The following is a 57671-nucleotide window of genomic DNA, read 5'->3' as shown; positions in this document are numbered from 1 at the left end:
GCCGGCTCATGCCGCCGGCGGTGTGGTGCTCGGTCAGCCGCGCCGCGGTGAACACGAACGGGAACACTTCGCCGTGCGCCTCCGGAGGTGCCGGGTTCGACGGATTGTCTTCGCGGCCGTACACGATCCGGGTCGGGTTGCCCTGCTGGGCGTAAAGCGCGTTGCGCGTGGGTGATTCGTGCGGCTCGTAGTGGGTGGGCAGGGGACCATCGGCCAGGCCGTTGGGCGCGAACAGCCACGCCTTGCCGTCGGCTTGCATGATGAACGGGTCGTCTCCGTGCAGCGCCGCGACGCCCACCGCGCCGTCAGGCGGGCGATAGTCCGGCGGCTTGTTCTTCTCGAAGTCGGGGATGTCGTAACCGGTCCACTCGCCCTGGTCGGGGTCCCACCAGATCAGCTTCTTGCGCTCGCTCCACGGCCGGCCTTGCGGGTCGGCCGAGGCGCGGTTGTAGAGCACGCGCCGGTTCATCGGCCACGTCCAGCCCCACTCGTTGTCATACGGGCCTTGCTGGTCGTGTGGTTTGCGGCGGGCGGCCTGGTTGACCTCGTCGGCGTACACACCGCTGTAGATCCAGCAGCCGCATGCGGTGCTGCCGTCGGCCTTCAGGTCGGTGTAGCCGTCTACCGCGCGTCCGGTCGTCAGGTCGATGCCGCTGATGCGCCGCAGCACGTCTTCGCCGGAGGGTTCGTCACCGTCGGTCTCGTAGTCCCAGAACAGCTCGAGCAGCGGCCGGTCACGCTCGTCGGTGGAGCCGGCCAGCTTCTCTCGCAGGATCCGGCCCAGGTGGTAGAAGAACCACAGCTCCGAACGGGCGTCGCCGGGCGGTTCGACCGCCTTCTCCCGCCACTGCAGCATCCGCTGCGTCTGGGTGAACGTGCCGGCCTTCTCCACGTGCGAGGCGGCGGGGAAGAAGAACACCTCGGTGCGGCAGGACTCCGGGGCGATCTCCCCGGTCTCGATCTCGGGCGCCTCTTTCCAGAACGTGGCGCTTTCGATCATCACCAGGTCGCGCACCACCAGCCAGTCCAGGTTGGCCATGCCCAACCGTTGCAGCCGCCCGTGCGCCGAGCCGACCGCCGGGTTCTGGCCCAGCAGGAAGTAGCCGAACACCTTGCCGTCGACCATGTCCATGACCGTGCGGTAGGTGCCGTGGTCTCCGCTGATGCGCGGCAGATAGTCGAAGCAGTAGTCGTTCTCGGCGGTGGCGTACTCGCCCCAGTACTCCTTGAGCAGGGAGATCAGGTAAGCGTCGGCGTTGTGCCAGAAGCCTTTCTGGCTGCCGCTGACGACGGCGTCGAGGTAGTCCGACATGGTGGCCTGGCCGGCGTGCGGCATGGGCAGGTAGCCGGGCAGCAGGTTGAACAGCGTGGGTATGTCCGTGGAGCCCTGAATGCTGGCATGCCCGCGCAACGCGAACACGCCGCCGCCGGGCCGCCCGATATTGCCCAGCAGCAGCTGAATGATCGAGCCCGCGCGGATGTATTGGGCGCCCATCGAATGCTGGGTCCAACCCACGCTGTACACCAGCGCGGCGGTGCGTTCCCGGCCGGAGTTCTGCGCCCAGGCCCGGGCCACCTGCAGGAAGGATTCCGCCGGCACCCCGCACACCCGCTCGACCATCTCCGGGGTGTAGCGGGCGTAGTGCCGCTTGAGGATCTGGTAGACGCAGCGCGGATGCTGCAGCGTGGGGTCCGACGGGATGTCACCGGCGCCGCCTTCCACCGCCGCGCCGCCGGAGCCCAGCTGATTGGGGGCGCCGCGTTCTTTGGCGCCCGACCCGCCGCGTCCGCCAGCCCCGGTGGACTCATAGTGCCAGCTGGCCGGGTCGTAGGACGCGGTCTCGTGGTCGTAACCGCTGAATAGCCCGTCGAGGTCCTCGGTGTCCTGGAAGGCCTCGTCGACCAGGAAGGAGGCGTTGGTGTACGCGGTGACGTACTCACGGAAGTCCAGCTCATTGGACAGGATGTAGTTGATCACCCCGCCCAGGAAGGCGATGTCGCTGCCGGCGCGCAGCGGCACGTGCCGGTCGGCGACGGCGCTGGTGCGGGTGAAGCGGGGATCGATGTGGACCACTTCGACGCCGCGCGCCTTCGCCTCCATGACCCATTGGAAGCCGACGGGATGGGCCTCGGCCATGTTCGAGCCCATGATGACGATGAAGTCGGTGTTGACCAGGTCTTGCTGATAGTCCGTCGCGCCGCCGCGACCGAAGGAGGCTCCCAGACCGGGAACCGTGGCGCTGTGTCAAATACGGGCTTGGTTTTCGATCTGCAGGGCGCCGAGCGCGGTGAACAGCTTCTTGATCAGGTAGTTCTCTTCGTTGTCCAGCGTTGCGCCGCCGAGGCTGGCCACGCCCATGGTGCGGCGCAGCGTGTTGCGGTCTTTGTCGAAGTCCTGCCAGCTTCTGCGCCGCGCGTCGATCACGCGGTCGGCCACCATGTCCATGGCGGTGTCCAGGTCGAGGTCCTGCCATTCGGTGGCATAGGGCGGCCGGTAGCGCACCTTGGTTTCCCGCTGCGGTCCGGTGACGAGTTGCTTGCTGGCCGACCCCTTGGGGCACAGCCGGCCGCGCGAGATGGGGCTGTCCGGGTTGCCCTCGATCTGCACGACCTTGTCGTCTTTGACGTACACCTTCTGCGCGCACCCGACCGCGCAGAACGGGCACACCGAGTGCGCGACGCTGTCCGCGGTGGCGGTGCGTGGTTCCAGCGCAGCCGAGTGGGCGGATTGGGCGGCTTGGCCGCGGCCCAGCGCGTCGCCACCGGTCAACTGCCGGTAGACCGGCCATGACCGGAGCAGCTTGGTGAAGTCCATTCTTGGAATCAAACCATCCGTGCGGCGTTGTCGCAGCGCCTCAGCTGTTGCGTCCGCTGAGCGCGTCGCGGAGCCGGTCGACCAGTCCGGCGCCCGGTCCCAGGATCCGGTTTGCCGGCGGGTGATCGGGCGCCAACGGGTGCGGGCGGGTGGGGGCAATCTTCTTGGCGCGGTGGAACTGCTCACTGAGCTCGCGCAACTGCTCGGGTCGGCAAGCGTCGCGGAGGTTGGGAAGCAGGTCGCTTTCCTCTTCCTCGATGTGGTGGCGGATGTCGCCGATGAGCTGGCGAACCAACTCGTCGTAGCGCGGGTCATCGGCGCCGGCCTGCTCGATGGCCTTCATCACTTCTTCGGCCTTGGAGTGCTCCTTGAGCTCGTGACCGACGATCTCGTCGCCGTCGGGCAATAGTTCGCGGGCGGCCGGATAGACGTATTGCTCTTCGGCGACCGCATGCCGCACGATCCCGGCGATGACGTGCTCGACCAGTTCCGGTTGGGTGCGGGGGTCTCCACCGGACTCGAGCTCGGTGAAGACGCTCTCGAATTCTCGGTGGTCGGCGACGATGTCGTCGACGATGTTGCCGGTTTGAATGTCAGCCATATCCACTCCTCGGACCGCCTCGGACGGGGCGTACCCGCTTGCCCGAGGGACAAACGAAGCCGTCGTCAGACCACCGTTCGGCTGCTGTCGCTTGCTCGGCGAGTGATGCGTCGCGCGTCCAGCTGCTCGAGCAACGGAACCGCCACCCGGCGGGTGGTGCGCAACGCGCGGCGGGCGTCGCTGACGGTGAAGGGTTGGGGCAGCGCCGCCAGGATCTGGCGGGCGCGCTCGAACGCGTCGGGGCCCAACACGATGCCGTCGGCGATCCGTTGCAGCCGGCCGGCGCGCACTGCCGCTGCCAGCTCCCGCGGACCCAGCCTCAATTCAGCTAGCTCGGCGGCCTCGGGGGCTCGGAACGGGTCCTCGGCCAGCCACTCTTCGACCGTGCGCACCGCCTTATCGACCCGCGCCGGCAGACCGGCTCCCGGTGGCCGCACCACGCCGTCGCTCACCTCCAGGCCGGTGCCGTCAACCAGGACCGCCACCAGTTCGGCGGCCGGCAGCCCCAGCTGCTGGCGCAGGGTCTCCAACGGCATCCCCGCCGCGACGTCGTGGTCGGCGGCCCAGCGCTGCACGGCCGCAACGGCCAGCTCGCGCCGGCGCGCCCACCACTGCGGGTCCACCACCCAGTCACCCACCCGCTGACCGGCCGGCGCCACGCCCATGGCCCGTAACTGGGCGGCTCGTGCGTACGCCGGTGGCCGGACGCTGCCGCTGGCCAGTTCTTCGGCCCGGGCTCGTGCCGCGCCGCGGCGCCGCAGCGCCGGTGGCCGCACGTCGAGCACCTCGATGCCGGCGGCGATGCGGTGCTCGCCGGGGTCGCGCAGCAATCCGGCATCACCCACCCGCAGCGGCAGCGGCCGGGCCAGCCGCAGCCGCGCCCCGGTGGTCCCCAGTGGACGCACGTGTACCGGCACCGCCGCCGACCCGACGTGCAGCACCAGCTCGCGGTGCAGGTTGTCCGGCTTGCGCAACGCGACGTCGATCTCGGCGCTGTCCAGCCACGCACCCGGCGTGCGCACGGCGTCACCACGGCGAATGTCGTGGCGGTCGACGCCGCGCAGGTTGATCGCGACGCGCGCCACCGCCCCCACCTCGGTAACCTCGCGGCCCAACGTTTGCAGGCCCCGGACGGTGACCCGGCGTCCGGCGTGGTCGAGCTCGTCACCCACTCGGACGGTGCCCGCGGTGAGGGTCCCGGTGACCACGGTCCCGGCGCCGCGCACGGTGAAGGAGCGGTCCACCCACAACCGGACGTCGGCGGCCCGGTCGGGCGGCGGCAACCGGTCGAGCAAGCTGCCCAGCTCGGCGCGCACCTGGTCCAGTTCGGTGCCCAGCGCGACGGGCGGGTCGGCCAGCGACGTGGCCGCGAACTGGTGCCGCGCCTGCTCGATGGCCACCGCCGGGTCAGCGAGGTCGGCCTTGCTGATCACCAGCAGCGCGTGGCTGACGCCCAGGGCATTCAGGGCGGCGAGGTGCTCGGTCGACTGCGGCATCCAGCCTTCGGTGGCCGCCACGACGAACAGCACCGGGCTGGCCGCGGGCACCGCACCCACTCCGGCGAGCATGTTGGCCACGAAGCGTTCGTGGCCGGGTACGTCGACGAACGCCACCTGCCGCCCGTCCAGGTCGGTCCACGCGAAGCCCAGGTCGATGGTCAGGCCGCGGCGCTGCTCTTCGGCCAGCCGGTCCGGCCACATGCCGGTAAGCCGGTGCACCAGGGTCGATTTGCCGTGGTCGACGTGCCCGGCGGTGGCTATGACGAACATGCGCGTACCGCGGCCACTAGCAACTCGTCCTCGTCGGGGGCGACCGTGCGCAGGTCCAGCAGGCAGCGCCCGGCCTCGATGCGGCCCACCACCGGTGGGTCGCCGGTGCGCAGCCGCGCGGCGTACGACTCGGGCAGGCTGACCGCGGCGCTGGGGAGCCGCACCTGCGGCGCGCCGCCGCCGCCGACCGCCGCGACGGAGTCGACCGCGGTCGCGTCGGCGAGCTGGGCGGCCACGTGTTCGGCGCGGGCCCGCAGCGCGGTGACGTCGGCGCCCAGCGCCTGGGTCACCGGCGGCGGCGGCCCGGTCAAGGTGGCTTCCAGCGCCGCCAGGGTGAGCTTGTCCACACGCAGCGCGCGCGCCGCGGGATGGCGGCGTAGCCGCTCGACCAGCTCGGCATCGCCGAGCAGCAGACCGGCCTGCGGCCCGCCGAGCAGTTTGTCCCCGCTGGCGGTGACCAGGTCGGCGCCGGCGCGCAACACCGAAGTGGCATCCGGCTCGTCGGGTAGCAGCGGGTGCGGGGCCAGCAGCCCGGAGCCGATGTCGACCACCAGCGGAACCCCCAGGCCCGCCAGCTCGGCGACGTCGACCGCTGAGGTGAACCCGGTGACGTGGAAGTTCGACGGATGCACCTTGAGCACGAAACCGGTGTCCGGTCCGATGGCGTCGGTGTAGTCGCGCAGGTTGGTGCGGTTGGTGGTGCCGACCTCGCGTAGCCGCGCGCCGGTGGACGCCAACAGCTCGGGGATGCGGAACCCGTCGCCGATCTCCACCAGTTCGCCGCGGCTGAGCACGATCTCTTTGCCCGGCGCCAGGGTCAGGGCGGTCAGCAGCAACGCGGCGGCGTTGTTGTTCACCATGTGGACGCCGCCCGCCGCGGGCACCGCCCGGGCCAGCGCCGCCAAGGTGCCGCGCCCGCGGCGGGCGCGCTGCCCGGTGACCAGGTCGAACTCGACATCGGTCGCCCGGCCCGCGGTGACCACGGCGGCCAGTGCCGCCGCAGACAGCGGCGCGCGGCCCAGGTTGGTGTGCACGATTACGCCGGTCGCGTTGATCACCGGCCGCAGGCTGGACGCGGTGGCCGGCATGGCAGCCACCGCGTGGTCGGCCACCTGCTCGGGTTCGATTTCACCGGCGCGGGCCCGCTGCTGGGCGGTCGCGATCACCGACTTGACCAGTGCCCGGCCCAGCACCCGCTGGGCCTCGGCGAGGCGCGGATCGGCCAGCAGCGCGTCGGTGCCGGGCACGCGTCGGCGCGGATCGGTCATCTCAGGTACCAGGGTGGCGGAGGCGGACGGGAATCGAACCCGCCAACGGCAGCGTCTGCCGCTCGACGGTTTTGAAGACCGCGCCGGTCACCAGACCGGACACGCCTCCCTGGACCATGGCGACAATTATGGACGCCGTGACCTACCGACTGACGCAGTACGCCCACGGCGGTGGGTGCGCCTGCAAGATCCCGCCCGGCGAACTCGAAGACGTGGTCCGCGGGCTGACCGGCGCCATACCGCAGAATCCGGCCGGTGAACTCCTGGTCGGCCTGGAAACCGGCGACGACGCGGCCGTCGTGCGCATCGAGGGCGGCATCGCGCTGATCGCGACGACGGATTTCTTCACCCCCGTCGTGGACGACCCCTACGACTGGGGCCGCATTGCGGCCGCCAACGCGCTGTCCGACGTGTACGCGATGGGCGGGCGCCCGGTGGTGGCGGTCAACGTGCTGGGCTGGCCGCGCGATGTGCTGCCTTTCGAGTTGGCCGCCGAGACGTTGCGCGGCGGGGCGCAGGTGTGCGCCGCGGCGGGGTGCTTTCTGGCCGGCGGCCACAGCGTCGATGACCCAGAGCCCAAGTACGGGCTGGCGGTGACCGGAATAGCCGACCCGGACCGGTTGCTGCGCAACGACGCCGGCAAGCCCGGCACTCCGTTGTCGTTGACCAAGCCGCTGGGAATCGGCGTGCTCAACACCCGTCACAAGGCCACCGGCGAACGCTTCGACGAGGCCATCGCCGTCATGACCACCCTCAACGCCGAGGCCGCCCGCGCGGCGCTGGCGGCGGGCGCCGAGTGCGCGACCGACGTCACCGGCTTCGGCCTGCTGGGACACCTGCACAAGTTGGCCCGCGCCAGCGGTGTCACGGCGGTGATCGACGCGACCGCCGTGCCGTTCGTGGCCGGCGCGCGGGAGGCTGTGGCGGCGGGTTACGTCAGCGGCGGCACGCGGCGCAACCTGGAGTGGGTCGCCGCGCACGTGGACCTCTCGGGCGTGGACGAGGAGACCTCGCTGCTGTTGGCCGACGCGCAGACCTCCGGCGGGCTGCTGATCGCGGGTGAGATTCCCGGTGCGCCTGTTATCGGGGAACTTGTGGCGCGCCAGGAGCATTCGATTGTGGTGCGGTCTGGGTGAACCACAGCAGGTAGCCCAGCGGCGGCACCACGATCACTGCGGCGAGTCCGACGACCACCAACAGGGCGGCCAGCGTGGCGCCCGCGCCGGCGGCCTCGGCGATGCGCATCTGGTCGACCAACAGCCACGGGTACTGGCCCACCCCCCAACCGGCGACCACGGCGGTCACCGCCAGCGCCGCGGCAACCCGCGCGATCGGCACCGAGCGGCCGAACAGTGTGACGGAGAACCGGCGTCGCCACAGCAGCACCAGGGTCGCCGCGCCGGCCAGCGCCGCCACCACCAGTAGCGGGAGGGCTCGCCCCCGCAGGCCGGCGCTGAGGGTGGGCGCGTCGTGGTCCACCGGATACAGCCCGGCGAACACGATCAACCCGGCGACCGCACCGACCACCAGTGTCCGCACCCGCAGCCGCCGGGCCAGCTCGGTGTTGTCGGTGCGCACGGCGTCGGCGGTGAGAAACACCCCGGCCAGGAAAATGCACGTCGTCACCGCCAGGCCGCCCCCGACCAATGATGTCGGGTTGACCCAGGAACCCACCGGATCGCCGTAGCCCCCGGCCGGTACCCGGCCCGACGCGATGGCCCCGGCGACCGTGCCGAGGAAAAACGGCGTGATCAACGACGACCCGGCGAAGACCGCGCCGTACAGCCGAGCCTGGGAGAACGTCGCGGCGTACTTGCGGAACGCAAAGCTGGATCCGCGCAACACAATTCCGGCCAGCGCCAGCATCAACGGGGTGAACAGCGTCGTGGTGGCCGCCGCGAACGAACGCGGAAAACCCGTCCACCACATCACCAGCACGTAGATCAGCCACACGTGGTTGGCTTCCCACACCGGACCGATGCTGTGGTCGATCAGCGTGCGCACTTCCGCGCCGCGGCGGCCGCCACCGGCGGTCAGATCGTAGAAACCGGACCCGAAGTCGGCCCCGCCCAACAGTGCGTACGCGATCACCCCGACGAACATCGCGGCGGCCACCGCCGCGGCCAAGCTCATCGGTCCGCCTGGGTCTCGGCCAGCACTGCCGGCCCGTAGGGGCTGGGCAGCTCCTCCTCGCCGGCGCGCCAGCGCCGGGCCATGGAGCGCAACACCACGAACGCCGCCACCGACATCGTCAGGTAGATGACCAGCACGCCGATATAGCTCCACCACACTTCGGTGTTGGTGGTCGCCGCGTCGGTGGTGCGCAGTACCTGCCACACCGTCCACGGCTGGCGACCGACTTCGGTTGCCACCCAGCCCATTTCCAGGGCGAAGATGGCCAGCGGCCCGGCGATCACGCAGAATCGCAGGAACCAGCGGTTGTTCAGCAGGTCGCGTCCGCGCCGGCGCGCCAGCCAGAACACCACGGCCGCCAACGCCAGCAGCAGGCCGATACCGACCATCACCTGAAACGACCAGTGGGTGATGTTGACCGGCGGCCAGTCCGAACGCGGGACGCTGTCCAGGCCCGGAACGGTTCCGTTGAAGGTGCCGCGGGCGATCACCGAGCCGACGCGGGGGACGGGCACCGACCACCGCACGTCGTCGCCGACCAGGAACCCGCCAAGGCGCAGGGGAGCCGGGCCGGGTTCGTCGTGCAGCGCGAGTTCGAACGCCGCCAGTTTGGACGTCTGCTTGTTGCCCACCTGCAAGCCGAGCACGTGACCGACGAAGGGCTGGATGAGTGCCGCGACGGACGCGAACGCGAACGGGACCAGGAACCCGAGGCGGTGGTGGGCGTCGGTGCGTCCGCGTAGCAGGCCCGCGGCGTAGACGCCGGAAACGACCAGTCCGACGAGCAAGAACGCGCCCAGCCACATGTGCAGGAACTGCAACCAGGCCAACGGGTTGAACATGGCGGCCCACGGGCGCACGTCGGTGACGGTGCCGTCGCGCACGGTGAAGCCGGTCGGGTAGTTCATCCAGGAGTTGACCGCGACCACACAGAAGGATCCGACGATCCCCGACATGGCCATCGGGATCAGCATTTTCAGGTGCCATCGCGGTTGCATGCGGCCCCAGCCGTACAGGTAGAGCCCCAGGAAGATGGCCTCGGTGAAGAACGACAGACCTTCCAGCGCGAACGGCAGGCCCAGCACGTCGCCGAAGCGGCCCATCAACCCCGGCCACAGCAGGCCCATCTCGAAGCTCAACACGGTGCCGGAGACCGCGCCGATGGCGAACACCACCGCGGAGACCTTCGACCAGCGCTTGGCCAGCCGCAGCGCGGTCGGGTCGTCGCGGACGACACCGCGCCGATGCATCACATAGATCATCGTCGGGAAGGCGACACCGAAGCAGGCCAGGATGATGTGGAAGCCGAGGGACACCGCCATCTGCTGGCGCGCCGGAAACAGCGCCGGCGACTCGCCCGCCAGGGTTATGACCGTTGAGCCGAACACGTCAGGGTCCTTCGAGCTGGTCCATGCGCAGCCCCAGGGCGCGCGAGGTGCTTGCCAGGTGGGTGCGCACCGCGGTGAGCGAACGTTCCAGATCGGCGTCGCGCAGTGCCTCGGCGATATCGCGGTGCTCGTCCATGATCGTGGCCATCCGGTCCGGATCGCTGGCCGCTGATTCGCCGACCATCCGCATCTGGCGATCGCGCAACGAGGAGTAGAAGTCGCACAGGATGGCGTTACCCGCCTCTTCCAGGGTGACACCGTGGAACGCCCGATCGGCGTCGAGGAACTCGTGCCAGTCCGCCCCGGCGGCGGCGGTGCGCTGACGTTCCAACGCATCCGACAGGCGCGCGAACGCCGCCGCGCCGGCGCCGGGGCCGCGGCGCGCGATCTGGAAGACCGCGAACTGTTCCAGCACCAGCCGGGCCTCGATCACCGCGCGGACTTCGTCGGGGGAGACGGGCACCACCAGAGCACCGCGTTGCGGGTACAGACGCAACAATCCTTCGGCCTCCAGCCGTAGGAACGCCTCGCGGACCGGGGTGCGCGACATGCCGAGCGTGGTCGCGACGTCGCCCTCGCTGATCAGCTCCCCGCCAGGGAACGCCCCGGTGAGCACCTGGGTTTTGACGTAGTGCAGCGCCCGGTCTTTGGCCGTGCCCCGCTCCCGCGTCGTTTGTGCGGCCACGGCAGCCTCGCCTTCGTGCAGCTCAGTTGTATCTCAACGGTGTCTATGACGGTACAACGCCGCACCCTCTTTTGGCGCCGCCCACGCCGCGTTGACAACTGAGATACAAGATAGATACTATTTAGATATAAGAAAGCGTTTGTGCTGATAGGAGACACCATGGCTACCGCGACGCACGTTGACCTGGACCCGACCATCCCCGCGCCGATGACCAATGTCGCCGAGTTCGGTTTCGAAGGCCGGTTCGAGGATTGGGCCGACGACGCGCGGCTGTTCGAGTACTCCAAGGCCGCCAACCCCATCGGTTCGGGGCACACGCCGGCGGTGCCGATCGTCCAGTTCGGCCCCGACGTCTACGCCGACCAGCCGACCGGCGTCGTCCCCTTGGACCTGTCCGACAGGCTCGGCGTCACCGGCGGCGAGGCGACCAGCCCCGGCCTGCTGGCCAACTTCGTCCGGATCCGCGCCGGCGAGCAGATCGACACCGCGGTCAACGCCACCTCGCAGCTGTACTACGTGCTGTACGGGCACGGCGTGGCCACCGTCAACGGCCGACGGGTCAGGTGGGAGAAGGGCGACTTCTTGACCCTGCCCGCGGGTTCCCCCGCCGTCTTCGCGGCGGCCGCCGAGACCGCCATGTACTGGGTGCACGACGAGCCGCTGCTGCGCTACCTCGGTGTCGACGCGACCCGGCCCCGGTTCCGGCCCACCAAGTTCCGCCGCGCCGACGCGGTGGCCAAGCTGCAGGAAATCGCCGAGCGGCCCGGCGCCAACGACAAGAGCCGGGTTAGCGTGCTGCTGGCCAACGCCGAGCAGGAGCAGACGCTCACGATCACCCACGTGCTCTGGGCGATGTTCGGGGTGTTGCCCGCCAACCAGGTGCAGCGCGCGCACCGGCACCAGTCGGTGGCCCTCGACCTCATCCTGGACGCGCCACCGTCAGGCTGTTACACCCTGCTGGGCACCCGCCTCGATGAGCGGGGCAACATCGTGGACCCGATTCGGGTGGACTGGCAGGCCGGCGGCGCCTTCATCACTCCACCGGGCATGTGGCACGCCCACTACAACGAGACCGACACGCCCGCCCACCTGATCCCTGTCCAGGACGCCGGCCTGCAGACCTACTTGCGCAGTCTGGACATCAAGTTCACCGCGCGCCGCGACTAGCGGAGCGCCGCGGAGCCCACGGCATCAGCCAGCGAGGCGAACCCGCCGGCGCGCAGCCGGCGGGCGATGCCGTCGTGGATCTCTTTGGCCCACCGGCCCCCGCCGTAGATGAAGCCGGTATAGCCCTGCAACAGCGACGCGCCGGCGGTGATCCGCTCCCACGCGTCGTCGGCGGTCCCGATGCCACCGACGCTGATCAGCACCAGCCGATCGCCCACCCGGTCGTAGAGCCGGCGCAACACTTCCAGCGCGCGGGGTGCCACCGGCGGGCCGGAGACGCCACCGGCGCCCAGCTCTTCGGCACCCGGGGTGCGCAACCCCTGGCGTGACACCGTGGTGTTGGTGGCGACGATGCCTGCCAGGCCCAGTTCCACGGCCAGGTCCGCGATGTCGTCGATGTCGGAGTTGGACAGATCCGGTGCGATCTTCACCAGTACCGGCGTCGACGTTCGCGCGGCTTCGGTCAGCACCGCCGCCAGGATGGGGCGCAGCGCTGCCACGGCCTGCAGATCCCGCAGTCCAGGTGTGTTCGGCGAGCTGACATTGACCACCACATAGGCGGCCAACGGGCTGAGCAGCCGGGCGCTGTAGCGGTAGTCCGCCACCGCCTCGGTGGCCGAGGTGGCCTTGGACTTGCCGATGTTCACCCCGATCGGCACTTCGGGAGTGTGCTGGGCCAAGCGGATCGCCAGCGCGCCGGCGCCGTCGTTGTTGAATCCCATCCGGTTGAGCAGCGCCCGGTCGTCGGCCAGCCGGAACAGGCGCGGCGACGGATTGCCCGGCTGGGCGTGCGCGGTGACGGTGCCGATCTCGGCGTAGCCGAAACCCAGCGCCGCCCAGGTGTGCAAGCCCATGCCGTCCTTGTCGAAGCCGGCGGCCAGCCCGAGCGGCGCGGGGAACCGCACGCCGAACACCGTGCTGGCCAGCGCCGGGTCGGTCGGGCTGAGCCGGCGGTGCAGCAAACGACGCGCCGGCGCCGCGGCGGTCACCGCCCGCAGCAGGCCGAAGACCAGGGTGTGCACCCGCTCGGCGGGCAGCATGAACAGCAGGCGGCGCAGCAGGCCGTACATCGGATGACTCACTCGACGTTACAGTTCCGGCTGGTCCGGTCGGCGGTTGTCGAGCCGAGACTTCTTGCGGCGCAGCAGAACTCGCCTACTTCCGTCGGTGTACAGGCGCACCCTGGTCAGTTCCCAGCCGCGGTACTCCGCTTCGATGGAAAGCCGAATCGACGCGCTGAGCCGAGTCACTTCCGGCGGCAACCGCAACGGCACCCACTCGTATTCGTCGGACATATCGGTGTCCCACCCCGCCGGCAGCTGGCTCCTCGAACTCCTGCGCGGCGCGGTCAACGGTTACCCGCCGCGTGCTCGATGACCTGCACCCCGGCACCGGACCCCGACACGACGTACAACGTGTCCGATGCGTCGTCATAAGCCAGCGAGTTGGGTTGCTGCACGGTGGGGTAATGCACCTTTTCCACAGGTATTCCGGTCGTCAGATCGTAACCAATGACGATGTTAGACGCGGTCTGAGACACCCAGACCAACGTGCGCGACCCCGCAAGGCCGTACGGGGCCTGCCGCACCGGGTAGGCCTGACGCAGCAGCAACGGGTCCACTCCGTACACCAGCAGGTTGCCGCCGCGCGTGTCGGCGACCAGCACGCGGCCCAGCGGATCGGCGGCCAGGGTGGTGGCGCCTTCCCCGGCCCGCAGCGCCTGGCCGGCGTGGCCGTCGGCGCCGATTGTGGTCACCGATGTTTGGCCGCCATCCAGCGCGACCGCGGTATTGCCCTGTGTCACAAGGGCGTCGACGCGGGCCAACAACTCGTCGCGATGAGCGATGGAGCGTGCGTCCCCACCCAGCAGGTAGACGGCGCCGTCGGCGCTGCCCAGCACCAGCTTGCCGTCGGCGCGCCGGGCGATCGCGGTGAACTCGGCGTGTTCGGCGCCGGCCACCGTCACCTGTTCGACCCGGCCGGTGGGCAGCTCCACCCGGAAGTACGCCCCGCGCCCGGCCACGTAGGCGGTGCCGCGGCCGTCGCAGGTCAGCGCGCTGGCGGGCCCGGGCAGGGGTGTCACCCGCGGGGCGGCCGGCGCTTTGGCCAGGACGGTGATGGCCGCCGGCGCAGCCGGGTCCGGCCCGGGCGTCAACACCACCAACGCCGCGGTGCCGGCGTCGAACTGCGCCTGCTCGGGATGGCCGTCGAGCGGTTGTACCGAGCCGGCCGGCCTCTGGGTCACCGGCGGAGATACGGCGGCGTGCGCGGGTTCGATCGTGGGCGGGGCGGTTGCCAGCGGACTGGATGAACAACCCGAAACCAGGGTCAGCAAAAGAATGGCGCCGGTAAACTGCGCATGAACAGGACGTTTATGCCATTTCAGCAACCGTCGAACTCCGAATCATCGAGTTAATGATCTGATTCTAAGGAACGTTGGCGCGCCCAATTTGGCATGTTGGGCTCGTCGAGCGGTTTCCAACAGGTATCGTCGTGACTATGACCGTCATCGTTGACCGGCATATTGCAAACCACGAGTTTGCTCTCGAAGACATGTCGACGGGAATTCATGCCAGCGGTTACGGGCAGGTGGGGGACGGGCGCAGCTTTTCCTTCCATATCGAGCACCGCTCATTGGTCGTCGAAATCTACCGACCGCGACTGGCCGGCCCTGTCCCGCAGGCCGAAGACGTGGTCGCGAGGTCCGTGCGCAGCCTGGTCTACCTCGATGTGACCGACGAGCGCAGCCTGACCGCCGCCGTGCGCGACTCGGTCGCCCACGCCGTCGCCACCCTCTGACTACTCCGCTACTAGACACCGACACCAGGTACGGTCGTCGTCGTGTCTGCGGTCTCGGCGATGTCTTGGTGGCAAGTCATCGTGTTGGCCGTGGTGCAAGGCCTGACCGAGTTTCTCCCGGTATCCTCCTCGGGACACCTGGCCATCGTGTCGCGGGTCTTTTTCAGCGCCGACGCCGGCGCGTCGTTCACCGCGGTCACCCAGCTGGGCACCGAAGCCGCGGTGCTGATCTACTTCGCGCGCGACATCGTGCGCATCCTGCGGGCTTGGTTCAACGGCCTGGTGGTCACCTCCCATCGCAACTCCGACTACCGGCTGGGCTGGTACGTCATCATCGGGACCATCCCGATCTGCGTCCTGGGGCTGCTGTTCAAAAACGAAATCCGCTCCGGCGTGCGCAATCTGTGGGTGGTGGCGACAGCGCTGGTCGTGTTCTCGGCGGTGATCGCCCTGGCCGAGTACCTCGGCCGGCAGACCCGCGACATCGAGCACCTCAACTGGCGTGATGCGCTGACGGTCGGCGTCGCGCAGTGCCTGGCGCTGGTTCCCGGGGTCTCCCGATCCGGCTCGACGATCAGCGCCGGGCTGTTCCTCGGGCTGGAGCGAGAACTGGCCGCCCGCTTCGGTTTCCTGCTGGCCATACCGGCCGTTTTCGCCTCCGGCCTGTTCTCGTTGCCCGACGCGTTTCACCCGGTCACCGAGGGCATGAGCGCGACCGGTCCGCAACTGCTGGTGGCGACGTTGATCGCGTTCGTCATCGGGCTGGCCGCGGTGGCCTGGTTCCTGCGATTCCTGGTGCGGCACAACATGTATTGGTTCGTCGGCTACCGGGTGCTGGCCGGCGCGGCGGTGCTGATCTTGCTGGCGACCGGGACGGTCGCGGCGACATGACCGTCATCCTGTTGCGCCACGGCCGGTCCACCTCGAACACCGCCGGTGTGCTGGCCGGCCGTTCGGAGGGAGTCGACCTCGACGACCGGGGCCGCGAGCAGGCCGCCGGGCTGGTCGATCGGATCGGGGATCTGCCCATCAGGGCGTTGGTGAGCTCGCCGCTGCTGCGCTGTCGGCGCACGCTGGAACCACTGGCCACCGCGTTGTGCCTGGAGCCGTTGATCGACGAACGCCTCGCCGAGGTCGACTACGGGGAGTGGACCGGCCGCAAGATCAGCGAGCTGGCCAACGAGCCGTTGTGGCGGGTGGTGCAAGCCCATCCCAGCGCCGCGGTGTTTCCGGGCGGCGAGGGCCTGGCGCAGGTGCAGGCCCGGGCGGTGTCCGCCGTGCGCGAACATGACCGCAGGCTGGCCGAGCAGCACGGCGGCGACGCGCTGTGGGTGGCTTGCACTCACGGTGACGTGATCAAGGCTCTGATCGCCGACGCCTACGGTATCCACCTGGACGGCTTTCAGCGGGTCACGGCCGATCCCAGCTCGGTGAGCGTGATTCGGTACACGCCGCTGCGGCCGTTCGTATTGCACGTCAACCACACCGGCCCCCGGCTGGCGGCCGCACTGCGCGCCGCGCCGCCGCCGCGAGAGCAGCCGTCCAGCGATGCGGTGGTCGGGGGTTCCGCCGACTGAGTCACGCAACGGTGCCAACTGCACGGTATTTTGGGAAGTGCCATGGCCCGCGCAATCCACGTCTTCCGCACACCCGACCGCTTTGTGGCCGGGACCGTTGGGCAGCCCGGCAATAGAACGTTCTACATCCAGGCGGTGCACGACTCCCGGGTGGTGTCCGTGGTCCTGGAGAAGCAGCAGGTCGCGGTGCTTGCCGAGCGGATCGGAGCGCTGCTGCTAGAGGTCAATCGCAGGTTCGGCACCCCGGTTCCGCCGGAGCCTGCCGAGGTGGAAGACCTCAACCCGCTGATCATGCCCGTCGACGCCGAATTCCGGGTCGGCACGATGGGCTTGGGCTGGGATTCCGAGGCGCAGACCGTGGTGGTCGAACTGCTGGCGGTCACCGACGCGGAATTCGACGCCTCAGTCGTGCTCGACGACACCGAAGAAGGCCCCGACGCCGTGCGGGTGTTCCTGACTCCCGAGTCGGCACGACAGTTCGCCACCCGATCCAACCGCGTCATCTCGGCCGGACGTCCGCCGTGCCCGCTGTGTGAGGAGCCGCTGGATCCGGAGGGGCACATCTGCGCTCGCACCAACGGTTATCGGCGCGAGGCGCTGCTCGGGTCCAACGATGAACCCGAGGAGTGACGAACGGCAGGTATTGCGCGACGGAGAGTTGACGGTCCTGGGACGGATCCGCTCCGCGAGCAATGCCACGTTCTTGTGTGAGGCGACGGTCGGCGCCGACAGCGTGCACTGCGTGTACAAGCCGGTCGCCGGCGAGCAGCCACTGTGGGACTTCCCCGACGGGACGCTGGCCGGCCGCGAGCGCGGCGCGTACCTGGTGTCGGCGTCTCTGGGCTGGGACATCGTGCCCTACACCATCATTCGGGACGGGCCGGCCGGTCCGGGCATGGTGCAGCTGTGGGTGGAGCAGCCGGGCGACCAGGACGATTCCGGCTCGCCGCGAGGACCCGACCTGGTCGACCTGTTTCCCGCGCGCAAGCCGCGGCGCGGCTATCTGCCGGTGTTGCAGGCCTACGACTATGCCGGCGACGAAGTCGTCTTGATGCATGCCGACGACAGCCGGCTGCGGCGCATGGCGGTGTTCGACGTGCTGGTCAACAACGCCGACCGCAAGGGCGGGCACATCCTGTGCGGACTGGACGGCAAGGTCTACGGCGTCGACCACGGCGTGAGCCTGCACGTCCAGGACAAGCTGCGCACGGTGTTGTGGGGCTGGGCGGGCAAGCCCGTCGACGACGACACGTTGGCAGCGGTGGCCCGACTGGCCGACGCGGTCGGTGGACCGCTCGGCGAGGAGCTGGCGGGTCACATCACCAGTGCCGAAATCGCGGCCCTGCGGCTGCGGGCGTACGCGTTGTTGGACAATCCGGTAATGCCCACTCCCAACCGGCACCGGCCCATTCCGTGGCCGGCGTTCTAGCCGTGGGGGACCAGACCGACGCGGAGCTCGCTGCCGATCTCGCTGCCGATGCCGGGGAGTTGCTGCTGCGCGTGCGCGACGAGATGGGCTTCGGCCACCCGTGGGCGCTCGGGGACGCCGGTGACACCCTGGCGAATGCGCTGCTGCTGCGCCGGCTGCGCGAGGAGCGGCCCGGCGACGCCGTGCTCAGCGAGGAAGCCCACGACGACTTGGTGCGCCTGCAGTGCGACCGGGTATGGATCATCGATCCGCTGGATGGCACCCGCGAATTCTCCACCCGCGGGCGCGACGACTGGGCCGTGCACGTCGCGCTGTGGCAACGGCCCACCAACGGGGAACGGCAGATCACCGACGCCGCGGTCTCGCTGCCCGCGCGCGGCAACGTCGTGTACCGCAGCGACACGGTGAACGACAGCGCCGCGCCGATCGGCGTTCCCGACACGCTGCGGGTCACCGTCAGCGCCACCCGCCCGCCGCCCGTGCTGCACCGGATGCGCCAGCTGCTCGACATCGAGACCGTGCCGATCGGATCGGCGGGAGCCAAGGCGATGGCCGTGGTCGACGGCTATGTGGACGCCTACCTGCATGCCGGCGGGCAGTGGGAATGGGATTCGGCGGCGCCGGCCGGGGTGGTGATGGCCGCCGGCATGCACGCGTCCCGGCTCGACGGCTCGCCGCTGGAGTACAACCAGGCCGATCCCTACCTTCCCGACTTGCTGATGTGCCGCGCGGATGTGGCACCGGTGCTGCTGGACGCGATCTGGCGGGCGTGGCGGTAAGCCTCTGTGACGAGCCGGCGGTGCGAAGCCGGCTGCGGCCCGCATCGTCACCACGCCTAAAGTCGACGGCATGGATTCGTGGCCGTCCGCACCTCTTCCGGCGCTGCCCGGACGCGGCCCCGAGCTACGGCTCTACGACACCGCCGACCGCCAGGTTCGCCCGGTAACACCCGGCGCCAAGGCCAGCATGTACGTGTGCGGCATCACGCCTTATGACGCGACCCACCTGGGCCACGCCGCCACCTACCTTGCTTTCGATCTCATCCACCGCCTCTGGCTGGACCTCGGACACGACGTCCACTACGTGCAGAACGTCACCGACGTCGACGATCCGCTGTTCGAGCGCGCCAACCGCGACGGGGTGGACTGGCGCGAGCTCGCCGACAAAGAGGTGGCGCTCTACCGCCAGGACATGACGGCGCTGCGGGTGCTGCCGCCGCAGGAGTATGTCGCGGCCACCGAGGCGATCGCCGAGATGGTCGAACTCACCGAAAAAATGCTGGCCTCCGGCGCCGCCTACGTCGTCGACCCGGACGTCGGGGAGTATCCGGACATCTATTACCGGGCTGACGCCACACTGCAATTCGGCTACGAGTCGGGCTATGACCGAGCCACCATGCTGGACCTGTTCGAACAACGCGGCGGCGATCCCCGCCGGCCGGGCAAAACCGACGAACTCGACGCCCTGCTCTGGCGGGCCGCGCGGCCCGGGGAACCCAGCTGGCCCTCCCCGTTCGGCCCCGGCCGACCCGGCTGGCACGTCGAATGCGCGGCCATCGCGCTCAGCCGGATCGGCAGCGGCCTGGACATCCAGGGCGGCGGCAGCGACCTCATCTTCCCGCACCACGAGTTCACCGCCGCACACGCCGAATGTGTCAGCGGCGAAAGGCGATTCGCGCGCCACTACGTCCATGCCGGGATGATCGGCTGGGACGGGCACAAGATGTCCAAGAGCCGCGGCAACCTGGTGCTGGTGTCGGCGCTGCGCGCGCAGGGCATCGACCCGGCGGTGGTGCGACTCGGTCTGCTGGCCGGGCACTACCGCGCAGACCGCTATTGGAGCCAGGGCGTGCTCGACGAAGCGACGGCCCGGCTGCAGCGCTGGCGTGCCGCCACCGCGCTGCCGGCCGGACCGGACGCCGCCGACGTCATCGCCCGCCTGCGCCGGTATCTGGCCGACGACCTGGACACCCCGAAAGCCATTGCCGCACTTGACGGTTGGAGCACTGACGCGCTCGAATACGGCGGCCACGACGCGCAGGCCCCGCGATCGGTGGCGAACGCGGTCGATGCGTTACTCGGCGTCAACCTGTAGTACGTTTTCGGCCATGACATCGATGCAGGGCAAAGTCGTGTTCATCACCGGTGGTGGCCGCGGCATCGGGGCTGAAGTCGCCCGTCGGCTGCACGACAAGGGCGCCAAACTCGTGCTGACCGATGTCAGCAAAGCCGAGTTGACCAACATCGCCGACGAACTCGGAGACGACGACAGTGTGCTGACCGCGGTCGCCGACGTGCGCGATCTGTCGGCCATGCAGGCCGTCGCCGAGCAGGCCGTCGAGAAGTTCGGCGGCATCGACGTAGTCGTCGCCAATGCCGGCATCGCCAGCTACGGCTCCGTGCTCACCGTCGATCCCGTCGCCTTCAAACGGGTGCTGGACGTCAACCTGCTCGGCGTCTTCCACACCGTGCGCGCGGCCTTGCCGGCACTGATCGACCGCCGCGGGTACGTGCTGATCGTCTCCTCGCTGGCCGCGTTCGCGGCGGCTCCGGGGATGGCGGCATACGACACCACCAAGGCGGGTAACGAGCATCTTGCCCACGCGTTGCGGCTGGAGGTCGCTCACCTGGGCGTCAGTGTCGGCTCGGCGCACATGTCCTGGATCGACACCGCCCTGGTTCGCGACACGAAGGGCGACTTGCCTGCCTTCGGCGAACTCCTGGCGAAGCTGCCCTGGCCGTTGAACAAAACCACCTCGGTCGACAAATGTGCGGCCGCCTTCGTCAAGGGCATCGAGGGCCGCAAGGACCGCGTGTACTGCCCGGGGTGGGTGGGCCTGTTTCGTTGGCTCAAGCCGGTGTTGTCCACTCGCGTCGGTGAGCTGCCCGTCCTGAGGACCGCTGCCGACGTCATGCCGAAGTTGGACGCCCAAGTCGCCGCGCTGGGGCGGTACACCAGCTCCTATAACCACGGTCTGGAGAATTCCTAGCCCGTGAAGGTGGCCATCTGCGGTGCCGGGATCGCCGGGCTCACCCTGGCTGAGCGGCTGTCGCGGCTGGGCGCCGACGTCGTCGTGCTGGAGCGCGCACCGGGTCCCCGCGAGCAGGGCTACCTGATCGACTTCTTCGGCGCCGGCTACGACGCCGCCGAAGTCATCGGTGTCCTGCCCGCCATCCAGGACGCCGCCTACCGGATCGACGAGGCCAGCCTGATCGACGGGAACGGCCGCCGCCGCGCCGCCCTGCCGTACCGGCATATCACGGCGGCGCTGGACGGACGGCTGTGCAGCATCATGCGGCCCGACCTGGAAAAGGCGTTGCGCGACAACCTGCCCGACGACGTCGACCTGCGCTTCGGGGCCGCGGTGTCGGCGGTGTCCAACCGGGACGACGGCGTGACGGTGACGCTGCACGACGGCGAGGAGATCCACGCCGATCTGCTGGTCGGCGCGGACGGTATCCATTCGACCGTGCGCGCCCTGGTCTTCGGTGCGGAGTCCCAGTACCTGCGCTACCTCGGATTCCACACCGCCGCCTTCGTCTTCGACGCTCCTGACGTGCAGCAAGCGGCCGGCGACCGGGTCGTGCTGACCGACACCATCGACCGCCAACTGGGCTGCTACGGGCTGCGCGATGGCCGCGTCGCCGCATTCGCGCTGCACCGCACCCCCGACCTCGAACTGCCCGCCGACACCCGGGCGGCTCTCCGCGACAGTTACGCCGACCTGGGCTGGCTGGTGCCACAGGTACTGCAACACAGCCCACCGTCGGAGGAGATCTACTACGACCAGGTGGCGCAGATCGAGATGCCGGCCTGGCGCAAGGACCGGGTGGTGCTGATCGGCGACGCCTGCTCGGCGGTGTCGGTGCTGGCCGGTCAAGGCGCATCGCTGGCCGTCGCCGCCGCCTACGTCCTGGCCGAGCAGCTGCGCCTGACGTCCTCGCTGGACCGCGCGCTGGACTTCTACGAGCGGCTGTGGCGTCCGGTGATCGAAGAAAAGCAGGAAGCGGGTCGCGACGCCGCCAACAGATTCCTGCCGACATCGTCGTCGCAGCGGCGCATGCGCCGCGCCGCGCTGCGGATGAGCTGGCTTCCGATGGTCAACCGGCGCATCGTCGCGGCGTTGGTCGGGGAACCCACCGCGGTGGTCGCGATGCTGCGCCGCGGCACCGAGGAGGAGACCTAGCGGCTCAGAAGCCCGGTCGGCGCCGGCGTAAATACCGCTCGAATTCTGCGGCCAGCGCGTCGCCGTCGATCTTGCCCAGCGCGTCGTTGATGTCGACGGCCGCGTCGCCGTGCTGTTCCAGGGACTGCACGTAGGCGGCCAGCTCCTCGTCGTCGGAGGCCATCTCGGTGATCTCCTGCTCCCACGCCTCGGCCTGCACCGGCAGGTCGGCCAGCGGTACCTCGACGTCCAGCACGTCTTCCACGCGTCGCAGCAGCGCGACCGTGGCCTTGGGGTTGGGTGGCTGCGACACGTAGTGCGGCACCGCCGCCCAGAACGTCACCGCCGGGATACCCGCTGCCACGCACGCGTACTGAAACACCCCGGCAATGCCCGTCGGCCCCTCGTAGCGGGTTTCCTCCAGACCGAAGATCCGCGCCGATTCGGAGGAGTACGCCGCCCCCGACACCGGCACCGGCCGGGTGTGCGGGGTGTCGGCCAACAGCGCGCCCAGGATGACCACCGTGTCCACGTTGAGCTTGTCGATCACGGCCAGTAACTCGTCGCAGAAGGTGCGCCAACGCATGTTGGGCTCCACCCCGTTCATCAGCACGACGTCGCGGTCGCTGCCCGGCGGCCGGCAATGCGAGATCCGCATCGCCGGCCATTCCAACTCCCGGGTCACCCCGTCGACTTGGCGGATGACCGGGCGGTTCACCTGATAGTCGTAGTAGGCCTCGTCGTCGATCTCCACGATCGGCGACGCCTGCCAGGTCGCGGCCAAGTGCGAGACAGCATCGGTGGCCGCGTCGCCGGCGTCGTTCCAGCCCTCGAACGCCGCCACGACGACGGTGTTGTGCAGGTTGGGCAGCGTTGTCACGAATTCAGCCTACGGCTTCCGACGCAGCGTTTATGTCGACCAGCACCCCCGCGCTCAGCTGTCAGTGCGCTGTTAACGGCCGAAGCGACTCCATAGCGCGACTATCCTTGCCATGTGACTTCCGCTAACAAGCCCCACTACGACACCGATCTGCTCGACGTTTTGTCGCAGCGAGTAGTGGTGGGCGACGGCGCGATGGGCACCCAGTTGCAGGCCGCGGACCTCACTCTCGATGACTTCCGCGGCCTCGAGGGCTGCAACGAGATCCTCAACGAAACCCGCCCTGACGTGCTGGAAACCATCCACCGCAACTATTTCGAGGCCGGCGCGGACGCCGTCGAGACCAACACGTTCGGCTGCAACCTGTCCAACCTCGGCGACTACGACATCGCCGACCGGATCAGGGACCTCTCCGAGCGCGGCACCGCCATCGCGCGCCGGGTCGCCGACGAGCTGGCCAGCCCCGACCGTAAGCGCTATGTGTTGGGCTCGATGGGTCCGGGCACCAAGCTGCCCACCCTCGGGCACACCGAGTACGCGGTGATCCGCGACGCCTACACCGAGGCCGCCCTCGGCATGCTCGACGGCGGCGCCGACGCCATCCTCGTCGAGACCTGCCAGGACCTGCTACAACTCAAGGCCGCGGTCCTGGGCTCGCGGCGGGCGATGAAGCAGGCCGGCCGCCACATCCCGGTGTTCGCCCACGTCACCGTGGAAACCACCGGCACCATGCTGCTGGGCAGTGAAATCGGTGCGGCGTTGACCGCCGTTGAGCCGCTCGGCGTCGACATGATCGGCCTCAACTGCGCGACCGGCCCCGCCGAGATGAGCGAGCACCTGCGCTACCTGTCTCGGCACGCCCGCATCCCGGTGTCGGTGATGCCCAACGCCGGACTGCCGGTGCTGGGCGCCAAGGGCGCGGAGTATCCGCTGCAGCCCGACGAACTTGCCGAGGCGCTGGCCACCTTCATCTCCGAGTTCGGGCTGTCACTGGTCGGCGGCTGCTGTGGCACCACCCCCGCCCACATCCGCGAGGTCGCCGCCGCCGTCGCCTCCTTCAACGACGGCACCAAACAGCGCGGCGAGCGGCAGGTCAGCTTCGAGCCGTCGGTGTCCTCGCTGTACACCGCCGTTCCGTTCGAGCAGGAATCTTCGGTGCTGGTCATCGGCGAGCGCACGAACGCCAACGGCTCCAAGGGATTCCGTGAGGCGATGATCGCCGAGGACTACCAGAAGTGCCTCGACATCGCCAAGGACCAGACCCGCGACGGCGCCCACATGCTCGACCTGTGCGTCGACTACGTGGGCCGCGACGGCGCCGCCGACATGAAAGCGCTGGCCAGCCGGCTGGCGACGTCGTCGACACTGCCGATCATGCTGGACTCGACCGAAACCCCCGTGCTGCTAGCCGGATTGGAGCACCTGGGTGGCCGCTGCGCGGTCAACTCGGTGAACTACGAGGACGGCGACGGCCCGGAATCGCGGTTCCACAAGACCATGGAACTGGTCGCCGAGCACGGTGCCGCGGTGGTCGCGCTGACCATCGACGAAGAGGGGCAGGCCCGCACCGCCGAGAAGAAGGTGCAGATCGCCGAACGGCTGATCGACGACATCACCGGCAACTGGGGCGTCGACGAATCCTCCATCCTCATCGACACTTTGACGTTCACCATCGCCACCGGCCAGGAAGAGTCACGTCGCGACGGCATCGAAACGATCGAAGCCATCCGGCAACTCAAGCAGCGCCATCCTCAGGTGCAAACCACGCTCGGGTTGTCCAACATCTCGTTCGGCTTGAATCCCGCTGCGCGCCAAGTGCTCAACTCGGTGTTTCTGCACGAATGCCAGGAAGCGGGACTGGACTCCGCGATCGTGCACGCGTCGAAGATCCTGCCGATGAACCGGATTCCCGACGAGCAGCGACAGGTCGCCCTGGATCTGATCTATGACCGCCGCCGCCCCGAGGACGAGTACGACCCGCTGCAGGAGCTCATGCGGCTGTTCGAGGGCGTCTCGGCGGCCTCGTCGAAGGAATCGCGCGCCGCCGAACTGGCCAAACTGCCGCTGTTCGAACGGCTTGCGCAACGCATTGTCGACGGCGAACGCAACGGCCTGGACGCCGACCTCGACGAGGCGATGACACAGAAGCCCCCGCTGGCGATCATCAACGAGAACCTGCTGGCCGGCATGAAAACCGTTGGCGAACTGTTCGGTTCGGGTCAGATGCAGCTGCCCTTCGTGTTGCAGTCCGCCGAGGTGATGAAAGCCGCGGTCGCCTACCTGGAACCGCACATGGAGAAGGCGGAGGACGACGCCGGCAAGGGGCGCATCGTGCTGGCCACCGTCAAGGGCGACGTCCATGACATCGGCAAGAACCTCGTCGACATCATCTTGAGCAACAACGGCTACGAGGTGGTCAACATCGGCATCAAGCAGCCGATCGCCACCATCCTGGAAGTCGCCGAAGACAAAAGCGCCGACGTGGTGGGCATGTCGGGTCTGCTGGTGAAATCCACCGTGGTGATGAAAGAAAACCTCGAGGAGATGAACGCTCGGGGCGTCGCCGAGAAGTTTCCGGTCGTGCTCGGCGGTGCGGCGTTGACCCGCAGCTACGTCGAGAACGACCTGGCCGAGGTCTACGAGGGCGAAGTGCATTATGCGCGCGACGCTTTCGAGGGCTTGAAGCTGATGGACACCATCATGAGCGCCAAGCGCGGTGAGGGTCCGGATCCCGACAGCCCGGAGGCCGTCGCCGCCCGCAAGAAAGAAGCCGAACGCAAGGCGCGCCACGAGCGGTCCAAACGCATTGCTGCCCAACGCAAAGCCGCCGAAGAGCCGGTCCAGGTGCCGGAACGTTCCGACGTCGCCGCCGATATCGAGGTACCGACGCCGCCGTTCTGGGGCTCGCGGATCGTCAAGGGTCTGGCGATGGCCGAATACACCGGCCTGCTCGACGAGCGCGCCTTGTTCCTGGGGCAGTGGGGATTACGCGGGCAGCGTGGCGGAGAGGGGCCGTCGTACGAGGAGCTGGTGGAGACCGAAGGCCGGCCGCGGCTGCGGTACTGGCTGGACCGGTTGTCCACCGACGGCATCCTGGCGCACGCGGCAGTGGTGTACGGCTACTACCCGGCGGTGTCCGAGGGCGACGACGTGGTGGTCCTGGCCAGCCCCGAACCCGACGCGCAGGAGCGCTACCGGTTCACTTTCCCGCGCCAGCAGCGCGGCCGGTTCTTGTGCATCGCCGACTTCATTCGGTCACGCAAGCTGGCGACCGAACGCGGGCAGGTCGACGTGCTGCCCTTCCAGTTGGTGACGATGGGCCGGCCCATCGCCGACTTCGCCAACGAGTTGTTCGCGGCGAACGCATACCGCGATTACCTCGAAGTGCACGGCATCGGCGTGCAGCTGACCGAAGCGCTGGCCGAGTACTGGCACAAACGCATCCGCGAAGAGCTCAAGTTCTCCGGCGATCGGGCGGTGGCCGCCGACGACCCGGAATCCGTCGAAGACTACTTCAAGCTGGAGTACCGCGGTGCCCGCTTCGCCTTCGGTTACGGCGCCTGCCCCAACCTGGAGGACCGGGCGAAGATGATGGAGCTGCTCGACCCCGGCCGCATCGGCGTGACCCTGTCCGAGGAACTGCAGTTGCATCCCGAGCAATCCACCGACGCGTTCGTGCTGCACCACCCCGAGGCCAAGTACTTCAACGTGTAGCCGGAGCCGCTCTCCACCCTTCATCCCGACCGCACCGGTTGACTTGACATCGGTAGAGTCAGGGGTCACTGTTACACGGACTGGTTCAGTGGCCGGAGGAGACGCAGCATGACCCCAGCGGATGCCCACATTCTGGTGACCGGCGCGACCGGACGTCACGGCGCCACCGGCGCCCACGTCGCCCGCCGACTGCTCGAAGAGGGCTGCACGGTAAGGGTTCTGGCGCGAGCCCACAGTGACCGTACCGACGCGCTGGCCATGGCGGGAGCAGAGGTGGTCACCGGCGACCTGCATGATCGGCGCACGCTGCTGCCCGCGCTCGCCGACGTCGGGCTCGCGTACTTCACCTACCCGGTGGCCGCTGGCGTGGTGAGCGCCGCAGCCAACTACAGCGCCGCCGTACGAGAGGCCGGACATAACATTCGGACGGTGGTGATGTCGATGGCGCCGGCGCACCCGTCACACCCCAGTGAGTTGGGCCGCGCGCAGTGGCTGGCTGAAGAAGTAATGAGCTGGGCGGGGCTCGAGACGCTGGTCCTACGTGTTGCAGCCACTTTCCACGAGAACATCCCGGCGCTGCACGGTGACTCGATCCGCAAAACCGGTGTGCTGCGAAACTGTTTCGGAGACAGTCCTGTTGGGTGGATCAGTGGCAGCGATGCGGGAGAACTGGCGGTCGCGGCACTGCTGCACCCCGATCGCTTCGACGGTCCTGTCTGTTACCCCGCGGGATCCGAGGCGTTCAACCACATCGACATCGCCCAGATCCTCACCCAGGAACTCAACAGACCGATCACATACCAGGCCATTTCGCGTGACGACTGGCAGCAAGAGTTGCTCGCTGTGGCGCAGACCGACCCGCACGGCGTGGTCAATTCCGCAATGGCAGCCCACATTTCGAACGTCGGAGAGGCCGTCGCACAGCGCGGCGCCGCGCCGGCCGATCCCATTGCGTTGAGCCGGCTCATCGGCCGAACGCCGATCACCTTGCGGGACTTCGTCCGCCGCAACCGCGCCGCCTTCGAGACGACTGACTATGCCGCAGTAAGGTCAGCCGGTAGCCTGGTGACATGAGTTCAGCCCCTGACGCGATGACGCTGCTGGGTCGTCTCGCCGACGGTGACCGCACCGGCTACCGCGAAGTCTGTCCTATCGAACGTGCCCTGGACACCATCGGAACCCGTTCGGCGCTCATTATCTTGCGCGAAGCGTTCTGGGGAACCAAGCGATTCGAAGACTTCGCGCAGCGCGCCGGTGTCACCGAGCAGATTGCGGCCACCCGGCTCAAACAACTCGTCGACGCCGGCGTCATGGCCAAGCAGCCCTACAAGACACCGGGGCAGCGCACCCGCTATGAATACGTGCTCACCGGACGCGGCCGCCAACTGTTCCCGGTCCTGGTCAGCCTCATCGAATTCGGGTTGCTGCTGCAGGGCGATGCGAAACGGTTGGACCTGATCCACGGCGAGGGCTGCGGCGCATCGGTGGTTGCCCACGTGCAATGTGTGGAAGGCCATACCGTCCCGCTCGCGCAAACTGAGGCGCGCATCCGACCGAGAAGGAAGCGCTGAGCTGAGCTCGTGAAATAATCGCTGGCCGTGAAGACCTTCGAGGATCTGTTCGCCGAACTCGGCGAGCGTGCCCGCACCCGGCCGGCCGGCAGCGCCACGGTGGCTGCCCTGGACGCCGGCGTGCATGCGTTGGGCAAAAAGATTCTGGAGGAAGCCGGTGAGGTGTGGTTGGCCGCCGAGCACGAGCCCAACGAAGCGCTGGCCGAAGAGATCAGCCAGTTGTGGTACTGGACGCAGGTGCTGATGATCGCGCGCGGACTGTCCCTTGAAGACGTCTACCGGAAGTTATGAGCATGCTTCGGGTGGCGGTTCCCAACAAAGGTGCGCTGAGCGAGCCGGCCGCCGAGATCCTGTCCGAGGCGGGGTATCGGCGCCGCACCGATCCCAAGGATTTGACGGTCATCGATCCGGTCAACAACGTCGAGTTCTTCTTTCTGCGACCCAAGGACATCGCTATCTACGTCGGATCCGGAGAGCTTGACTTCGGCATCACCGGACGCGACCTGGCGCTGGACTCCAACGCGCCGGTGCAAGAACGGCTGGCGCTGGGTTTCGGGTCGTCGAGCTTCCGGTACGCCGGCCCGGCCGGACGGGACTGGACGACGGCAGACCTGGCCGGCAAGCGGATCGCCACCGCCTATCCCCACCTCGTCGCGAAAGACTTGGCCGACAAGGGGATTGAGGCGACCGTCATCAGGCTCGACGGGGCGGTGGAGATCTCGGTGCAGCTCGGAGTCGCCGACGCCATCGCCGACGTGGTGGGCTCGGGTCGCACGCTGAGCCTGCACAACCTGGTGGCCTTCGGCGAACCGCTGTGCGATTCCGAAGCGGTGCTCATCGAACGGGCCGAGGTCGACGGCCACGAGGCGAAGGCCGCCCGCGACCAGCTCGTTGCCCGGGTGCAGGGCGTGGTGTTCGGGCAGCAGTACCTGATGCTCGACTACGACTGCCCGCGCTCGGTGCTCGACCAGGCCACCGCCATCACCCCGGGGCTGGAGTCGCCCACCATCGCGCCCTTGGCCGATCCCGACTGGGTCGCCGTCCGGGCGCTGGTCCCACGCCGTGGCGTCAACGGCGTCATGGACCAACTCGCCGCCATCGGCGCCAAAGCCATCCTGGCTTCTGACATCCGGTTCTGCCGTTTCTGATCATGTGTCGGCACCGTCGCTGTGTTAGCGTCCCGCTGAATGCTGTTGGTCTGTCCCAGGAGGGATTGCTGTGACGCATGTTCTCGTACTTCTACTAGCGCTGCTGCTCGGGGTCGTCGCGGGCTTGCGTTCCTTGACGGCTCCTGCGGTGGTCGCCTGGGCCGCGTTTCTGAGCTGGATCAACCTGCACGGCACCTGGGCATCGTGGGTCGGCAACATCGTGACAGTGGTGATCCTGAGCCTGTTGGCGGTCGCCGAACTGGTCAACGACAAACTGCCGAAGACGCCGCCGCGCACCGCGCCGCCGGTGTTCGCGGTCCGGCTCATCCTGGGCGGGTTCGCCGGAGCGGTCATCGGCACCGCGTGGGGCTACAAGTGGGGCGGCCTGGGCGCTGGTGTGGTGGGCGCCGTGCTCGGCACGCTGGGCGGTTTCCAGGCGCGTCGCCGGCTGGTCGCCGCCAACGGTGGGCGTGACCTACCGATCGCGCTGTTGGAGGACTCGGTGGCCGTCCTCGGTGGCTTCGCCATCGTCGCGGCAGCGGCCGCTCTGTGACAGAGCACTACGACGCAATCGTCGTAGGTGCCGGCCAGGCCGGGCCGCCGCTGGCGGGGCGGTTGACCGCGGCCGGTCAGCGGGTCGCGGTCATCGAACGCAAGCATGTCGGCGGCACCTGCGTGAACACCGGCTGCATCCCGACCAAGACGTTGGTGGCCAGCGCGCACGCCGCGCAACTGGCCCGCCGCGGCGCCGAGTACGGCATCGGCACCGGACAGATCAGCGTGGACATGGCGAAAGTCAAGGCCCGCAAAGACGACATCATGCTCACCGACCGCAAAGGTGTCGAGGGCTGGCTGGAGGGCATGGACGGCTGCACCCTGCTGCGCGGCCATGCCCGGTTCGAGGATCCGCACACCCTGCGGGTGGGTGATGAAGTCCTGCACGGCGACCGGATCTTCCTCAACGTCGGCGGCCGCGCTGTCGTGCCAGACATCCCCGGGCTAGAGGATGTCGACTATCTGACCAACGTGTCGATGCTCGAATTGGACACCGTCCCAGAACATCTCGTGATCGTCGGCGGCAGCTACATTGCGCTGGAGTTCGCGCAGATGTATCGGCGGTTCGGGGCCCGGGTCACGGTGGTCGAACGGGGACCGCGACTGGCCGGCCGCGAGGACGAGGACGTGTCGGCGACCATCCGCGACGTCCTGGAAGCCGAAGGAATCGACATCATCGTCGGCGCCGACGACGTGCGAATCAGCAAGCGGGACAACGGCTTCGACTTGACCGCCACCGCCGGCGCCGACGCCGTCACAGGTAGCCACCTACTGCTGGCTGTGGGCCGACGCCCCAACACCGACGACCTGGGCCTGGATGCCGCCGGGGTGCAGACCGATTCACGCGGCTACATCGTGGTCGACGACACGCTCAAGACCAACGTCGACCACATCTGGGCGATGGGCGACTGCAACGGCAAGGGCGCCTTCACCCACACCTCCTACAACGACTTCGAGATCGTCGCGGCCAACCTGCTCGACGACGACCCGCGCCGAGTCAGCGACCGCATCACCACCTATGCGCTGTACATCGACCCGCCGCTCGGGCGCGCCGGCCTCACCGTCGACCAGGTGCGGGCCTCCGGGCGCAAGGCGCTGGTCGGGAAACGGCCGATGACCCGTGTCGGACGCGCCGTGGAAAAGGGTGAGACCCAAGGCTTCATGAAAGTGGTAGTGGACGCCGACACCGAGGAGATCCTGGGCGCCGCCGTGTTCGGTGTGGGCGGCGACGAGGCGATTCACTGCATCCTGGACGTGATGTCGGCCAAGGCGCCCTACACCACGCTGTCGCGCACCATGCACATCCATCCCACGGTCAGCGAACTCATCCCGACCGTGCTGCAGGAGATGACCCCGCTGGACTGACCCGCGTCACAGACGCTGAATCAACAGCGTCTGCGCCGACGTTCCGACAAACCCGGTCGTGTCGAACAACTCGGCCGTGGTCACCCCGGCCCCATCCGGTCCGACGGATGCGCGGGCGCGCAGCGCGAAGTCATTGCCGACGGGCAAGCGATGCAGATGCACCACCGTGTCGGTGTTCATGAAGACGAACTTGTCGAAATCCAGAATCGCCCCGACGCCGTTGGCGCAGTCCACCACCGCAGCGAGGCGCTGCAGCGCCGACGCCGGCTCATCGTCGACAACATGCGCCTGCGGGCGGAACCACCACACCGCGTCGGAATGTCCGTCGGAGTACTGCGGGCGCGAGTCCAGTGCATCGAAATAGCCGTGGGCGTCCGCAAACGCCGCGGGCAGCGGCGCCGCCGGTCCCTCGACAAGCGGCGGGTACCGGTCGGATGCGGCATCGGCGGTGTCCGAGACCGCGACCAGCCAGGCGGTCACCCGCGCCACCGGCCGCTCGGTCACCAGTTCGGCGACCACCATGCTGATGCGTGAGCCCCGACGCTGCACCCACGCCCTGGCCCGCACGGGTGCGACCGGAACCGCGCCGAGCAGATCCAAGCTGAGGCGTGCGATGCGCTTGCCGGACCCGGCCGACAGTTCCTCGATCAGCTTGGTCAGTAACGCCAACGGGGGCGAACCGTGCTGGATCTCGCGGTTCCAGTTGCTGCGGGTGTAGTCGGTGGAGTCAAACGCCTGATACTCACCGCCGGAAGGAAGGCGGCGGTAGAAGCAACCGGTCATGCCACGGGTTCAGGCCAGCCCGGGTACGGCGGCGGCGTGCCACCGAAGGCCGGGCACAAATCCCGGTGGGCGCACCAGTCGCACAACCGCGACGGATTGGGCCGGAAATCGCCTGTCACACCGGCACTTTGAATAGCACGCCACATCGCCATCAGAGTCTTCTCGAAACGGAGCAGCTCGTCGTGGTCGGGGGAGTAGTCGAGCAGCTGTCCGTCGGCGAGGTAGATCAGCCGCAGCCGCGTAGGCAATACGCCGCGGGACCGCAACAGCGCGACCGCGTAGAACTTCATCTGGAACATCGCCTTGAATTCCGCCAGTGCCCGCGCCACCGGCGGCGCCTTGCCGGTTTTGTAGTCGACCACCCGCAATTCACCGGTGGCGGCGACGTCGACCCGGTCGATATACCCGCGCAGCAGCGTTCCGTCGGCCAACTCCACCTCCACGCGCTGCTCGCAGCCCTGCGGATCGAACCGGGTCGGGTCCTCGAGGCGGTAGTAGCCAGACAGCAACGCGCGGGCCTCGTCGAGCAGTTGGGCTCGGCGTTCGGTGTCCAGCTCGCTCGCCAACTCCGGTTCCGCGGCGATCACCTGTTCCCAGGCCGGCTCGACCAGGGACCGGGCCGTGGCGGGGTCACGCGATGGCGCCGGCAGACGGTACAGCTGCTCGAGGCTGGCATGCACCACCGAACCGCGAAGCTGCGCGGCCGACGGCGCCTCCGGCAACCGGTCGATGGCGCGGAACCGATACAGCAGCGGGCACTGCTTGAAATCCGCCGCCCGCGACGGCGACAGCGCCGGGCGGGGCATACGCGTCCCCCGCGGCGGTGCCGTCAGCTGCTCGGTCATAACCGCAGCCTAGGACGGGGCACCGACAACCCCGGGCACAAACTACGGCGCGTCGGCTGGCACGCTGGACGGCGTGTCAGCAACCGGCCCATTCACCGTCGGCGAACGCGTTCAACTCACCGACGCCAAGGGCCGCCACTACACGCTGGTGCTCACCGCCGGTGCCGAGTTCCACACCCATCGCGGCTCGATCGCCCACGACGCGCTGATCGGCCTCGAGCAGGGCAGCGTGGTCAAATCGAGTAACGGAGCGCTGTTTCTGGTCTTGCGGCCGCTGTTGGTCGATTACGTGATGTCGATGCCGCGCGGTCCGCAGGTGATCTACCCCAAGGATGCGGCGCAGATCGTCCACGAGGGCGACATCTTCCCCGGCGCCCGGGTCCTGGAGGCCGGCGCCGGCTCCGGCGCGCTCACGTTGTCGTTGCTGCGGGCGGTCGGCCCGCACGGACGGGTCGTCTCGTATGAACAGCGCGCCGACCACGCCGAGCACGCCCGCCGCAACGTGTCGACTTTCCACGGCGGCCAGGCACCGCCGAACTGGGATCTCATCATCAGCGATCTCGCCGACTCCGACCTGCCGGACGGCTCCTTCGACCGCGCGGTGCTGGACATGCTGGCGCCGTGGGACGTGCTGGACTCGGTCTCCCGGCTGGTGGTGGCCGGCGGGATGCTCATCGTCTACGTCGCAACCGTCACGCAGCTGTCGCGGGTCGTGGAGGCTCTGCGTGCTCAGCAGTGCTGGACCGAACCGCGGTCCTGGGAGACGCTGCAGCGGGGCTGGAACGTGGTCGGGCTGGCGGTGCGCCCGCAGCATTCGATGCGCGGTCACACCGCTTTCCTGGTTGCGACGCGCCGCCTGGCGCCCGGTGCGGTCGCGCCCGCGCCGTTGGGCCGCAAGCGCGAAGGACGCGACGGCTGACCCGGCTACTCGTCGTCGCTGCGGCGCAGCGAGCGGCGTACCGAGAGCAACTCGAACTCCGGGTGGGCGGCCACCAAGCGCTCGGCCGCGTCGAGGACGTCGACCACATGGCTGCGGTCCCCGGACACCACGGCCACGCCCATGCCCGCCCGCCGGTGCAGATCGTGAGATCCGGTCTCGGCGGCCGACACGCTGAACTTGCGCTGCAACTCCGACACCACGGGCCTGATCACCGACCGCTTCTGCTTGAGCGAGCGCACGTCGCCGAGCAGCAGATCAAACTCCAGCCATCCGATCCACATCCGCGGACTCAGCCGGGAGGCCCGGGTTCGGTAGGCGGCGGTGCCGGCTCGGGCGGCGGCGGTGGCGGGGCCGGGCTCGGGGACGGCGGGCTGGAAGCCCGCGAGTTGCCGAGCGCCAACAGCATTTCCGCGGTCTGTCGGGATAATTGCCAGCCACCTGGGTATGAGGTGAACTCCATGGGAAACGTGAACTGGCGATTGTTGGGTTGGGCGGTGGTGACGACGATGGTGGCCAAGACGTCGGAGGGATTCTTGTCCGACCAGGTGACGTTGTTGGCGGCGAACGTCATCGGCAAGAAGCCGCCGTCGCGCACCGCGGTGGTGAATCGGTCTAGGGCGGCGGCGGTTTCGGGGGTGGCCCCTTCGACGAGGTTGATCTTGTCCGCGCCCGCGACCGCCGGATCGGCGAGCCGGGACAGCACATCGGTGAGAGCTTCGGCGCCGGGCAGCGGAGCCGTCGGCGGACCGGCAACCACGCTCGACGTCGCGGGCGGTGCCGTCGGCCCGTCGGCCGCCAGCTTGCGCGCCGCGTCGTGCGTACACGCCGACACGCTCAGCGCCGCCATGAGCATGGCGGCACCCAGAGTTACGCGGAGGTTTCGGCGCGTCCCGCGCCTGGCTTCAACTACAAACAATTTGCAAATGCAGTGCAGGTCACATCGGCGGCCGCCGCGGCGGTTACCGCGACGACTTTCAGGCCTGTGGCTAGGGAATTCGCGATCACCGCGGTCCTTTCGCTCGGCCGGAGTCGAAGGCGAGATTACCAGTGGGACCCAAGTTGTTACTTTGCGTCGGCATTTGACTCCGCACATCAAACCGAAAACGCCGGTAGCGTTGGAGTATCCGCCACACCATTCCTGGTGCGGGAAAGGAGCGCAACATGGGTGACTCAGAGCGTTCTGAAGCATTCGGGACCCCCCGCGATATCCCTCTGTCCAGCGAAGACGCGGCAGAGTTGGAACAGCTGCGACGCGAAGCCGCAGTACTGCGCGAGCAACTCGACAACGCCGCGGGCCAGCCCGGCCCGGCGCGGTCGACCCGCGACGTGCATCAGCTCGAGGCGCGGGTCGACTCGCTCGCGGCGCGCAATTCGAAGTTGATGGAGACGCTGAAAGAGGCTCGCCAGCAGTTGCTCGCGCTGCGCGAGGAAGTCGACCGGTTGGGGCAGCCGCCCAGCGGCTACGGCGTACTGCTCGCCGCACACGACGACGAAACCGTCGACGTGTTCACCTCCGGCCGCAAGATGCGACTGACGTGCTCGCCCAACATCGACGCCACTTCGTTGAAGAAGGGTCAGACGGTCCGGCTCAACGAAGCCCTCACCGTCGTCGAGGCCGGCACCTTCGAATCGGTCGGTGAGATCTCGACGCTGCGTGAACTTCTCGCCGACGGGCACCGCGCCCTGGTGGTCGGCCACGCCGACGAGGAACGCATCGTGTGGCTGGCCGAGCCGCTGGTGGCCGAGGACTTGCCGGAGGGCACCATTGTCGACGGCATCAACGACGACACCCGGCCGCGCAAGCTGCGCCCGGGTGACTCCCTGCTGGTGGACACCAAAGCCGGTTACGCCTTCGAGCGCATCCCGAAGGCCGAGGTCGAAGACCTGGTGCTGGAAGAGGTGCCCGATGTCAGCTACGAGGACATCGGTGGTCTGACTCGCCAGATCGAGCAGATCCGCGATGCCGTCGAGCTGCCGTTCCTGCACAAGGAGCTGTACCGCGAGTACGCGTTGCGGCCGCCCAAAGGTGTGCTGCTCTACGGCCCGCCTGGATGCGGTAAGACGCTCATCGCCAAGGCGGTGGCCAACTCGCTGGCCAAGAAGATGGCCGAGGTGCGCGGCGACGATGCCCGCGAAGCCAAGTCGTACTTCTTGAACATCAAGGGTCCCGAGCTGCTGAACAAGTTCGTCGGCGAAACCGAGCGGCACATCCGGCTGATCTTCCAGCGCGCCCGGGAGAAGGCGTCCGAAGGCACACCGGTCATCGTGTTCTTCGACGAGATGGACTCGATCTTCCGTACCCGCGGCACCGGTGTCTCCTCCGACGTCGAGACCACCGTGGTCCCGCAGCTGCTGAGCGAGATCGACGGCGTGGAGGGACTCGAGAACGTCATCGTGATCGGCGCCTCCAACCGCGAGGACATGATCGACCCGGCCATCCTGCGTCCAGGACGACTGGACGTGAAGATCAAGATCGAACGCCCGGACGCCGAAGCGGCGCAAGACATCTTCTCGAAGTACTTGACCGAGGAGCTGCCGCTGCACGCCGACGACCTCGCCGAGTTCGGCGGCGATCGCACGGTCTGCATCAAGGCGATGATCGAGAAGGTTGTCGAGCGGATGTACGCCGAGATCGACGACAACCGGTTCCTGGAGGTCACCTACGCCAACGGTGACAAGGAAGTCATGTACTTCAAGGACTTCAACTCCGGGGCGATGATCCAGAACGTGGTCGACCGCGCGAAGAAGAACGCGATCAAGTCGGTGCTGGAAACCGGGCAGCCAGGTCTGCGCATCCAGCACCTGCTCGACTCGATCGTCGACGAGTTCGCCGAGAACGAGGACCTGCCCAACACCACCAACCCCGATGACTGGGCGCGGATTTCGGGCAAGAAGGGCGAGCGGATCGTCTACATCCGCACGCTGGTCACCGGCAAGTCGTCCAGCGCGTCGCGGGCCATCGACACCGAGTCGAACCTGGGTCAGTACCTGTAAGGGTCAGTCCGACAGCAGCGAATAGCTGTTGTTCAGGTCGTCCTGCAGGACGCGGGCGGCGCGGGTGGTCGTGTCGATCCGCAACTCTTCGGCGAGCACCCGGTGCTGATAGGTCCACCTCTCCGGCAGCTTGAGGCGGTCAGCGAGCTTCGGCAGGTCGGCGCGGGACAGGTTGGGGTCGACCACTTGGCTCCAGGTCTGCATCACCCAGCGCTGCCCCTGCGGGTCGTGCAGCTCGTAGATCTCTTCGCCGGCATCGAAGATGAAGACGGTGTTCCGGCTCACCTGATTGACGGTGTAAGGCGCGGGATTCATCGACGAAAGCAACACGGTGGCCTGCAGGACCATGTCGATTCCGCCGAAGTTCTTCGTGATGAGCGGTCCCTGCGGGGTCTTCTCGACGGAATTCATCAGCCAATAGCGGGGGCCGTTGAGTAATGCCCCCGCGGCGCGGTGTTCGGTCGCGATCGCCTGCGGGTCCAGCGCCGACCACAGCTCGGCCGGACAGTCGTTGAGCGGGTATGTGTTGTAGACGGCGGCCTGGGGACCGGCTTCGCCGGGAGTCACCAGCAGCACTTCGCCATAACGCTTGCCCGACATGTTTGCCGCATGTCGGGGCGCGGCCCGCCCGTCTTCGGTGGTCGACATCAAGCGAAATTAGCCACTGCCGTCTGCGCCGTCAACAACGGCATTCGGCGTGTGCGCAATATTCGCGCGGTACCGGCTTCGGGCTATCAACGCGGTGTGCAGATCATCGATCAGCGGATCGAGAAACATCGCCCGGTACTCGGCGTCGTCAACCGCGCGGGCGCTGATGTACATGAACGTCAGCGCGCCCAGGAACAGGCAGATGTGGATCAGGGAACTGGGCGCCGGAAAGGTCATGCCCAGCACCGTCGCCGTGTTGACGGTGGTGTGCGTCCACTCCTTGACCAACGGCGGAGTGAGGATCAGCAACCCGAGAATGAGGTAGATGGTGGCCGTCACCGACGCCACGACGAGGATCTCGACGAGTTGAGAGGTCGCCAGCAAGAAGACCACGTTCAGCCGTTCCGCCCGCTTCAGCGGTGCCCGCGGCGACGGGTCGGGCATCGCGGCAAACGGGGTGTCGGACAGGCTCTCGCTGCCTTCGGGCAGCACCGCGGTGTCGCGCAGCATCGGCCGCACCCGTTCAATGGTCTTGGACACGACGAATGCCCCGGCAATGGCCAGCAGGAAAACGATCGACAGCCAAAGCCTGGCGTCGCTGATGTTCGCCGCCATCAGCCACACGTAGGTGTTGAAGAACACCAGGGCGGTCAGCAGCACCACCGGCAGCGCCCGTATCGCCAGCTCGCCGACCGTCGCCAGGTGCGACAGCGTCATGCGCACCGCCCAGCCGAGCACCGACCCGATCCCACAGCCGGTCAGGACCAGCGTGAGAGTGAGGATGACGGCGGCCCGGGACAGTTGAACTGGATCGCTGCCGGCTTCGATGACGTCGGAAACGACCGCGATGGCCACGGCTACGGTCGCCGCTATCGCGCGGACCCGGACCGCCGAGATACGCGACACCAGCCAGCCGGCGAGGGCGGCCAGCGGGAGCGCGACCGCCAGCAGGCCCAGGATCACCCACTGCGAAGTCGTTGGGGTGCCGGCGATCTCGACGTCCCGGCCGGCGCTGACGAAATAGATCGCGAGCAGGCAACTCTCCACCGCCGCCCAGGCCGCCAGCATGGGAGCAGACCTCGACCACAGCCGGCGCCAGCGTCCGCGCGTGGTCAGTACCGAGGGCAAGCCCCGCAGCAAGAACCAACTCTCGGCCGCGGCCGTCGCCGACTCTCGGTGCACTAGCGAACGACGCGGGGAACGGTTCATGCCGGGTCACATTAGCCCCGGCCGCCACCCGCGCGCTGCTAGTCGGCGCGCGCACCTACTCTTTAAGGCATGCAACGGATTATCGGGACGGAGGTCGAGTACGGCATATCCTCGCCGTCAGACCCGACCGCCAACCCGATCCTCACCTCGACTCAGGCGGTACTGGCTTACGCCGCCGCCGCCGGTATACAGCGCGCCAAACGCACTCGTTGGGACTACGAGGTGGAATCGCCGCTGCGAGACGCCCGCGGCTTCGACCTCAGCCGTTCGGCCGGCCCGCCGCCCGTCGTCGACGCCGATGAGGTCGGCGCCGCCAACATGATCCTGACCAACGGCGCCCGGCTCTACGTCGACCACGCTCACCCGGAGTACTCCGCGCCCGAGTGCACCGACCCGCTGGACGCGGTGATCTGGGACAAGGCCGGCGAGCGCGTCATGGAGGCCGCGGCCCGCCACGTCGCCAGCGTGCCCGGCGCAGCCAAACTGCAGCTCTACAAGAACAACGTCGACGGCAAAGGGGCCTCCTACGGCTCCCACGAGAACTACCTGATGTCGCGGCAGACACCGTTCTCGGCCATCATCGCCGGCCTGACCCCGTTCCTGGTCTCCCGGCAGGTGGTCACCGGTTCCGGCCGAGTGGGCATCGGCCCCTCCGGTGACGAGCCCGGATTCCAGCTGTCGCAGCGTTCGGACTACATCGAGGTCGAGGTCGGCCTGGAAACCACGCTCAAGCGCGGCATCATCAACACCCGCGACGAACCGCACGCCGACGCGGACAGATACCGCCGCCTGCACGTCATCATCGGCGACGCCAACCTCGCCGAGACGTCGACCTACCTGAAGCTGGGCACCACCGCGCTGGTTCTCGACCTCATCGAGGAAGGTCCGGCGCACGGCATCGACCTGACCGACCTGACCCTGGCCCGGCCGGTGCACGCGGTCCACGCCATCAGCCGCGACCCGGCGCTGCGCGCGACGGTCGCGCTGGCCGACGGTCGTGAGTTGACCGGCCTTGCCCTGCAACGGATTTACCTGGACCGGGTGGCCAAGCTGGTAGACAGCCGCGATCCCGACCCGCGGGCCTCCGACATCGTCGAGACCTGGGCGAACGTGCTGGACCTACTCGAGCGCGACCCGATGGAGTGTGCCGAACTGCTCGACTGGCCGGCCAAACTCCGACTGCTCGAAGGGTTCCGGCAGCGGGAGAACCTGAGCTGGTCCGCACCCCGGCTGCACCTGGTCGATCTGCAGTATTCCGATGTCCGGCTGGACAAGGGGCTGTACAACCGCCTGGTCGCGCGCGGGTCGATGAAGCGTCTGGTGACCGAACATCAGGTGCTGGAAGCCGTCGACAAGCCCCCCACCGACACCCGCGCTTACTTCCGCGGTGAATGCCTGCGCCGGTTCGGCGCCGACATCGCCGCGGCCAGCTGGGACTCGGTGATCTTCGACCTCGGCGGGGATTCGCTGGTTCGCATCCCGACGCTGGAGCCGCTGCGGGGCAGTAAGGCCCATGTGGGAGCGTTATTGGACTCGGTGAGCAGCGCGGTGGAGTTGGTGGAACAACTGACCAGCTGACACTGGTTAAACCGAGAAACGTCGGTGCTGACCGGTAGGGTAGAGAAAAGCTTGCGGGCGTATCACGCGCACGCATGGCCTCTAGAAGGCCAGTGACCAAGCAGGAGGCGGCGATGGCGCAAGAGCAGACCAAACGCGGGGGCGGCGGCGGAGACGAAGACGACGTCACCGGCAGCACCGCTGCGGGTCAAGAGCGTCGCGAGAAGCTGACCGAGGAGACCGACGATCTGCTCGACGAGATTGATGACGTCCTCGAAGAAAACGCCGAGGACTTCGTGCGTGCATACGTCCAAAAGGGCGGACAGTGACCTGGCCGTTGCCCGATCGCCTGTCCCTGAAATCAGCACTATCCGGATCATCCGCCGTAGACCTGTCGTCCTTCGCTGACTTCCTGCGCCGCCAGGCGCCGGAATTGCTGCCCGCCAGCATCAGCGGAGGCGAACCCTCCGCCGCAGCTCAACTGCCACACGGCACCACCATCGTGGCCTTGAAATACCCCGGCGGCGTCGTGCTCGCCGGTGACCGCCGCTCGACCCAAGGCAACATGATCGCCGGTCGCGACGTGCGCAAGGTCTACATCACCGACGATTACACGGCCACCGGCATCGCCGGTACCGCCGCCATCGCCGTGGAATTCGCCCGCCTTTATGCCGTCGAGCTCGAGCACTACGAGAAGCTCGAAGGCGTCCCGCTCACCTTCGCCGGCAAGGTCAACCGGCTGGCGATCATGGTGCGCAGCAACCTGCCCGCCGCCATGCAGGGCCTGGTGGCGCTGCCCCTGCTGGTCGGTTACGACCTCTCGGCTCCCGACCCGGAATCGGCGGGCCGCATCGTCTCCTTCGACGCAGCCGGCGGCTGGAACATCGAAGAAGAGGGCTATCAGTCGGTGGGCTCGGGTTCGATCTTCGCCAAGTCATCGATCAAGAAGCTGTACAGCCAGGTCACCGACGCCGACTCGGCGCTGCGGGTAGCCGTGGAAGCGCTCTACGACGCCGCCGACGACGACTCCGCCACCGGTGGGCCGGACCTGGTGCGCGGCATCTACCCCACGGCTGTCACCATCGACGCCGAAGGGGCGGTCGATGTCGCAGAGGAGCGCATCGCCGGATTGGCCCGCAGCGTGATCGAAAGCCGCTCGCGCGCGGACACTTTCGGCCCCGACGGCGGTGAGAAGTGAGCTTCCCGTATTTCATTTCCCCTGAGCAGGCGATGCGTGAGCGCAGCGAGCTCGCGCGCAAAGGCATCGCCCGCGGCCGCAGCGTCGTGGCGCTCGCGTACGCCGGGGGAGTGCTGTTCGTCGCGGAGAACCCGTCGCGGTCGTTGCAGAAGATCAGCGAACTCTACGACCGGGTCGGCTTCGCGGCCGCCGGCAAGTTCAACGAATTCGACAACCTGCGCCGCGGCGGCATTCAGTTCGCCGACACCCGCGGCTACGCCTACGACCGCCGCGACGTCACCGGCCGGCAGCTGGCCAACGTTTACGCGCAAACGCTGGGCACCATCTTCACCGAGCAGGCCAAGCCCTACGAGGTCGAGTTGTGCGTGGCCGAGGTCGCGCACTACGGCGAGACGAAAGCCCCGGAGCTCTACCGCATTACTTATGACGGTTCGATCGCCGACGAGCCGCATTTCGTGGTGATGGGCGGCACCACCGAGCCGATCACCAACGCGCTCAAGGAGACCTACACCGAAAACGCTGACCTCCCGGATGCGTTGCGCATCGCGGTGGAGGCGTTGCGGTCCAGCAGTGTCGACAACCCGAGCAACGGTCAATCCAGCATCGCTGGAACCAGCCTGGAGGTCGCCGTCCTCGACGCCAGCCGGCCGCGGCGCGCCTTCCGCCGGATCACGGGCGCCGCGCTGGAGACCCTGCTGCGAGATGTCGAAAACGGCGCCGCATCCGACGGCGAAGCCCCGGAATCGAACGGCGAGTCGTCAAGCTGACGCGCGACACAGCCAGCCGCCACACGCAACTGCGGCGCGGCACTATCACCGCGCCGGTGTGACAACCAGTACGCTCGATTACGTGCAGCGACGAATCATGGGCATCGAGACCGAGTTCGGTGTCACCTGCACATTCCACGGTCATCGCCGACTCAGCCCGGACGAGGTAGCCCGCTACCTATTCCGCCGAGTCGTTTCCTGGGGTCGCAGCTCTAACGTTTTCCTGCGCAACGGCGCCCGCCTGTACCTCGATGTGGGCAGCCACCCTGAATACGCCACCGCGGAATGCGACAGTCTGGTACAGCTGGTCACCCACGACAGGGCCGGCGAATGGGTGCTCGAAGACCTGCTGGTCGACGCCGAGCAGCGGCTTGCCGACGAAGGCATCGGCGGTGACATCTACCTGTTCAAGAACAACACCGACTCGGCGGGCAACTCCTACGGCTGCCACGAGAACTACCTGATCGTGCGGGCCGGTGAGTTCTCCCGGATCTCCGATGTGCTGCTGCCGTTCCTGGTCACCCGCCAGCTGATCTGCGGCGCGGGCAAGGTGTTGCAGACGCCCAAGGCGGCGACCTTCTGCCTTTCCCAGCGCGCCGAGCACATCTGGGAGGGCGTCTCCTCGGCGACCACCCGCAGCCGTCCGATCATCAACACCCGCGACGAGCCGCACGCCGACGCCGAGAAGTACCGACGGCTGCACGTCATCGTCGGTGACTCCAACATGTGCGAGACCACCACCATGCTCAAGGTGGGCACAGCCGCGCTGGTGCTCGAAATGATCGAGGCCGGGGTGGCCTTCCGCGACTTCTCGCTGGACAACCCGATCCGCGCCATCCGCGAAGTCAGCCATGACATCACCGGCCGGCGGCCGGTGCGGTTGGCGGGCGGGCGTCAGGCCAGCGCGCTGGACATCCAACGGGAGTACTACAGCCGCGCCGTCGAACACCTCCAAACCCGCGAGCCAAACCCGCAGATCGAGCAAGTCGTCGACCTGTGGGGCCGCCAACTCGACGCCGTCGAGAGCCAGGACTTCGCGAAGGTCGACACCGAGATCGACTGGGTGATCAAGCGCAAGCTGTTCCAGCGCTACCAGGACCGCTACAACATGGAGTTGTCGGACGCCAAGATCGCCCAATTGGACTTGGCCTACCACGACATCAAGCGCGGCCGCGGCGTGTTCGACCTGCTGCAGCGCAAGGGTCTGGCGGCGCGCGTCACCACCGACGAAGACATCGCCGAAGCCGTCGACCATCCGCCGCAGACCACCCGCGCCCGGCTGCGCGGCGAATTCATCAGCGCCGCCCAAGCCGCCGGCCGTGACTTCACCGTGGACTGGGTGCACCTCAAGCTCAACGACCAGGCACAGCGCACCGTGCTGTGCAAGGACCCGTTCCGCGCGGTCGACGAACGGGTCAAACGCCTCATCGCGAGCATGTAGCGCCACCCCGGTGGCCTAATCTGGAGCCAATGGCGACCTCGAAAGTCGAACGACTGGTCAATCTCGTCATCGCCCTGCTGTCTACCCGCGGATACATCACCGCGGAGAAGATCAGGTCAAGCGTGGCGGGTTACTCCGACAGCCCCACCGCTGAAGCGTTCTCCCGAATGTTCGAGCGCGACAAGAACGAACTGCGCGACCTCGGCATCCCCCTCGAGGTGGGCCGGGTGTCCAACCTGGACCCCACCGAGGGCTACCGCATCAACCGCGACGCCTACGCGCTGCCGTCCGTGGATTTGACCGCCGAGGAGGCGGCCGCGGTCGCGGTCGCCACCCAGCTCTGGGAGTCGCCCGAGCTGATCACCGCAACCCAGGGAGCGCTACTCAAGCTGCGCGCGGCGGGGGTGGACGTCGACCCCGACGCGCCGGTGGCCATCGCCTCGCCCGCGGGCGTGCCGGGCTTGCGGGGGTCGGAGGAAGTCCTCGGAATCCTGTTGTCCGCCATCGATGCTCGCCAGGCCGTGCAGTTCGCGCACCGGTCGACGCGCGCCGAGCCCTACACCACCCGCACGGTGGAGCCGTGGGGCGTGGTCACCGAGAAGGGCCGCTGGTACCTGGTCGGCCATGACCGCGACCGCGACGCCACCCGTACCTTCCGCCTGTCGCGCATCGGCGGCGAGGTGAAGCCGATCGGCCCGCCGGGAGCGGTGACCATCCCGGATGGTGTCGACCTGCGCCACATCGTGGCCCAAACGGTCAGTGAAGCACCCAGCGGTGTGCACGCGACGGTGTGGGTGGCCGACGGGCGAGCCACCGCTTTGCGCCGCGCCGGCACCCGCATCGGGCCGCGCCGACTGGCCGGCCGCGACGGAGAGGTGATCCAGCTCGACATCGGGTTCAGTGACCGCCTGGCGCGTGAGATCGCCGGCTACGGTCCGGACGCCATCGTGTTGGCGCCCCCGTCGCTGCGCGACGATGTGCTGGCCCGATTGGCTGCGCAGGCGGGAGTTGAGGAGGAGCGGCTATGACTTCCGTTTCCACCCGGCTGGTGCGGCTGCTCAATATGGTGCCGTACTTCCAGGCCAACCCGCGGATCACCCGAGCTGAAGCCGCGGCCGATCTGGGGGTGTCCGCCAAGCAGCTCGAGGAAGACCTCAACCAGCTGTGGATGTGCGGCCTGCCGGGATACCTGCCCGGTGATCTGATCGATTTCGCCTTCTCCGGTGACACCGTCGAGGTGACCTTCTCGGCAGGCATCGACCGGCCGCTCAAGCTCACCTCGCCGGAAGCCACCGGGCTCTTGGTGGCGCTGCGCGCGCTGGCCGATATCCCCGGGGTGGTCGATCCGGAGGCCGCGCGCAGCGCCATCGCCAAGATCGCGGTGGCCGCAGGCGCCGCCGGCAACGACACCGCGGCGGCCGTCGTCGACGAGCCGGCACCCGTCGAGAGCCGGGCCGCCGCGACCGTTCGCGCAGCGGTGCACGACAAACGTGCGCTGACCATCGACTACTACTCCGCCTCGCACGACTCGCTGACCACCCGGACCGTCGACCCGATCCGGGTCCTACTGATCGGTGGCCACAGTTACCTGGAGGCCTGGTCACGCGAGGCCGAGGGCGTTCGGCTCTTCCGCTTCGACCGCATCGTCGACGCCACGGAGCTCAGTGAGCCGGCCATGCCGCCCGAACCGGTGTTGCAGGCGCCGCCGGACACCTCGCTGTTCGACGGCGATCCGTCGTTGCCGTCGGCGACGCTGCTGGTAGCGCCGTCGGCGTCGTGGATGTTCGAGTACTACCCGCTTCGGGTGCAGCGCGAGCTGCCCGACGGCTCGTGCGAAGTCGCCATGACCTACGCCTCCGAGGCCTGGATGACCCGCCTGCTGCTGGGCTTCGGCTCCGATGTTCAGGTGCTGGCCCCGGAGTCGCTGGCGCAGCGGGTGCGCGACCAGGCGGCCGCGGCGCTTGCCGCCTATCGCGCCGCTGAGCAGGGCTGATCCCGGCGAAGCGGGCGGCGCGCGCGGCCGGTGCGCCTCGCTTGGGCCGGACAGCGGCACCCGCTGCGGTAACATCGGGTCAACGTCTGGAGGTAATCAAAGTGGGCAGTCTCAGTCCGTGGCATTGGGCGATCCTCGCCGTCGTGGTGATCGTGCTCTTCGGTGCCAAGAAGCTCCCCGATGCGGCGCGCTCGTTGGGCAAGTCGATGCGAATCTTCAAATCCGAGGTCCGCGAGTTGCAGAACGAGAACAAGTCAGAAGCGTCCCCTCAGACCCCTGCGGCGTCCCCCACACCCGTCGAGTCGCAGCGTGTCGACCCCCCAGCCGCTGCTGAGCAGGGTCACACCGAGGCGCGGCCGGCCTAGCCGGCGCCACTGACCGTATGTCGTGAACGGCTCTAGGGTTTCAGCGCGCGCTTTTGGTCTTTTCAAGCGGCTCAACCCCCGGCAACGGCGCAGCCGCGTCAACCCCGACGCGACCATGTCGCTGGTCGACCACCTAACCGAGCTGCGCACCCGCCTGCTCATCTCGTTGGCGGCCATCCTTTTGACCACCATCTTCGGATTCATCTGGTATTCGCATTCGGTCTTCGGTCTGCGAAGCCTCGGCGAATTCCTGCGCGAGCCCTACTGTTCGCTGCCGCAGTCCGCTCGCGCGGAAATCAGCGCGGACGGTCAGTGCCGGCTGCTGGCGACCGCGCCGTTCGACCAATTCATGTTGCGGCTCAAGGTCGGAATGACCACCGGGATCGTGCTGGCCTGCCCGGTGTGGTTCTACCAGCTCTGGGCGTTCATCACCCCCGGCCTGTACAAGAAGGAACGCCGCTTCGCGGTGGCGTTCGTCATTCCGGCGGCCGTGCTGTTCGCGGCCGGCGCCGCGCTGGCTTATGTGGTGCTGTCCAAGGCGCTTGGCTTCCTATTGACCGTCGGCAGCGACGTCCAAGTGACCGCCCTGTCCGGTGACCGGTACTTCGGCTTCCTGATCAACCTGCTGGTGGTGTTCGGCGTCAGCTTCGAATTCCCCCTGCTCATCGTCATGCTCAACATGGTCGGCATGCTCACCTACGAGCGGCTCAAGTCCTGGCGGCGCGGGTTGATCTTCGCGATGTTCGTGTTCGCGGCGGTATTCACGCCGGGGTCTGATCCGTTTTCGATGACCGCACTCGGGGTAGCGCTAACCGTGTTGCTCGAGTTCGCCATTCAGATTGCCCGCATCCATGACAAGCGAAAAGCCAAGCGTGAAGCGTCGATACCCGATGACGAAGCCTCCGTCATCGACCCACCCGCGCCGATACCGGCGCCGTCGGTGATCGGCGGACCTCATGACGACGTCACCTAGCCACTGCGCACCCTCGCCGGTGACGACGTGAGCGATCTGCCCGAGCTTGACCGGTTCGCCACCGAACTGTCCTTCCAGCTCGACGACTTTCAACGCCGGGCGTGCGCCGCGCTGGAAGGCGGTCACGGTGTGCTGGTCTGCGCACCGACGGGCGCGGGCAAGACGGTGGTCGGCGAATTCGCCGTTCACCTGGCCCTCGCCGCGGGCGGGAAGTGCTTCTACACCACACCGCTGAAGGCGCTGAGCAACCAGAAGCACACCGACCTGGTGGCCCGCTACGGCCGCGACCGCATCGGGTTGCTCACCGGTGACCTGTCGGTCAACGCCGACGCGCCCGTCGTCGTCATGACCACCGAAGTGCTCCGCAACATGCTCTATGCGGATTCGTCTGCGCTGCAAGGCCTTTCGCATGTGGTGATGGACGAGGTGCATTTCCTTGCCGACCGGATGCGCGGACCGGTGTGGGAAGAGGTCATCCTGCATCTGCCCGACGAGGTGCGGGTGGTCAGTCTGTCGGCCACGGTCAGCAACGCCGAGGAGTTCGGCGGCTGGATCCAGACCGTGCGCGGCGACACCACCGTGGTGGTCGACGAACACCGACCGGTGCCGCTGTGGCAACACGTTCTGGTGGGTAAGCGGCTGTTCGACCTGTTCGACTACCGCTCCGGTGACCCGGCCAACCAGCAGACCCACGGCACCATCGGCAAGCCCCACGTCAACGCCGACTTGGTGCGCCACATCGCGCACCGCCGCGAGGCCGACCGGATGTCGGATTGGCAGCCGCGCCGGCGCAACCAGGGTCGGCCCAGCCGGCCCCGCTTCTACCGGCCGCCGGCACGGCCGGACGTCATCGCAATCCTGGATGCGGCCGGCCTGCTGCCCGCCATCACCTTCGTGTTCTCCCGAGCCGGGTGCGACGCGGCCGTCCAACAGTGCCTGCGTTCGCCGCTGCAATTGACCACCGAATCCGAACGCGCGCAGATCGCAGAGGTCATCGACCACCGCTGCGGTGACCTCGACGACGCCGACCTGGCAGTCCTGGGCTACTACGAGTGGCGGGAGGGCTTGCTGCGCGGGCTGGCCGCTCACCACGCCGGCATGCTGCCCGCATTCCGCCACACCGTCGAAGAGTTGTTCGCCGCCGGCCTGGTCAGAGCCGTCTTCGCCACCGAAACCCTGGCGCTCGGCATCAATATGCCGGCCCGCACGGTCGTCCTCGAGCGGCTGGTGAAGTTCAACGGCGAACAGCACGTGCCGCTGACGCCGGGGGAGTACACCCAGCTGACCGGACGCGCCGGCCGGCGCGGCATCGACGTCGAAGGCCACGCGGTGGTGTTGTGGCAACCCGATGTGGAACCGTCCGAGGTGGCCGGACTGGCGTCGACGCGCACCTTCCCGCTGCGCAGTTCGTTCGCGCCGTCCTACAACATGACCATCAACCTGGTCCAGCGGATGGGTCCTGAGCAGGCGCATCAACTGCTCGAACAGTCCTTCGCGCAGTACCAGGCCGACCGATCCGTCGTCGGGCTGGTCCGCGGGATCGACCGCGGCAAACGGATGCTCGACGAAATCGCCGGTGAATTCGGCGGGCACGACGCGGCGATCTTCGACTACGCCCGCATCCGCGCGCAGATTTCGGACATGGAACGCTCCCAGGCCCGCGCGTCCCGGCTGCAGCGCCGGCAAGCGGCCAGCGACGCACTCACCGCCCTGCGCCGTGGGGACATCATCAACATCACCCACGGCCGACGCAGCGGGCTTGCCGTCGTCTTGGAGTCCGCGCGAGACAGCAGCGACCCGCGGCCGTTGGTGCTGACCGAGCATCGCTGGGCTGGGCGCATCTCGTCGGCCGACTATTCCGGGGTGACGCCGCCGGTCGGGTCGATGACGTTGCCCAAACGGGTCGAGCACCGCCAGCCGCGGGTGCGACGCGATCTGGCGTCGGCGCTGCGAACGGCTGCCGCGGGCCTGCTGCCCTCGGCCGGTCGGCGCTCCGGGGGCCGCGGCAACCAGGACGGCGAATTCCACGATCCGGAGCTGGCGTCGTTGCGGGAAAAGATGCGCCGCCATACCGCACACCAGGCGCCCGACCGCGAAGCGCACATGCGCGAAGCCGAACGCTATCTGCGCATCGAACGGGACAACGCGCAGTTGGAGCACAAGGTCGCCGCCGCGACGAACTCGCTGGCCCGTACCTTCGACCGGATCGTCGGTCTGCTCACCGAGCGCGGGTTCATCAAAGGGCCCGCCGACGACCCCCAGGTCACCGACGACGGACGGTTATTGGCGCGGATCTACAGCGAGAGTGACCTGCTGGTGGCCGAGTGCCTGCGCACCGGAGCGTGGTCGGGTCTTAAGCCGCCCGAGCTGGCGGCCGTGGTCTCGGCGGTGCTCTACGAGTCGCGCGGTGATGCGCCGAGCGCCCCGTTGGGCGCCGAAGTGCCGACGCAGAAATTGCGGCAGGCGCTCAGCCAGACTGCGCGGCTGTCCGCGGCGCTGCGCGCCGACGAGCAAACACACCGGATCTCCCAGAGCCGCGAACCCGACGACGGCTTCGTCACCGTCATCTACCGCTGGGCGCGCACCGGCGATCTGGCCGCGGCCCTGGCGGCCGCCGACGCCGCGGGCACCGGATCACCCCTGTCTGCAGGCGATTTCGTGCGCTGGTGCCGGCAGGTCCTCGACCTGCTTGACCAGGTTCGCAATGCCGCCCCGGACCCTGACCTGCGGGCCACCGCGAAGCGCGCTATCAATGACATTCGGCGCGGCGTCGTGGCAGTTGACGCCGGGTAGGCTGAGCCGGAGCTACGGTTACATCGTCCAATGTGATCGGCAAAGCCAGGACAAGACGTACTAGGAGAATTCATGAGCGGACCGCAGGGACCGGGGCAGTCGTGGCAACCCGGCCAAGCCGGCGACCATTCCTCCGACCCGACCATGGCGGGGTCGCCCTGGCAGCAGCAACCCAATCAGGACGCGACCTGGCACGCGCCGGCGTACACGCCGTCCGAGTACCCGCAGTACCAGCAGCCTGGTGAGGCCTACCCGCAGCAGTACCCGCAGTCGGGCTACGGCTCGGACTTCGGTTCGCAAGCCACCCAGTACGGCGCGCCGCCGCAGTATGGCCAGCCGGGCCAGTACCAGCAGCCGGGCCAATACGGCCAGCCACCGCAATACGGCCAGCCCGGTCAGCCGGGCCAGTATGGTCAGCCCGGCCAGTACCCCGGGCAACCAGCTCCGTACAGCCAGCCCGGCAAGAAGCGCTCTACGGCGCTGATCGCCAGCATCGTCGGCGTGGTCGCGGTGCTGTTCATCGCGGTGATCCTGGTGTTGGGCTTCTGGCAGCCGGGGTTCTTCGTCACCACCAAGCTCGACGTCAACAAGGCGAATGCGGGTGTGCAGCAGATCCTGACCGACGAGACCAACGGCTACGGCGCCAAGAACGTCAAAGACGTCAAGTGCAACAACGGGTCCGACCCGACCGTCAAGAAGGGTGGCACGTTCGACTGCACCGTCAGCATCGACGGCGCCTCCAAGCACGTCACCGTGACCTTCCAGGACAACAAGGGCACCTACGAGGTCGGTCGGCCGCAGTAACCGTCACGACGGCAGCGCGTCGAGAGCCTTCTGGAGTCGTTTGATCGACGACCCGACGCCGTACTGGGTGGCCAGCTGGGCGGTCCGGGTGGTGTCGACGGCATGCAGGGGAAGTTTGTCGGTGCGCGTGGACAGCGTGACCGGAGCGTCGGTGGCCACTCGCACCACCGGCTCGGCGGCCCTGATGTAGTCCGACGATGCGCGCAATTTCGTGCGTAACCCCTTGGCCAACTTCGACTTTGGGTCGTTGGCGGCAGCGATGATCCGTTCCAGCGAGCCGTGCTGGGCCAGCAGGGTCGCTGCGGTCTTCTCGCCGATGCCCGGCACGCCCGGCAGCCCGTCGGACGGGTCGCCGCGCAACAAGGCCAGTTCGGCGTAGGCCGGGCCGGCCCGATCTACCGGCACCCCGTAGCGTTCGGCCAGCTCTTTGGGTCCGAACAAGGTGGCCTTCGACATGCCGCGGCCCAGATAAAGCACTCGGACCGGCACGTGGTCGTCGCTGACCACCTGCAGCAGATCGCGGTCGCCGCTGACCACGATCACCGGGTCAGTGCGCTCCTTCGCCGCCAAGGTGCCCAGGACATCGTCGGCCTCGTAACCGGGTGCGCCCGCCGCGGGAATACCGAAAGCGTCCAACAACTCCATGATCATGTCGATCTGCGGGGTCAGTTCGTCGGGCACCTCTTCGATGTCGGGTTGATCGGAGGGTTCTTCTTGGACCACGCGATGCGCCTTGTACGACGGGATGAGGTCCACCCGGAACTGCGGGCGCCAGTCGAGGTCCAGGCAGACGACCAGTCGGCACGGGCGCTGCTGGCTGACCAGCACCGCCAACGAGTCGATGAACCCGCGCACGGCGTTGACTGGACGGCCGTCGGGCGACTTGATCGACGACGGCACGCCGAAGTACGAGCGAAACCACATGCTGGGGCCGTCCAGCAGCAACACAGGTGCGGGCATGCGCGCTATGGTCTCACGCGCGCCGCCGACGATTAGCCTGGCTGCCATGGGCTCTCATCGATTCGACACCGCGGTGCATGCGCGACGGCTGGCAGCAGCGGCTGCCGCGGCCGCTGACGCCGGTCTGGCCGGTCTGGTGATCACTCCCGGTTACGACCTTCGCTACCTCATCGGCTCGCGGGCGCAGACGTTCGAACGACTCACCGCGCTCGTCATCCCGGCCTCCGGTGACGCCACCGTGGTATTGCCCCGGCTGGAGTTGGCATCGTTGGCCGACTCCGCCGCCGTCGAACTGGGGGTCAGCGTGCAGGAATGGGTCGACGGCGAGGACCCGTACCGGTTGGTACGAGACGCGTTGGGGGGTGCGGCGGCGGCAGTCACTGAATCCATGCCCGCCTTGCACCTGCTGCCCCTGGCCGAGGTGCTGGGCGCAGTGCCGGTGCTGGCCACCGATGTGCTGCGCCAGTTGCGAATGATCAAGGAGCCCGCGGAGATTGACGCGCTGCGCAAGGCGGGTGCGGCGATCGACCGGGTCCATGCCCGGGTGCCGGAGTTTCTGGGGCCGGGTCGGACCGAGGCTGATGTTGCCGCCGACATCGCCGAAGCCATTGTCGCCGAGGGCCATTCGGAGGTGGCGTTCATCATCGTCGGCTCTGGTCCGCACGGTGCCGACCCGCATCACGAGGTGTCGGACCGTGAGCTGCAGCCCGGCGACGTCGTCGTGGTGGACATCGGCGGCAGCTACGAGCCCGGATACCATTCGGACTCGACCCGCACGTACAGCATCGGCCAGCCCGATCCTGAAGTGGCCAAGCAATATTCGCTGCTACAGCAGGCTCAGCGTGCCGCGGTGGCGGCCGTCCGTCCCGGTGTGACCGCAGAGCAGGTCGACGCCGCCGCCCGGGATGTGTTGGCTGAAGCCGGACTTGCCGAGTACTTCGTGCACCGGACCGGGCACGGCATTGGCTTGTGCGTGCACGAGGAGCCCTACATCGTTGCCGGCAATGATCTGCCACTGGCGCCGGGCATGGCGTTTTCGGTTGAGCCGGGTATCTACTTCCCGGGGCGCTGGGGTGCCCGCATCGAGGACATTGTGATCGTGACCGAAGACGGTGCTGTGTCGGTCAATAACCGGCCCCACGAGCTGATCGTCGTCACCTAGCGGCTACAGGCCCGGAACCAGGCGAGGTGGTAGTTGGCCGCCGCCTTGTCGCCGGCGACCAGCGCGTCAATGGCGGCGAGCAGTTGCCAGTTTCCGACGTCGTGGGCGTCGACGTTGTCGGGATAGCTGTCCAAGACTTTGGTGCCGACGTCCTTCAGGTGCTGGTGCAGCAGATCGACCTCGGAGTCGAGGACGCCGGTGCCCGCGGATGCGGCTTTGGCCAGCGTGTGGGCCAACCGGGGGAGGCCGTCGCGCCATTGGGTGGCCTGCCCGAGTTCCCAGCCCAGTTCGTCGATCTCCGGGGCGTGCCGTGGCCGGGAGGAGGTGGGGATCGGCTCGTCGGCGTCGGTCACATGGTGGATTGGGGTGTAGGCGGCGGCGATCGTTACTTCGCCGAGCAGGGCTTCGACGTTGCCGCGGCGTCGTGCCGGCTGCAACAGGGTGACCGCGGCCGGAAGGTCGATGCCCGGCGGGATCCACCCGCTGGCCAGGTCCGTGGTCAGAACGGTGGTGTTGTCGGGACGGTCGCCAACCACCCACGCCAGGCGAGGTTGTTGGCGCGCAACCGAATTCACCAGCCGCTGCAGGCGTGCGCGGGCGGTGGCGTCGGCCGATGCGGCGCCGGCTGCCGCTCCCGTGGCGGTCGCTGCGACGGCTTCGGTGGCCACGTTCGACGGCGGGAGCGGTTTCGCCGCTGGAGGGGTTTGCCGCACGACGGCTGGTTGACCTGTGCCGGCCTGGCCGGCCGAGGGATGGACCGGTGCTGAGGACGGTGTCGCCGGCTGCATGGGCGGTGAGCTGGGCAACGCGGCGGACTGTGTCGCTGTGACGGGCGGGCGTAGGTCGGCGCCATAGGTGGGGAGTGGCGTCGACGGCGAGGGCGCGACGAGGTTGGGGTTCGGCGCGACCGGACCCGCGACAATGGGCGCCGCGGGAGCCTCAGCCGCGTGCTGGACCGGAGGCGGAGGGGAGTCGACGACCGGCGCGTGTACAACCGGGTTCGCGACGGCCGCAGGCGCGGTCGGGGGAGCATGCGGCACTTGCTCGGTGGGAGTGATGGGGTGCGGAACCGGATTCGCCGCGGCGGAAATCGGCGCGCCCGAGTCCATGCCCTTGTTGAAGCTCTGCATGAGCTCGGCGGGTGTGGTGGGGGGTGGGGGTGGGGTGACGGGGGGTAGTTGGCCGCTGGGGGTGGTGGGCAGCGCCGAATTGCCGCCCGGCGAAGGTGACGGCAAGGCATTTGGCGAGAACGCTGGCGGTGTGGGATGCACTCCACTTAGCGGCATATACGGCTGACCGGCGCTCGGAGAGGGGGGCGAAGTGACCGAAGGCGGTGATAAGCCGCGGCCAGCCGCGCCGCCCAAATTACCTGTGAGGCTTGTAGTTCGGACGGTAACTGGCATCGGACCGTTGGAAGCCGCAGGCGCCGCACCGCCGGTTCCAAGGTTCGAAGTGAGGACGGGCGTTGCAGCGGGAACCGACACCTCAGGCGCTGTTAAGGGAGCTTCGGGCGGAGTTCCTAGATTGTTAGTGAGTTCTGCCGTTGAAGACTTCGACATCAAGCATTGGACATCCCTTTCAATAGCGACCTGGTTGGGCTGAAGTAACAGCTGGCGCAAGTCAACCGCTTGGCCTTGCACGAACTGACGGGCTGACTCACCGTTACCTTCTTCATTGAGGACGCCCTGGATTGCATCGATGACGTCACTAGCACACTGCGCTGCCCTCGTATTCGCGAGTCGCTGATAATCTGCGACGATCGCGCTGATCTTTCCTGCCTTTATTGCGGCCGGGTCCTTTGAGTGCTCAACGTTATCGATTTCGGAGTTGCCTTGAGTAGCTAAATCAAACAACGCGTCCTGGAGTGTTTGAGCACTGTCGTGAGCCCTCCGATAAGCGGCCTTTTTCGCGCCGCTCTTCTTTGCTATTTTTCGGGCTTGTTCTTCGCCGCGAATGTATGCTGAACGCAGATCTTCTGCCGTCAGACCTTCTTGCTGAGATAATTGGCCTTTCCTAGCACCTTCAAGGGCTGTAGCGAAATTAAGGTATCCGGTTTCGATCAATGCGCGATGCTCGAATCCGTTATTCATCGCCGCTATAGCAGAGTCATCTGGCCATACATGGCCGACAAGTAAGTACGACCATTTTCCCGATGGCATACCAGTCACTTGCAAAGCCGTTCTATCGTTGATGTGGCGTCGTCAGACGTCTGCAGCAGAGGTTGCAACTCGGCGTCCGAGTTAGTCAGCCCATCCAGATAGCCGATTACCATTTCTTGGTACGTGTCGGCTAGCTTCTTAACCGCTGCTGCGAGCTCCGAGGGTGTCGCCGGTTCTTCCAACAACTTGGTCAGAAGATATCGACTGCCGGCTTCAAGTACTTGCCGGCCACTTGTGGCGACTACAAGTGAGGCAGTTGCGTCCGTGCCGCCGTTCCGCTCGGAACTAAGTACTAAAGCACGATGGACTTTGCCATATGCGCCGCACACTGATGCCTTGGCGTTTGTGATCTGCTCATTGCTGTAAATGGTCGTTGGAGACACCGGCGAAGAATCTCGCACGTGAATCGGTCGAAACCAGGCCCCGACCGCCACCCCGACGGCTACAAGTGCCAATAACAGCGCGAGCAAGCTGATCCATCGGTGCGGCCGCTGTGGCGGAGGCGTGCTTGACACCGGCCAGGGAGGCACAGAGTGCGGTGAAGGCACATTCGACACGCCGTGAATCGTATCGCTTGAAGATATTCGCGGTAGTCACCTTGGGTGGTGCCCGAACGGGCGGTACGGGCGGTTTCGGCGCAGTAGGCCCATAGGTGTTCTCACTTGGCCCAACTGCTCTGCTTGAAGATGTCGTCAGATTTCGTCAAAGACGCCGAACGCTCGTTTGAATATCCGACTACTACCCATAATGAAATGAAGACCTTCGCGACCTCACCCTCCCGAGTCCCCACCCTCACCCCGCTTCTCCTCCGGCAGAAGAACCCGCCTCGTCGCAACCGGCTTGCCGTCGACGCGCTTCACCACCGCCGGGCTAGGCGGCGGGGTAGTGATCCGTCCCTGCACGGGAGCCCCGTTTTTCACCGTCGGCGCAACGATGCGTTTGGTTTCTGGCTTGACCTCATTGCCTGTCCCGCCAGCGCCGTGCATGGCGCCTGGCGGCATCATCGGCATCGCGCCCATGCCGCCTCGCGGCCCCGCTGGCGGCTGCGGCGTACTCGACGGCGCCACCGCTGCCGCATTGGACGACGCGGGCACCGTCCCAGCCGACGGCGTCGGCGGCGGCCCCAGCAGCGCGGTGGGCGTAGTCGCGCCGATGCCGCCGCCAGCGCCCCCACCAGAACCACCGCCACCGGCACCGAAACCCTCTGCGCCGCCGCCCAATTTAGATTCCGCATCCGTTAGCTCCGCAGGCGTCGCCGCACCGGCCTCCGCGCCGTGCTGCAGCATGCCCATCCCAGCCTGCATCGCCTGCTGACCCGCCTGTGCCAGCTGTTGCGGGATCTGAGTCAGCGGCTGCAGCGCCCCACCAAGCGCCCCGGCGATACCACCGGCGATACCCGCCGCCATCTGCGGCATCTGCTGCAGCATCTGCCCCATCTCACCGGAACCACCGACCCCGGCCAACTGCGCGGCCGCCTCGTCCTCGTTGGCTGGGAACTTGGCCAGCGCATCGCTGACCTTGGCCTCGCGCTCGTCATGCCCGGCCTGCGCATCGGCGTTGTCGGCCGGGTCGCCGCCGTTGGCCGCCGCACCCAGCGCCCGCAGCAGCTGACTGATGCTCGAACCGCCAGTGGCCAGCGCATCCGGAGTGATCGCGGGCGGCGGCGGCATCCCGACCAGCTGCGAAAGCTGATCGAGGATGATCTTCAACTGCTGATCATCGCCGCCACTCAACTACCCGCACCCCCGCGGCGTCGATCGGGCTACCAGCATTGCGCGATGGTATCGCCAATCGGCCGGCAGGGTAATTCAGTCGGGCGGTGTCTAGCTGCGGTCAAGCAGGTCCGAGGAACCCAGCACCCGCTCAATCTGGACCTCGATGACCACCCGCCGCGGATTGGCCCGTGGGGTGCGATAGCGCTGGGCGTACCGCAGCTCAGCGTCGCGGACGGCGTCGATGTCCTTGTTGACGACGGACCGTCCCTCCAGTGACAGCCATCGGGCGCCGTCCACCTGGCTGAGCACGGCAATCCCACCCCGATCGGCGTTGACGGCCTTCTGCGAGCCGCCGGTGGTGATCACCCGAGCGATGTGCGTCTTCGGGTCGAAGGTGAAACCGACGGCCACCACGTGCGGCGAACCGTCAGCGCGCAGCGTGGTCAGCATGGCTAGATGACGTTCGGAGAGAAACGCCAACGCGTCGTCAGTGAGCCGCGTAGTGGTATTCGCCATCAGCTACCACGCTAGCGCAGGTCATAATCGCAGCCGTGGATGACACGGGCGCAGGTCCGGTAGTAATTTTCGGCGGCCGCAGCGAGATCGGCATTGAACTCGCGCGGCGCCTGGCTTCGGGCGCGACAGTGGTGCTGGCCGCCCGCCGAGCCGACGACCTCGCCGCACAGTGCTCGGCCGTCAAAGCGGCCGGCGCCACCGCCGTGCACACCCTGGAGTTCGACGCCGACGACGTCGCTTCACACGGCCCGCTGGTGGCCTCGATCATCGCCGACCACGGCCCCATCGGCATTGCGGTACTGGCCTTCGGCATCTTGGGTAACCAAGCCAGAGCCGAAACAGACGCAGAGCACGCCGTTGCCATCGTGCACACCGACTACGTCGCCCAAGTCAGCTTGCTCACCCATCTGGCCACCGCGATGCGCGCCGCGGGCCGGGGATCGCTGGTGGTGTTCTCCTCGGTAGCGGGCGTGCGGGTGCGGCGCGCCAACTACGTGTACGGATCGGCCAAGGCCGGACTGGACGGCTTCGCCAGCGGACTGGCCGACGCGCTGCACGGCACCGGAGTCCAACTGCTGATCGCGCGACCAGGTTTCGTGATCGGCCGGATGACCGAGGGCATGACACCCGCTCCGTTGTCCAGCACACCCGAACAAGTCGCCGCGGCCACCGCACGCGCGCTGGCGAAGGGCCGCCGCACCGTCTGGATCCCTTGGGCACTGCAGCCCATGTTCTTCGCCATGAGGCTGCTGCCACAGCCGATCTGGCGCCGGATGCCGCGATGATCATCGTTGTCGGCGTCGGAGCCGACGGGCTACCC

At 67.8% G+C, this 57671-nt stretch carries 56 protein-coding genes and 1 tRNA gene (2 of these 57 running past the window's edge); 34 read left to right on the top strand and 23 right to left on the bottom strand.

Translation table 11 applies throughout. The features are described from left to right. The 5 genes from fdh to I2456_RS15335 all read right to left on the bottom strand — a co-directional run. Positions 1-2815, bottom strand: the 5' portion of a protein-coding gene (gene fdh, locus I2456_RS15360) for a formate dehydrogenase (protein WP_174814241.1). The gene continues 464 nt to the left of window position 1, outside the view; only the first 2815 of its 3279 coding nucleotides appear in the window; it begins with the start codon at positions 2813-2815; the stop codon falls past the left edge of the window. Between the two features lie 40 nt (positions 2816-2855). After that, positions 2856-3416 (bottom strand): hemerythrin domain-containing protein, encoded by a 561-nt coding sequence (locus tag I2456_RS15350; RefSeq protein ID WP_068033345.1) that lies wholly within the window; start codon positions 3414-3416, stop codon positions 2856-2858. Between the two features lie 65 nt (positions 3417-3481). Then, positions 3482-5185: a SelB domain-containing protein gene (locus tag I2456_RS15345; protein ID WP_085075444.1), complete on the bottom strand. Its 1704-nt coding sequence runs from the start codon at positions 5183-5185 to the stop codon at positions 3482-3484. Then, on the bottom strand, positions 5173-6453 hold the full coding sequence (selA, locus tag I2456_RS15340; RefSeq protein ID WP_085075443.1) for an L-seryl-tRNA(Sec) selenium transferase: 1281 nt from the start codon (positions 6451-6453) through the stop codon (positions 5173-5175). Before selA ends, I2456_RS15345 begins: the two co-directional genes overlap by 13 nt. A gap of 14 nt (positions 6454-6467) precedes the next feature. Further along, positions 6468-6562 (bottom strand) — tRNA-Sec (locus I2456_RS15335). A gap of 28 nt (positions 6563-6590) precedes the next feature. On the opposite strand from I2456_RS15335, the gene selD reads away from it, so the two are divergent. Then, on the top strand, positions 6591-7589 hold the full coding sequence (selD, locus tag I2456_RS15330; RefSeq protein ID WP_139823318.1) for a selenide, water dikinase SelD: 999 nt from the start codon (positions 6591-6593) through the stop codon (positions 7587-7589). Here the strand turns inward: selD and I2456_RS15325 are convergent. The 3 genes from I2456_RS15325 to I2456_RS15315 are packed head-to-tail and all read right to left on the bottom strand — an operon-like array spanning position 7534 to position 10659. After that, positions 7534-8586 carry a cytochrome d ubiquinol oxidase subunit II gene (locus tag I2456_RS15325; RefSeq protein WP_085075441.1) on the bottom strand — a complete coding sequence of 351 codons (1053 nt, stop codon included), beginning with the start codon at positions 8584-8586 and terminating at the stop codon, positions 7534-7536. The two genes, selD and I2456_RS15325, sit on opposite strands and share 56 nt — an antisense overlap. Next, complete coding sequence (locus I2456_RS15320; protein WP_241007721.1) at positions 8583-9974, bottom strand: cytochrome ubiquinol oxidase subunit I; 1392 nt, start codon at positions 9972-9974, stop codon at positions 8583-8585. Before I2456_RS15320 ends, I2456_RS15325 begins: the two co-directional genes overlap by 4 nt. Position 9975: 1 nt before the next feature. Further along, positions 9976-10659: a GntR family transcriptional regulator gene (locus I2456_RS15315; RefSeq protein ID WP_085075440.1), complete on the bottom strand. Its 684-nt coding sequence runs from the start codon at positions 10657-10659 to the stop codon at positions 9976-9978. Positions 10660-10818: 159 nt separating this feature from the next. Here I2456_RS15315 and I2456_RS15310 point away from each other — a divergent pair, with 159 nt between their 5' ends. Next, positions 10819-11826, top strand: coding sequence for a cupin domain-containing protein (locus I2456_RS15310; protein ID WP_085075439.1), 1008 nt, complete (start codon positions 10819-10821; stop codon positions 11824-11826). Here the strand turns inward: I2456_RS15310 and I2456_RS15305 are convergent. Genes I2456_RS15305 through I2456_RS15295 form a run of 3 tightly spaced genes read right to left on the bottom strand, consistent with a single transcriptional unit; the run spans position 11823 to position 14215 of the window. Next, positions 11823-12896 (bottom strand): quinone-dependent dihydroorotate dehydrogenase, encoded by a 1074-nt coding sequence (locus tag I2456_RS15305; protein WP_085075438.1) that lies wholly within the window; start codon positions 12894-12896, stop codon positions 11823-11825. The two genes, I2456_RS15310 and I2456_RS15305, sit on opposite strands and share 4 nt — an antisense overlap. An 18-nt stretch (positions 12897-12914) precedes the next feature. Further along, positions 12915-13178 carry a DUF5703 family protein gene (locus I2456_RS15300; RefSeq protein WP_068033352.1) on the bottom strand — a complete coding sequence of 88 codons (264 nt, stop codon included), beginning with the start codon at positions 13176-13178 and terminating at the stop codon, positions 12915-12917. After that, positions 13175-14215: a YncE family protein gene (locus I2456_RS15295; RefSeq protein WP_085075437.1), complete on the bottom strand. Its 1041-nt coding sequence runs from the start codon at positions 14213-14215 to the stop codon at positions 13175-13177. The genes I2456_RS15300 and I2456_RS15295 overlap by 4 nt, the downstream gene beginning before the upstream one ends. Positions 14216-14325: 110 nt before the next feature. On the opposite strand from I2456_RS15295, the gene I2456_RS15290 reads away from it, so the two are divergent. The 9 genes from I2456_RS15290 (at position 14326) to I2456_RS15250 (ending at position 21817) form a co-directional block, all read left to right on the top strand. After that, on the top strand, positions 14326-14625 hold the full coding sequence (locus I2456_RS15290; protein WP_068033354.1) for a hypothetical protein: 300 nt from the start codon (positions 14326-14328) through the stop codon (positions 14623-14625). 60 nt (positions 14626-14685) lie between these two features. Further along, positions 14686-15516 carry an undecaprenyl-diphosphate phosphatase gene (locus I2456_RS15285; protein WP_068033355.1) on the top strand — a complete coding sequence of 277 codons (831 nt, stop codon included), beginning with the start codon at positions 14686-14688 and terminating at the stop codon, positions 15514-15516. After that, entirely contained in the window at positions 15513-16202 is a 690-nt protein-coding gene (locus tag I2456_RS15280; protein ID WP_068033356.1) for a histidine phosphatase family protein, read from the top strand. Before I2456_RS15285 ends, I2456_RS15280 begins: the two co-directional genes overlap by 4 nt. Positions 16203-16244: 42 nt before the next feature. Further along, entirely contained in the window at positions 16245-16832 is a 588-nt protein-coding gene (locus I2456_RS15275) for a DUF3090 domain-containing protein (RefSeq protein WP_068163014.1), read from the top strand. Further along, positions 16816-17631: an SCO1664 family protein gene (locus tag I2456_RS15270; RefSeq protein ID WP_068033358.1), complete on the top strand. Its 816-nt coding sequence runs from the start codon at positions 16816-16818 to the stop codon at positions 17629-17631. Before I2456_RS15275 ends, I2456_RS15270 begins: the two co-directional genes overlap by 17 nt. Continuing rightward, positions 17616-18410, top strand: coding sequence for a 3'(2'),5'-bisphosphate nucleotidase CysQ (locus I2456_RS15265; RefSeq protein WP_068033359.1), 795 nt, complete (start codon positions 17616-17618; stop codon positions 18408-18410). Before I2456_RS15270 ends, I2456_RS15265 begins: the two co-directional genes overlap by 16 nt. A 70-nt stretch (positions 18411-18480) precedes the next feature. Continuing rightward, a complete protein-coding gene (gene mshC / locus I2456_RS15260) occupies positions 18481-19725 on the top strand; it encodes a cysteine--1-D-myo-inosityl 2-amino-2-deoxy-alpha-D-glucopyranoside ligase (protein WP_085075436.1) in 1245 nt (414 codons plus the stop codon). A gap of 13 nt (positions 19726-19738) precedes the next feature. Continuing rightward, on the top strand, positions 19739-20620 hold the full coding sequence (locus I2456_RS15255) for an SDR family oxidoreductase (protein ID WP_085075435.1): 882 nt from the start codon (positions 19739-19741) through the stop codon (positions 20618-20620). A gap of 3 nt (positions 20621-20623) precedes the next feature. Next, positions 20624-21817, top strand: a complete 1194-nt coding sequence (locus tag I2456_RS15250; protein WP_085075434.1) for an FAD-dependent monooxygenase — start codon at positions 20624-20626, stop codon at positions 21815-21817. A gap of 4 nt (positions 21818-21821) precedes the next feature. Here the strand turns inward: I2456_RS15250 and I2456_RS15245 are convergent, their stop codons facing one another. Then, complete coding sequence (locus tag I2456_RS15245; protein WP_174814242.1) at positions 21822-22676, bottom strand: PAC2 family protein; 855 nt, start codon at positions 22674-22676, stop codon at positions 21822-21824. A 114-nt stretch (positions 22677-22790) separates the two neighbouring features. Between I2456_RS15245 and metH the strand changes: the two genes are divergently transcribed. The 7 genes from metH to I2456_RS15210 all read left to right on the top strand — a co-directional run bounded on the left by metH (position 22791) and on the right by I2456_RS15210 (position 31029). Then, the gene (metH, locus tag I2456_RS15240) at positions 22791-26390 is read left to right on the top strand and encodes a methionine synthase (RefSeq protein ID WP_085075433.1); all 3600 of its coding nucleotides are present in this window, start codon (positions 22791-22793) and stop codon (positions 26388-26390) included. A gap of 108 nt (positions 26391-26498) precedes the next feature. Next, positions 26499-27464 (top strand): NmrA family NAD(P)-binding protein, encoded by a 966-nt coding sequence (locus I2456_RS15235; RefSeq protein ID WP_085075432.1) that lies wholly within the window; start codon positions 26499-26501, stop codon positions 27462-27464. Further along, positions 27461-27961 (top strand): winged helix-turn-helix transcriptional regulator, encoded by a 501-nt coding sequence (locus I2456_RS15230; protein ID WP_241007719.1) that lies wholly within the window; start codon positions 27461-27463, stop codon positions 27959-27961. The genes I2456_RS15235 and I2456_RS15230 overlap by 4 nt, the downstream gene beginning before the upstream one ends. A gap of 21 nt (positions 27962-27982) precedes the next feature. After that, the gene (locus I2456_RS15225; protein ID WP_241007996.1) at positions 27983-28252 is read left to right on the top strand and encodes a phosphoribosyl-ATP diphosphatase; all 270 of its coding nucleotides are present in this window, start codon (positions 27983-27985) and stop codon (positions 28250-28252) included. 2 nt (positions 28253-28254) lie between these two features. Next, positions 28255-29109: an ATP phosphoribosyltransferase gene (gene hisG, locus I2456_RS15220; RefSeq protein WP_068162995.1), complete on the top strand. Its 855-nt coding sequence runs from the start codon at positions 28255-28257 to the stop codon at positions 29107-29109. A gap of 70 nt (positions 29110-29179) precedes the next feature. Continuing rightward, positions 29180-29662, top strand: a complete 483-nt coding sequence (locus I2456_RS15215; RefSeq protein WP_068033368.1) for a glycine zipper 2TM domain-containing protein — start codon at positions 29180-29182, stop codon at positions 29660-29662. Further along, positions 29659-31029: an FAD-containing oxidoreductase gene (locus I2456_RS15210; RefSeq protein WP_068162992.1), complete on the top strand. Its 1371-nt coding sequence runs from the start codon at positions 29659-29661 to the stop codon at positions 31027-31029. Before I2456_RS15215 ends, I2456_RS15210 begins: the two co-directional genes overlap by 4 nt. Positions 31030-31035: 6 nt before the next feature. Here the strand turns inward: I2456_RS15210 and I2456_RS15205 are convergent, their stop codons facing one another. Further along, on the bottom strand, positions 31036-31812 hold the full coding sequence (locus tag I2456_RS15205) for a thioesterase family protein (RefSeq protein ID WP_068162989.1): 777 nt from the start codon (positions 31810-31812) through the stop codon (positions 31036-31038). Next, positions 31809-32618 carry a RecB family exonuclease gene (locus I2456_RS15200; protein WP_116645822.1) on the bottom strand — a complete coding sequence of 270 codons (810 nt, stop codon included), beginning with the start codon at positions 32616-32618 and terminating at the stop codon, positions 31809-31811. The genes I2456_RS15205 and I2456_RS15200 overlap by 4 nt, the downstream gene beginning before the upstream one ends. A gap of 112 nt (positions 32619-32730) precedes the next feature. Here I2456_RS15200 and trmI point away from each other — a divergent pair, with 112 nt between their 5' ends. Next, positions 32731-33576 carry a tRNA (adenine(58)-N(1))-methyltransferase TrmI gene (gene trmI, locus I2456_RS15195; protein WP_068162984.1) on the top strand — a complete coding sequence of 282 codons (846 nt, stop codon included), beginning with the start codon at positions 32731-32733 and terminating at the stop codon, positions 33574-33576. Between the two features lie 5 nt (positions 33577-33581). On the opposite strand, the gene I2456_RS15190 is transcribed toward trmI, so the two are convergent. Together I2456_RS15190 and lppK are read right to left on the bottom strand one after the other, a co-directional pair. Then, positions 33582-33878: a DUF503 domain-containing protein gene (locus tag I2456_RS15190; RefSeq protein ID WP_068162981.1), complete on the bottom strand. Its 297-nt coding sequence runs from the start codon at positions 33876-33878 to the stop codon at positions 33582-33584. 8 nt (positions 33879-33886) lie between these two features. Beyond that, the gene (gene lppK / locus I2456_RS15185) at positions 33887-34450 is read right to left on the bottom strand and encodes a lipoprotein LppK (RefSeq protein WP_068033373.1); all 564 of its coding nucleotides are present in this window, start codon (positions 34448-34450) and stop codon (positions 33887-33889) included. A gap of 308 nt (positions 34451-34758) precedes the next feature. Between lppK and arc the strand changes: the two genes are divergently transcribed. Continuing rightward, on the top strand, positions 34759-36591 hold the full coding sequence (gene arc, locus I2456_RS15180) for a proteasome ATPase (protein WP_085075431.1): 1833 nt from the start codon (positions 34759-34761) through the stop codon (positions 36589-36591). 3 nt (positions 36592-36594) lie between these two features. Here arc and I2456_RS15175 read toward each other — a convergent pair whose 3' ends face one another. Together I2456_RS15175 and I2456_RS15170 are read right to left on the bottom strand one after the other, a co-directional pair. After that, positions 36595-37191: a hypothetical protein gene (locus I2456_RS15175; protein WP_116645821.1), complete on the bottom strand. Its 597-nt coding sequence runs from the start codon at positions 37189-37191 to the stop codon at positions 36595-36597. Between the two features lie 57 nt (positions 37192-37248). Continuing rightward, positions 37249-38448 (bottom strand): hypothetical protein, encoded by a 1200-nt coding sequence (locus I2456_RS15170; protein WP_085075430.1) that lies wholly within the window; start codon positions 38446-38448, stop codon positions 37249-37251. A gap of 69 nt (positions 38449-38517) precedes the next feature. Between I2456_RS15170 and dop the strand changes: the two genes are divergently transcribed. The 11 genes from dop (at position 38518) to I2456_RS15115 (ending at position 50339) form a co-directional block, all read left to right on the top strand. Continuing rightward, positions 38518-40026: a pup deamidase/depupylase gene (gene dop, locus I2456_RS15165; protein WP_068162974.1), complete on the top strand. Its 1509-nt coding sequence runs from the start codon at positions 38518-38520 to the stop codon at positions 40024-40026. Between the two features lie 113 nt (positions 40027-40139). Then, positions 40140-40334, top strand: coding sequence for a ubiquitin-like protein Pup (locus I2456_RS15160; RefSeq protein ID WP_068033397.1), 195 nt, complete (start codon positions 40140-40142; stop codon positions 40332-40334). Beyond that, positions 40331-41203 (top strand): proteasome subunit beta, encoded by an 873-nt coding sequence (gene prcB / locus I2456_RS15155; protein ID WP_085075429.1) that lies wholly within the window; start codon positions 40331-40333, stop codon positions 41201-41203. Before I2456_RS15160 ends, prcB begins: the two co-directional genes overlap by 4 nt. After that, on the top strand, positions 41200-41970 hold the full coding sequence (prcA, locus tag I2456_RS15150) for a proteasome subunit alpha (protein WP_085075428.1): 771 nt from the start codon (positions 41200-41202) through the stop codon (positions 41968-41970). Before prcB ends, prcA begins: the two co-directional genes overlap by 4 nt. Before the next feature lie 82 nt (positions 41971-42052). Continuing rightward, entirely contained in the window at positions 42053-43411 is a 1359-nt protein-coding gene (gene pafA / locus I2456_RS15145; protein WP_116645693.1) for a Pup--protein ligase, read from the top strand. 29 nt (positions 43412-43440) lie between these two features. Next, the gene (locus tag I2456_RS15140; protein WP_068033381.1) at positions 43441-44439 is read left to right on the top strand and encodes a helix-turn-helix transcriptional regulator; all 999 of its coding nucleotides are present in this window, start codon (positions 43441-43443) and stop codon (positions 44437-44439) included. After that, positions 44436-45404, top strand: a complete 969-nt coding sequence (locus I2456_RS15135; RefSeq protein ID WP_068033382.1) for a helix-turn-helix transcriptional regulator — start codon at positions 44436-44438, stop codon at positions 45402-45404. Before I2456_RS15140 ends, I2456_RS15135 begins: the two co-directional genes overlap by 4 nt. A gap of 101 nt (positions 45405-45505) precedes the next feature. After that, positions 45506-45769: a Sec-independent protein translocase subunit TatA gene (tatA, locus tag I2456_RS15130; RefSeq protein WP_068033383.1), complete on the top strand. Its 264-nt coding sequence runs from the start codon at positions 45506-45508 to the stop codon at positions 45767-45769. A 115-nt stretch (positions 45770-45884) separates the two neighbouring features. Beyond that, entirely contained in the window at positions 45885-46742 is an 858-nt protein-coding gene (gene tatC / locus I2456_RS15125) for a twin-arginine translocase subunit TatC (RefSeq protein WP_068033384.1), read from the top strand. Positions 46743-46769: 27 nt separating this feature from the next. After that, positions 46770-49535 carry a DEAD/DEAH box helicase gene (locus I2456_RS15120; protein ID WP_085075427.1) on the top strand — a complete coding sequence of 922 codons (2766 nt, stop codon included), beginning with the start codon at positions 46770-46772 and terminating at the stop codon, positions 49533-49535. Between the two features lie 72 nt (positions 49536-49607). Then, the gene (locus I2456_RS15115; RefSeq protein WP_068033386.1) at positions 49608-50339 is read left to right on the top strand and encodes a DUF4333 domain-containing protein; all 732 of its coding nucleotides are present in this window, start codon (positions 49608-49610) and stop codon (positions 50337-50339) included. 3 nt (positions 50340-50342) lie between these two features. Here the strand turns inward: I2456_RS15115 and I2456_RS15110 are convergent, their stop codons facing one another. Further along, entirely contained in the window at positions 50343-51299 is a 957-nt protein-coding gene (locus I2456_RS15110; protein WP_068159366.1) for a 5'-3' exonuclease, read from the bottom strand. A 46-nt stretch (positions 51300-51345) separates the two neighbouring features. On the opposite strand from I2456_RS15110, the gene I2456_RS15105 reads away from it, so the two are divergent. Beyond that, positions 51346-52461: a M24 family metallopeptidase gene (locus I2456_RS15105; RefSeq protein ID WP_085075426.1), complete on the top strand. Its 1116-nt coding sequence runs from the start codon at positions 51346-51348 to the stop codon at positions 52459-52461. Here the strand turns inward: I2456_RS15105 and I2456_RS15100 are convergent. The 4 genes from I2456_RS15100 to I2456_RS15085 all read right to left on the bottom strand — a co-directional run bounded on the left by I2456_RS15100 (position 52458) and on the right by I2456_RS15085 (position 56851). Beyond that, complete coding sequence (locus I2456_RS15100; protein WP_205880172.1) at positions 52458-53696, bottom strand: DUF5631 domain-containing protein; 1239 nt, start codon at positions 53694-53696, stop codon at positions 52458-52460. The two genes, I2456_RS15105 and I2456_RS15100, sit on opposite strands and share 4 nt — an antisense overlap. Before the next feature lie 929 nt (positions 53697-54625). Next, complete coding sequence (locus tag I2456_RS15095; protein WP_131813470.1) at positions 54626-55003, bottom strand: hypothetical protein; 378 nt, start codon at positions 55001-55003, stop codon at positions 54626-54628. A 387-nt stretch (positions 55004-55390) separates the two neighbouring features. Beyond that, positions 55391-56353: a hypothetical protein gene (locus I2456_RS15090; protein WP_241007718.1), complete on the bottom strand. Its 963-nt coding sequence runs from the start codon at positions 56351-56353 to the stop codon at positions 55391-55393. A gap of 90 nt (positions 56354-56443) precedes the next feature. After that, positions 56444-56851: a F420-dependent biliverdin reductase gene (locus tag I2456_RS15085; protein WP_068033388.1), complete on the bottom strand. Its 408-nt coding sequence runs from the start codon at positions 56849-56851 to the stop codon at positions 56444-56446. A gap of 35 nt (positions 56852-56886) precedes the next feature. On the opposite strand from I2456_RS15085, the gene I2456_RS15080 reads away from it, so the two are divergent. Continuing rightward, positions 56887-57636 (top strand): decaprenylphospho-beta-D-erythro-pentofuranosid-2-ulose 2-reductase, encoded by a 750-nt coding sequence (locus tag I2456_RS15080; RefSeq protein WP_085072896.1) that lies wholly within the window; start codon positions 56887-56889, stop codon positions 57634-57636. Continuing rightward, a protein-coding gene (gene cbiE / locus I2456_RS15075) for a precorrin-6y C5,15-methyltransferase (decarboxylating) subunit CbiE (RefSeq protein WP_085072897.1) crosses the window boundary here: on the top strand, positions 57633-57671 show its start. 1137 nt of this gene lie beyond the right edge of the window; 39 of the gene's 1176 nt are visible here — the first part of the coding sequence; it begins with the start codon at positions 57633-57635; its stop codon lies beyond the right edge, outside the window. The genes I2456_RS15080 and cbiE overlap by 4 nt, the downstream gene beginning before the upstream one ends.

This window comes from Mycobacterium kubicae (genome assembly GCF_015689175.1).
GTDB classification, from domain to species: Bacteria; Actinomycetota; Actinomycetes; order Mycobacteriales; family Mycobacteriaceae; genus Mycobacterium; species Mycobacterium kubicae.
Note: the sequence above shows the minus strand (reverse complement) of the source record. Positions and strands in the feature narration are given on the sequence as shown.

Bases quoted from the DNA above. Each gene is read 5' to 3' on its own strand.
- I2456_RS15350 (WP_068033345.1), bottom strand. From the start codon at position 3,416: ATGGCTGACATTCAAACCGGCAACATCGTCGACGACATCGTCGCCGAC.
- I2456_RS15345 (WP_085075444.1), bottom strand. From the start codon at position 5,185: ATGTTCGTCATAGCCACCGCCGGGCACGTCGACCACGGCAAATCGACC.
- selA (WP_085075443.1), bottom strand. From the start codon at position 6,453: ATGACCGATCCGCGCCGACGCGTGCCCGGCACCGACGCGCTGCTGGCC.
- I2456_RS15325 (WP_085075441.1), bottom strand. From the start codon at position 8,586: ATGAGCTTGGCCGCGGCGGTGGCCGCCGCGATGTTCGTCGGGGTGATC.
- I2456_RS15310 (WP_085075439.1), top strand. From the start codon at position 10,819: ATGGCTACCGCGACGCACGTTGACCTGGACCCGACCATCCCCGCGCCG.
- I2456_RS15305 (WP_085075438.1), bottom strand. From the start codon at position 12,896: ATGTACGGCCTGCTGCGCCGCCTGCTGTTCATGCTGCCCGCCGAGCGG.
- I2456_RS15290 (WP_068033354.1), top strand. From the start codon at position 14,326: ATGACCGTCATCGTTGACCGGCATATTGCAAACCACGAGTTTGCTCTC.
- I2456_RS15285 (WP_068033355.1), top strand. From the start codon at position 14,686: ATGTCTTGGTGGCAAGTCATCGTGTTGGCCGTGGTGCAAGGCCTGACC.
- I2456_RS15280 (WP_068033356.1), top strand. From the start codon at position 15,513: ATGACCGTCATCCTGTTGCGCCACGGCCGGTCCACCTCGAACACCGCC.
- I2456_RS15275 (WP_068163014.1), top strand. From the start codon at position 16,245: ATGGCCCGCGCAATCCACGTCTTCCGCACACCCGACCGCTTTGTGGCC.
- I2456_RS15270 (WP_068033358.1), top strand. From the start codon at position 16,816: ATGAACCCGAGGAGTGACGAACGGCAGGTATTGCGCGACGGAGAGTTG.
- mshC (WP_085075436.1), top strand. From the start codon at position 18,481: ATGGATTCGTGGCCGTCCGCACCTCTTCCGGCGCTGCCCGGACGCGGC.
- I2456_RS15255 (WP_085075435.1), top strand. From the start codon at position 19,739: ATGACATCGATGCAGGGCAAAGTCGTGTTCATCACCGGTGGTGGCCGC.
- I2456_RS15235 (WP_085075432.1), top strand. From the start codon at position 26,499: ATGACCCCAGCGGATGCCCACATTCTGGTGACCGGCGCGACCGGACGT.
- I2456_RS15230 (WP_241007719.1), top strand. From the start codon at position 27,461: ATGAGTTCAGCCCCTGACGCGATGACGCTGCTGGGTCGTCTCGCCGAC.
- hisG (WP_068162995.1), top strand. From the start codon at position 28,255: ATGCTTCGGGTGGCGGTTCCCAACAAAGGTGCGCTGAGCGAGCCGGCC.
- I2456_RS15205 (WP_068162989.1), bottom strand. From the start codon at position 31,812: ATGACCGGTTGCTTCTACCGCCGCCTTCCTTCCGGCGGTGAGTATCAG.
- I2456_RS15200 (WP_116645822.1), bottom strand. From the start codon at position 32,618: ATGCCCCGCCCGGCGCTGTCGCCGTCGCGGGCGGCGGATTTCAAGCAG.
- I2456_RS15190 (WP_068162981.1), bottom strand. From the start codon at position 33,878: ATGTGGATCGGATGGCTGGAGTTTGATCTGCTGCTCGGCGACGTGCGC.
- lppK (WP_068033373.1), bottom strand. From the start codon at position 34,450: ATGCTCATGGCGGCGCTGAGCGTGTCGGCGTGTACGCACGACGCGGCG.
- arc (WP_085075431.1), top strand. From the start codon at position 34,759: ATGGGTGACTCAGAGCGTTCTGAAGCATTCGGGACCCCCCGCGATATC.
- I2456_RS15175 (WP_116645821.1), bottom strand. From the start codon at position 37,191: ATGTCGGGCAAGCGTTATGGCGAAGTGCTGCTGGTGACTCCCGGCGAA.
- I2456_RS15170 (WP_085075430.1), bottom strand. From the start codon at position 38,448: ATGAACCGTTCCCCGCGTCGTTCGCTAGTGCACCGAGAGTCGGCGACG.
- dop (WP_068162974.1), top strand. From the start codon at position 38,518: ATGCAACGGATTATCGGGACGGAGGTCGAGTACGGCATATCCTCGCCG.
- I2456_RS15160 (WP_068033397.1), top strand. From the start codon at position 40,140: ATGGCGCAAGAGCAGACCAAACGCGGGGGCGGCGGCGGAGACGAAGAC.
- I2456_RS15140 (WP_068033381.1), top strand. From the start codon at position 43,441: ATGGCGACCTCGAAAGTCGAACGACTGGTCAATCTCGTCATCGCCCTG.
- I2456_RS15135 (WP_068033382.1), top strand. From the start codon at position 44,436: ATGACTTCCGTTTCCACCCGGCTGGTGCGGCTGCTCAATATGGTGCCG.
- tatC (WP_068033384.1), top strand. From the start codon at position 45,885: ATGTCGCTGGTCGACCACCTAACCGAGCTGCGCACCCGCCTGCTCATC.
- I2456_RS15115 (WP_068033386.1), top strand. From the start codon at position 49,608: ATGAGCGGACCGCAGGGACCGGGGCAGTCGTGGCAACCCGGCCAAGCC.
- I2456_RS15110 (WP_068159366.1), bottom strand. From the start codon at position 51,299: ATGCCCGCACCTGTGTTGCTGCTGGACGGCCCCAGCATGTGGTTTCGC.
- I2456_RS15105 (WP_085075426.1), top strand. From the start codon at position 51,346: ATGGGCTCTCATCGATTCGACACCGCGGTGCATGCGCGACGGCTGGCA.
- I2456_RS15085 (WP_068033388.1), bottom strand. From the start codon at position 56,851: ATGGCGAATACCACTACGCGGCTCACTGACGACGCGTTGGCGTTTCTC.